The sequence below is a fragment of the Streptomyces sp. NPDC002787 genome (assembly GCF_053592095.1).
The window spans coordinates 57672-113508 of sequence record NZ_JBSFVC010000026.1 but is presented as its reverse complement, the minus strand read 5'-3'; the positions used below and the strand labels follow the sequence as shown (position 1 = coordinate 113508).

At 71.3% G+C, this 55837-nt stretch carries 51 protein-coding genes, 2 tRNA genes and 6 pseudogenes (2 of these 59 only partly in view); 27 read left to right on the top strand and 32 right to left on the bottom strand.

From position 1 onward, the window contains the following. The 8 genes from ACWD26_RS32070 to ACWD26_RS32035 all read left to right on the top strand — a co-directional run. Positions 1–179, top strand: partial view of a GTP-binding protein gene (locus ACWD26_RS32070; RefSeq protein ID WP_451275454.1) — the end only. 421 nt of this gene lie to the left of the window's left edge; only the last 179 of its 600 coding nucleotides appear in the window; its start codon lies beyond the left edge, outside the window; the stop codon is at positions 177–179. Continuing rightward, a complete protein-coding gene (locus tag ACWD26_RS32065) occupies positions 176–733 on the top strand; it encodes a GAF domain-containing protein (protein WP_451275453.1) in 558 nt (185 codons plus the stop codon). The genes ACWD26_RS32070 and ACWD26_RS32065 overlap by 4 nt, the downstream gene beginning before the upstream one ends. A 202-nt stretch (positions 734–935) precedes the next feature. Continuing rightward, the gene (gene tdh / locus ACWD26_RS32060; RefSeq protein ID WP_451275452.1) at positions 936–1964 is read left to right on the top strand and encodes an L-threonine 3-dehydrogenase; all 1029 of its coding nucleotides are present in this window, start codon (positions 936–938) and stop codon (positions 1962–1964) included. Between the two features lie 153 nt (positions 1965–2117). Further along, positions 2118–3317 carry a glycine C-acetyltransferase gene (locus ACWD26_RS32055; protein ID WP_451275451.1) on the top strand — a complete coding sequence of 400 codons (1200 nt, stop codon included), beginning with the start codon at positions 2118–2120 and terminating at the stop codon, positions 3315–3317. 46 nt (positions 3318–3363) lie between these two features. Beyond that, complete coding sequence (locus ACWD26_RS32050) at positions 3364–4266, top strand: LysR family transcriptional regulator (protein WP_451275450.1); 903 nt, start codon at positions 3364–3366, stop codon at positions 4264–4266. A gap of 52 nt (positions 4267–4318) precedes the next feature. Next, entirely contained in the window at positions 4319–4900 is a 582-nt protein-coding gene (locus ACWD26_RS32045) for a helix-turn-helix domain-containing protein (RefSeq protein WP_451275449.1), read from the top strand. 71 nt (positions 4901–4971) lie between these two features. Continuing rightward, positions 4972–5502, top strand: a complete 531-nt coding sequence (locus tag ACWD26_RS32040; protein WP_451275497.1) for an N-acetyltransferase family protein — start codon at positions 4972–4974, stop codon at positions 5500–5502. 30 nt (positions 5503–5532) lie between these two features. Continuing rightward, positions 5533–5892, top strand: a complete 360-nt coding sequence (locus ACWD26_RS32035; protein WP_451275448.1) for an MmcQ/YjbR family DNA-binding protein — start codon at positions 5533–5535, stop codon at positions 5890–5892. A 19-nt stretch (positions 5893–5911) separates the two neighbouring features. Here the strand turns inward: ACWD26_RS32035 and ACWD26_RS32030 are convergent, their stop codons facing one another. Together ACWD26_RS32030 and ACWD26_RS32025 are read right to left on the bottom strand one after the other, a co-directional pair. Next, on the bottom strand, positions 5912–6829 hold the full coding sequence (locus tag ACWD26_RS32030; protein WP_451275447.1) for a transketolase family protein: 918 nt from the start codon (positions 6827–6829) through the stop codon (positions 5912–5914). Between the two features lie 31 nt (positions 6830–6860). Then, a complete protein-coding gene (locus ACWD26_RS32025; protein ID WP_451275446.1) occupies positions 6861–7559 on the bottom strand; it encodes a transketolase in 699 nt (232 codons plus the stop codon). 152 nt (positions 7560–7711) lie between these two features. Between ACWD26_RS32025 and ACWD26_RS32020 the strand changes: the two genes are divergently transcribed. From ACWD26_RS32020 to ACWD26_RS31995, 6 genes are all read left to right on the top strand, one after another. Beyond that, a tRNA-Pro gene (locus ACWD26_RS32020) sits at positions 7712–7785 on the top strand. Between the two features lie 381 nt (positions 7786–8166). Then, a complete protein-coding gene (locus ACWD26_RS32015) occupies positions 8167–9405 on the top strand; it encodes an ABC transporter substrate-binding protein (protein ID WP_451275445.1) in 1239 nt (412 codons plus the stop codon). A 70-nt stretch (positions 9406–9475) separates the two neighbouring features. Beyond that, a complete protein-coding gene (locus ACWD26_RS32010; protein ID WP_451275444.1) occupies positions 9476–10435 on the top strand; it encodes a carbohydrate ABC transporter permease in 960 nt (319 codons plus the stop codon). Then, positions 10435–11268 carry a carbohydrate ABC transporter permease gene (locus ACWD26_RS32005; RefSeq protein WP_451275443.1) on the top strand — a complete coding sequence of 278 codons (834 nt, stop codon included), beginning with the start codon at positions 10435–10437 and terminating at the stop codon, positions 11266–11268. The genes ACWD26_RS32010 and ACWD26_RS32005 overlap by 1 nt, the downstream gene beginning before the upstream one ends. An 87-nt stretch (positions 11269–11355) precedes the next feature. Then, complete coding sequence (locus ACWD26_RS32000; protein WP_451275442.1) at positions 11356–12549, top strand: ABC transporter ATP-binding protein; 1194 nt, start codon at positions 11356–11358, stop codon at positions 12547–12549. A gap of 174 nt (positions 12550–12723) precedes the next feature. Beyond that, positions 12724–13914: an alginate lyase family protein gene (locus ACWD26_RS31995; protein WP_451275441.1), complete on the top strand. Its 1191-nt coding sequence runs from the start codon at positions 12724–12726 to the stop codon at positions 13912–13914. 167 nt (positions 13915–14081) lie between these two features. On the opposite strand, the gene ACWD26_RS31990 is transcribed toward ACWD26_RS31995, so the two are convergent. The 3 genes from ACWD26_RS31990 to ACWD26_RS31980 form a co-directional block, all read right to left on the bottom strand. Next, the gene (locus tag ACWD26_RS31990; protein ID WP_451275440.1) at positions 14082–14579 is read right to left on the bottom strand and encodes an antibiotic biosynthesis monooxygenase; all 498 of its coding nucleotides are present in this window, start codon (positions 14577–14579) and stop codon (positions 14082–14084) included. 148 nt (positions 14580–14727) lie between these two features. Further along, positions 14728–15411: a response regulator gene (locus ACWD26_RS31985; RefSeq protein WP_451275439.1), complete on the bottom strand. Its 684-nt coding sequence runs from the start codon at positions 15409–15411 to the stop codon at positions 14728–14730. Next, complete coding sequence (locus ACWD26_RS31980; protein WP_451275438.1) at positions 15390–16700, bottom strand: sensor histidine kinase; 1311 nt, start codon at positions 16698–16700, stop codon at positions 15390–15392. Before ACWD26_RS31980 ends, ACWD26_RS31985 begins: the two co-directional genes overlap by 22 nt. Before the next feature lie 181 nt (positions 16701–16881). On the opposite strand from ACWD26_RS31980, the gene ACWD26_RS31975 reads away from it, so the two are divergent. Next, entirely contained in the window at positions 16882–17454 is a 573-nt protein-coding gene (locus ACWD26_RS31975; RefSeq protein WP_451275437.1) for an SgcJ/EcaC family oxidoreductase, read from the top strand. 149 nt (positions 17455–17603) lie between these two features. Here ACWD26_RS31975 and ACWD26_RS31970 read toward each other — a convergent pair whose 3' ends face one another. From ACWD26_RS31970 to ACWD26_RS31960, 3 genes and pseudogenes are all read right to left on the bottom strand, one after another. Next, positions 17604–18524: a UTP--glucose-1-phosphate uridylyltransferase gene (locus ACWD26_RS31970; protein WP_451275496.1), complete on the bottom strand. Its 921-nt coding sequence runs from the start codon at positions 18522–18524 to the stop codon at positions 17604–17606. A 431-nt stretch (positions 18525–18955) separates the two neighbouring features. Then, positions 18956–19567, bottom strand: a pseudogene (locus ACWD26_RS31965) (FAD-binding protein); the annotation flags it as partial. A 359-nt stretch (positions 19568–19926) separates the two neighbouring features. Next, a pseudogene (locus tag ACWD26_RS31960) lies at positions 19927–20355 on the bottom strand (pyruvate dehydrogenase (acetyl-transferring), homodimeric type); the annotation flags it as partial. A gap of 120 nt (positions 20356–20475) precedes the next feature. Between ACWD26_RS31960 and ACWD26_RS31955 the strand changes: the two are divergent. Together ACWD26_RS31955 and ACWD26_RS31950 are read left to right on the top strand one after the other, a co-directional pair. After that, a complete protein-coding gene (locus ACWD26_RS31955; protein ID WP_451275502.1) occupies positions 20476–20634 on the top strand; it encodes a hypothetical protein in 159 nt (52 codons plus the stop codon). A gap of 163 nt (positions 20635–20797) precedes the next feature. Beyond that, positions 20798–22258, top strand: coding sequence for a tetratricopeptide repeat protein (locus ACWD26_RS31950; protein WP_451275436.1), 1461 nt, complete (start codon positions 20798–20800; stop codon positions 22256–22258). 30 nt (positions 22259–22288) lie between these two features. Here ACWD26_RS31950 and ACWD26_RS31945 read toward each other — a convergent pair whose 3' ends face one another. The 7 genes from ACWD26_RS31945 to ACWD26_RS31915 all read right to left on the bottom strand — a co-directional run bounded on the left by ACWD26_RS31945 (position 22289) and on the right by ACWD26_RS31915 (position 29025). Then, positions 22289–22816, bottom strand: coding sequence for an NUDIX hydrolase family protein (locus ACWD26_RS31945; protein ID WP_451275495.1), 528 nt, complete (start codon positions 22814–22816; stop codon positions 22289–22291). 133 nt (positions 22817–22949) lie between these two features. Further along, positions 22950–23621 (bottom strand): GntR family transcriptional regulator, encoded by a 672-nt coding sequence (locus ACWD26_RS31940; RefSeq protein ID WP_451275435.1) that lies wholly within the window; start codon positions 23619–23621, stop codon positions 22950–22952. Positions 23622–23653: 32 nt separating this feature from the next. After that, on the bottom strand, positions 23654–24655 hold the full coding sequence (locus ACWD26_RS31935) for a proline racemase family protein (RefSeq protein WP_451275434.1): 1002 nt from the start codon (positions 24653–24655) through the stop codon (positions 23654–23656). A 24-nt stretch (positions 24656–24679) separates the two neighbouring features. After that, complete coding sequence (locus ACWD26_RS31930; protein ID WP_451275433.1) at positions 24680–25594, bottom strand: dihydrodipicolinate synthase family protein; 915 nt, start codon at positions 25592–25594, stop codon at positions 24680–24682. Positions 25595–25668: 74 nt separating this feature from the next. After that, positions 25669–27072, bottom strand: a complete 1404-nt coding sequence (locus ACWD26_RS31925) for an FAD/NAD(P)-dependent oxidoreductase (RefSeq protein ID WP_451275494.1) — start codon at positions 27070–27072, stop codon at positions 25669–25671. Between the two features lie 457 nt (positions 27073–27529). After that, entirely contained in the window at positions 27530–27850 is a 321-nt protein-coding gene (locus ACWD26_RS31920; protein ID WP_451275432.1) for a (2Fe-2S)-binding protein, read from the bottom strand. Next, positions 27847–29025 (bottom strand): NAD(P)/FAD-dependent oxidoreductase, encoded by a 1179-nt coding sequence (locus ACWD26_RS31915; protein ID WP_451275431.1) that lies wholly within the window; start codon positions 29023–29025, stop codon positions 27847–27849. The genes ACWD26_RS31920 and ACWD26_RS31915 overlap by 4 nt, the downstream gene beginning before the upstream one ends. A 131-nt stretch (positions 29026–29156) precedes the next feature. Between ACWD26_RS31915 and ACWD26_RS31910 the strand changes: the two genes are divergently transcribed. After that, positions 29157–30146 carry a formylglycine-generating enzyme family protein gene (locus ACWD26_RS31910; RefSeq protein ID WP_451275430.1) on the top strand — a complete coding sequence of 330 codons (990 nt, stop codon included), beginning with the start codon at positions 29157–29159 and terminating at the stop codon, positions 30144–30146. Positions 30147–30422: 276 nt separating this feature from the next. Then, positions 30423–30614, top strand: a complete 192-nt coding sequence (locus ACWD26_RS31905) for a hypothetical protein (protein WP_451275501.1) — start codon at positions 30423–30425, stop codon at positions 30612–30614. Here ACWD26_RS31905 and ACWD26_RS31900 read toward each other — a convergent pair. Beyond that, positions 30530–30739: pseudogene (locus tag ACWD26_RS31900) on the bottom strand (SDR family NAD(P)-dependent oxidoreductase); the annotation flags it as partial. The gene ACWD26_RS31905 and the pseudogene ACWD26_RS31900 overlap by 85 nt on opposite strands. Positions 30740–30782: 43 nt before the next feature. Beyond that, complete coding sequence (locus tag ACWD26_RS31895) at positions 30783–31049, bottom strand: hypothetical protein (protein ID WP_451275429.1); 267 nt, start codon at positions 31047–31049, stop codon at positions 30783–30785. 396 nt (positions 31050–31445) lie between these two features. Between ACWD26_RS31895 and ACWD26_RS31890 the strand changes: the two genes are divergently transcribed. From ACWD26_RS31890 to ACWD26_RS31875, 4 genes are all read left to right on the top strand, one after another. Further along, positions 31446–33278 carry a glycoside hydrolase family 15 protein gene (locus ACWD26_RS31890; protein WP_451275428.1) on the top strand — a complete coding sequence of 611 codons (1833 nt, stop codon included), beginning with the start codon at positions 31446–31448 and terminating at the stop codon, positions 33276–33278. 371 nt (positions 33279–33649) lie between these two features. After that, positions 33650–34564 carry a glutathione S-transferase C-terminal domain-containing protein gene (locus ACWD26_RS31885; protein WP_451275427.1) on the top strand — a complete coding sequence of 305 codons (915 nt, stop codon included), beginning with the start codon at positions 33650–33652 and terminating at the stop codon, positions 34562–34564. Positions 34565–34716: 152 nt separating this feature from the next. Continuing rightward, a complete protein-coding gene (locus tag ACWD26_RS31880) occupies positions 34717–34953 on the top strand; it encodes a hypothetical protein (RefSeq protein WP_451275426.1) in 237 nt (78 codons plus the stop codon). Positions 34954–34991: 38 nt separating this feature from the next. Beyond that, positions 34992–36353, top strand: a complete 1362-nt coding sequence (locus ACWD26_RS31875) for an amidohydrolase family protein (protein ID WP_451275425.1) — start codon at positions 34992–34994, stop codon at positions 36351–36353. Between the two features lie 14 nt (positions 36354–36367). Here ACWD26_RS31875 and ACWD26_RS31870 read toward each other — a convergent pair whose 3' ends face one another. From ACWD26_RS31870 to ACWD26_RS31855, 4 genes are all read right to left on the bottom strand, one after another. Next, positions 36368–36703: a DUF3140 domain-containing protein gene (locus ACWD26_RS31870; RefSeq protein ID WP_451275424.1), complete on the bottom strand. Its 336-nt coding sequence runs from the start codon at positions 36701–36703 to the stop codon at positions 36368–36370. A gap of 51 nt (positions 36704–36754) precedes the next feature. Then, on the bottom strand, positions 36755–37237 hold the full coding sequence (locus ACWD26_RS31865) for a Dps family protein (RefSeq protein ID WP_451275423.1): 483 nt from the start codon (positions 37235–37237) through the stop codon (positions 36755–36757). Positions 37238–37250: 13 nt separating this feature from the next. After that, the gene (locus tag ACWD26_RS31860; protein ID WP_451275422.1) at positions 37251–37526 is read right to left on the bottom strand and encodes a WhiB family transcriptional regulator; all 276 of its coding nucleotides are present in this window, start codon (positions 37524–37526) and stop codon (positions 37251–37253) included. A 202-nt stretch (positions 37527–37728) separates the two neighbouring features. Beyond that, positions 37729–38538: an alpha/beta hydrolase gene (locus tag ACWD26_RS31855; protein ID WP_451275421.1), complete on the bottom strand. Its 810-nt coding sequence runs from the start codon at positions 38536–38538 to the stop codon at positions 37729–37731. Positions 38539–38714: 176 nt separating this feature from the next. Between ACWD26_RS31855 and ACWD26_RS31850 the strand changes: the two genes are divergently transcribed. Then, a complete protein-coding gene (locus ACWD26_RS31850; RefSeq protein WP_451275420.1) occupies positions 38715–39488 on the top strand; it encodes a sulfite exporter TauE/SafE family protein in 774 nt (257 codons plus the stop codon). Here ACWD26_RS31850 and ACWD26_RS31845 read toward each other — a convergent pair. Then, a pseudogene (locus tag ACWD26_RS31845) lies at positions 39474–41565 on the bottom strand (MDR family MFS transporter). The gene ACWD26_RS31850 and the pseudogene ACWD26_RS31845 overlap by 15 nt on opposite strands. Before the next feature lie 298 nt (positions 41566–41863). Continuing rightward, the gene (locus tag ACWD26_RS31840; RefSeq protein ID WP_451275419.1) at positions 41864–42382 is read right to left on the bottom strand and encodes a DUF309 domain-containing protein; all 519 of its coding nucleotides are present in this window, start codon (positions 42380–42382) and stop codon (positions 41864–41866) included. Positions 42383–42481: 99 nt separating this feature from the next. On the opposite strand from ACWD26_RS31840, the gene ACWD26_RS31835 reads away from it, so the two are divergent. After that, positions 42482–42555 (top strand) — tRNA-Pro (locus tag ACWD26_RS31835). A gap of 498 nt (positions 42556–43053) precedes the next feature. On the opposite strand, the pseudogene ACWD26_RS31830 reads toward ACWD26_RS31835, so the two are convergent. After that, a pseudogene (locus ACWD26_RS31830) lies at positions 43054–43440 on the bottom strand (alpha-L-fucosidase); the annotation flags it as partial. Positions 43441–43536: 96 nt separating this feature from the next. Further along, the gene (locus ACWD26_RS31825) at positions 43537–44118 is read right to left on the bottom strand and encodes a DUF488 domain-containing protein (protein ID WP_451275418.1); all 582 of its coding nucleotides are present in this window, start codon (positions 44116–44118) and stop codon (positions 43537–43539) included. Positions 44119–44512: 394 nt separating this feature from the next. Between ACWD26_RS31825 and ACWD26_RS31820 the strand changes: the two genes are divergently transcribed. Continuing rightward, complete coding sequence (locus tag ACWD26_RS31820) at positions 44513–46435, top strand: ABC transporter ATP-binding protein (protein WP_451275417.1); 1923 nt, start codon at positions 44513–44515, stop codon at positions 46433–46435. A gap of 268 nt (positions 46436–46703) precedes the next feature. Here ACWD26_RS31820 and ACWD26_RS31815 read toward each other — a convergent pair whose 3' ends face one another. The 7 genes and pseudogenes from ACWD26_RS31815 to ACWD26_RS31785 form a co-directional block, all read right to left on the bottom strand. Further along, a complete protein-coding gene (locus tag ACWD26_RS31815) occupies positions 46704–47372 on the bottom strand; it encodes a response regulator (protein WP_451275416.1) in 669 nt (222 codons plus the stop codon). Further along, on the bottom strand, positions 47369–48733 hold the full coding sequence (locus tag ACWD26_RS31810; RefSeq protein WP_451275415.1) for a sensor histidine kinase: 1365 nt from the start codon (positions 48731–48733) through the stop codon (positions 47369–47371). Before ACWD26_RS31810 ends, ACWD26_RS31815 begins: the two co-directional genes overlap by 4 nt. A gap of 24 nt (positions 48734–48757) precedes the next feature. Then, positions 48758–49645: an ABC transporter permease gene (locus ACWD26_RS31805; protein ID WP_451275414.1), complete on the bottom strand. Its 888-nt coding sequence runs from the start codon at positions 49643–49645 to the stop codon at positions 48758–48760. Next, positions 49645–50574: an ABC transporter ATP-binding protein gene (locus tag ACWD26_RS31800; RefSeq protein WP_451275413.1), complete on the bottom strand. Its 930-nt coding sequence runs from the start codon at positions 50572–50574 to the stop codon at positions 49645–49647. Before ACWD26_RS31800 ends, ACWD26_RS31805 begins: the two co-directional genes overlap by 1 nt. Positions 50575–50952: 378 nt before the next feature. Further along, a pseudogene (locus tag ACWD26_RS31795) lies at positions 50953–51126 on the bottom strand (MFS transporter); the annotation flags it as partial. 95 nt (positions 51127–51221) lie between these two features. After that, the gene (locus ACWD26_RS31790) at positions 51222–52055 is read right to left on the bottom strand and encodes a class II glutamine amidotransferase (protein ID WP_451275412.1); all 834 of its coding nucleotides are present in this window, start codon (positions 52053–52055) and stop codon (positions 51222–51224) included. A 187-nt stretch (positions 52056–52242) separates the two neighbouring features. Beyond that, entirely contained in the window at positions 52243–54108 is a 1866-nt protein-coding gene (locus ACWD26_RS31785) for a helix-turn-helix domain-containing protein (RefSeq protein ID WP_451275411.1), read from the bottom strand. A 220-nt stretch (positions 54109–54328) separates the two neighbouring features. On the opposite strand from ACWD26_RS31785, the gene ACWD26_RS31780 reads away from it, so the two are divergent. Further along, on the top strand, positions 54329–55837 hold the 5' portion of the coding sequence (locus ACWD26_RS31780; RefSeq protein ID WP_451275410.1) for an FAD-dependent oxidoreductase. Its footprint extends 249 nt past the window's final position; only the first 1509 of its 1758 coding nucleotides appear in the window; its start codon is at positions 54329–54331; its stop codon lies off the right edge, out of view.

Below are 55837 nucleotides of genomic sequence, written 5' to 3'. Positions count from 1 at the left end.
GCTCCTTCCGCTACGACGCCGACGAGGTGCGCGCGGCCCTCGACCTCGACCCGGCGATCCCCGTCGTCTGCTGCGACGCCCGTATCTCCAGCTCGGGCGTCCAGACCCTGCTCACCCTCGTCCGGCACCTCCTCGACCACACCCCGGCGCAGCTGCCGAGCCACGGAGCCCACACGTGACGTACGACCCGCCGCGTCCGGTCGGCCGGCTGCTCCTGACGCCCGAGGACCGGGACGCCCCCGAGCGGGTGGGACGGCTGCGGCTGCTGGGGCTCGGCGAGTACGCCGAACCGGCCTTCGACGCCTTCGCGGACCGGCTCGCCGAGGTCGCCTCGGTGCCGTACGCGATGGTCAACTTCATCGACGAGAACCGGCAGTTCTTCGCCGGTCTGCATGTGTCGGCGGAGCCGACCGCGGACACGTCGGTGCTCGGAACGGACCGTCGCCTCGCCCGTGACCGCGGCTTCTGCCCCTATGTGGTGGTCCGCCGCAAGGCGCTCGTCCTCGACGACGTGCGCGAATACCCGAAGTTCGCCGGGAACCCCGTCGTCGACGACCACGGCATCCGCTCCTACCTCGGCGCCCCGCTCATCGACCGCACGGGTATCGCCCTGGGCACGGTCTGCGTCCTCGACGTGCGGCCCCGCCCGTGGGGCAGAGGCGGCCTGGAGACCATCAAGTCGATGGCCGCCGAGCTCGCCGCCCGGATCGAGGGTCGGGAGGCGTTCCCGTAACGGCCGAAGGGGAGGCACATCATGGCGGATCCCGTGGCTCGGCCGGAGGTGCGGGTGTGAAGGAAAGCTGCGGCGGAGGTTAAGAAAACCTCGATGGACCCGGGGTACCGGCGTACGGCAGATTGATCGGCGATCCCACCCCTCTCCCCGGTACGGGCCTGTTCGCCATGCCCGCGCCGGGGCGCACCCACAGGAGCCGAGCTTGAAGGCGCTGGTCAAGGAGAAGGCGGAGCCGGGTCTGTGGCTCGTCGACGTCCCGGAGCCCGAGATCGGCCCCGGTGACGTACTGATCAAGGTCCTGCGGACCGGGATCTGCGGCACCGACCTGCACATCCGGTCCTGGGACGGCTGGGCGCGGCAGGCCATCCGCACACCGCTCGTGGCCGGCCACGAGTTCGTCGGCGAGGTCGTCGGGACCGGCCGTGACGTCACCGACATCCAGGCCGGCGACCGGGTCAGCGGCGAGGGCCACCTGGTGTGCGGCAAGTGCCGCAACTGCCTGGCGGGCCGCCGCCATCTGTGCCGTGCCACCGTCGGCCTCGGCGTCGGGCGCGACGGCGCCTTCGCGGAGTACGTGGCGCTGCCCGCGTCCAACGTCTGGGTGCACCGGGTTCCCGTCGACCTCGACGTGGCCGCGATCTTCGACCCGTTCGGCAACGCCGTGCACACCGCGCTGTCGTTCCCGCTGGTCGGGGAGGACGTGCTGATCACCGGGGCGGGCCCCATCGGCCTGATGGCCGCCGCCGTCGCCCGGCACGCCGGCGCCCGGCACGTCGTGGTCACGGACGTCAGCGAGGACCGGCTGGAGCTCGCCCGCAAGATCGGGGTCAGCCTCGCGCTCGACGTGCGGGAGTCGACCATCGCCGACGGGCAGCGGGCCCTCGGTCTGCGGGAGGGCTTCGACATCGGCCTGGAGATGTCCGGCAACCCCGTCGCGATGCGCGACATGATCGCCAACATGACGCACGGCGGCCGGATCGCCATGCTCGGCCTGCCGTCCGAGGAGTTCGCCGTCGACTGGGCCCGCGTCGTCACCTCCATGATCACCATCAAGGGGATCTACGGCCGCGAGATGTTCGAGACCTGGTACGCGATGTCGGTCCTCCTGGAGGGCGGCCTCGACCTCGCCCCCGTGATCACCGGCCGGTACGGCTACCGCGACCACGAGGCGGCCTTCGCCGACGCGGCGAGCGGCCGCGGCGGCAAGGTCATCCTCGACTGGACTGTTTGAATTTTGGCTCGGTTCGCCTCCGGGGCGCCAAAGTCTGTGTCGAGAGGCCGATCGTCCTCGACCCGCCTTCGTCGGGCCTGCGCGCGTTCGTCCTCTCGGCACAGGCGCACCCCTCGGCTCACTCGCTCTTCATCGCACCCTAGGAGCTTCCCGATGTTCGACTCCGTGCGCGACGACCTCCGCGCCACCCTCGACGAGATCCGCGCCGCCGGCCTGCACAAGCCCGAGCGGGTCATCGGCACCCCGCAGTCCGCGACCGTGGAGGTCACCGGCGGCGGCCGTCCCGGCGAGGTCCTCAACTTCTGCGCGAACAACTACCTCGGCCTCGCCGACCACCCCGAGGTGATCGCCGCCGCCCACGAGGCCCTGGACCGCTGGGGCTACGGCATGGCCTCCGTCCGCTTCATCTGCGGTACGCAGGAGGTGCACAAGGAGCTGGAGGCGCGGCTGTCGGCGTTCCTCGGCCAGGAGGACACGATCTTGTACTCCTCCTGCTTCGACGCCAACGGCGGGGTCTTCGAGACCCTGCTCGGCCCCGAGGACGCGGTCATCTCCGACGCCCTCAACCACGCCTCCATCATCGACGGCATCCGCCTGTCGAAAGCCCGCCGCTTCCGCTACGCCAACCGCGATCTCGCCGATCTGGAACGGCAGTTGAAGGAGGCCGCCGAGGGCGGCGCCCGCCGGAAGCTGATCGTGACCGACGGTGTCTTCTCCATGGACGGCTATGTGGCCCCGCTCGGCGAGATCTGCGACCTCGCCGACCGCCACGGCGCCATGGTCATGGTCGACGACTCCCACGCCGTCGGCTTCACCGGCCCCGGCGGCCGTGGCACCCCCGAGCTGCACGGCGTCATGGACCGTGTCGACATCATCACCGGCACCCTCGGCAAGGCGCTCGGCGGCGCCTCCGGCGGTTACGTCGCCGCCCGCGCCGAGATCGTCGCCCTGCTGCGCCAGCGCTCCCGCCCGTACCTCTTTTCCAACACCCTCGCTCCGGTGATCGCGGCGGCCTCCCTGAAGGTGCTCGACCTCCTGGAGTCGGCCGACGACCTGCGCGTCCGTCTCGCCGAGAACACGGCGCTGTTCCGCGGCCGCATGACCGAGGAGGGCTTCGACATCCTCCCCGGTGACCACCCCATCGCCCCCGTCATGATCGGCGACGCGGCGAAGGCGGGCCGCCTGGCCGAGCTGCTCCTGGAGCGGGGCGTGTACGTGATCGGGTTCTCCTACCCGGTCGTCCCGCAGGGCCAGGCGCGTATCCGCGTCCAGCTGTCCGCCGCGCACTCGACGGCGGACGTGAACCGGGTGGTGGACGCGTTCGTGGCGGCGCGGGCCGAGCTGGAGGCCTGAGCGGAGCCCGATCAGGGAAAAGCGGGCGTTTGAGAGAATCGATCCCGTGATCGAAGCGCGGCGGCTCCACATCCTTCGCGCGGTGGCCGACCACCGCACGGTGACGGCGGCTGCCGCCGCGTTGTACCTCACCCCTTCCGCGGTGTCGCAGCAGCTGACCGCCCTGGAACAGGAGACGGGCCACCGCCTGGTCGAGCGCGGTGCGAAAGGCGTACGGCTCACCCCGGCCGGCGAGATCCTGCTCGGCCACACCAACGCGGTCCTCGCCCAGCTGGAACGAGCGGCGGCGGAACTGGCCGCGTACAGCTCGGGCGCGGCCGGCACGGTCACGGTGGCGTCCTTCGCCACCGGGATCGCCCAGGTCGTGGCGCCCGCACTCGCCCGTCTCGCGGACTCCGCGCCCGGCATCCGCATCCGCGTCCAGGACGCCGAGGGTGACGCGAGCCTCCCGATGGTCCTGGACCGGCAGGTCGACATCGCCGTGGCCGTCGAGTACCGGGGCGCCCCGGCCGCCGACGACCCCCGCCTCACCCACGTGTCCTTGTACGCCGAGCCCTTCGACGCGGTCGTGCCCGTCAGCCACCGCCTCGCCGACACCGTCGAGGTCCCCCTCGCCGAACTGGCCAAGGACCCCTGGATCGGTCCCTACCCGGGCAACCCCTGCCATGACGTGGTCGTCCTGGCCTGCGAGAACGCCGGCTTCCAGCCCCGCCTCGAACACTCCTCGGACGACTTCCGCGCCGTCGTCGCCCTCGCCGCCGCCGACGCGGGCGTCGCCCTCGTACCCCGCTCGGCGCTGCGCGGCATGGACCTCAGGGGCGTCGTCGTGCGTCCCGTCGACGGTGTTGCCCCCACGCGCCGCGTCTTCGCCGCCGTACGCCGTGGCGCGGAGGATCATCCGCTGATCCGGCCGGTGCTGCAGGCGCTGGAAGAGGCGGCGGCGGAGTGAGACGGGCACACAAACGCCGGTCGCTTCTCACATCTGGGCTAGTATCCCGAATATGGGAAACACTGAAGGGGTGGTACCGGACCCCGTCGACCTCCGTCTGGCCGCCCGGCTGTCCGAGCTGCGGTCCGAACACGGGTGGTCCCTGGGTGAGTTGGCGGAGCGCAGCGGAGTGAGCCGTTCGACCCTCTCCCGGGCCGAGCGTGCGGAGACCAGCCCCACGGCCGCGCTCCTGAACCGCCTCTGCCATGTCTACGGCCGGACCATGTCCCAGCTGCTCAGCGAGGTCGAGTCCGAGCCGGTCTCCGTCGTCCGCGCGGGGGAGCAGGCCGTCTGGGAGGACAGGTCCGCCGGATTCGTACGGCGGTCGGTGTCACCGCCGGCGGCCGGAATGCGCGGCGAACTGGTCGAGGGACGGCTGGCGGCGGGCGCGGACATCGCGTACGACGGGCCCTCCGTGCCCGGCCTCGAACAGCACATCTGGGCCCTGGACGGCACCCTCCACGTCACCGACCGGGACGTGGAGCACCGGTTGGCCGCCGGGGACTGTCTGCGGATGCGGCTGTGGGGGCCGACGCGGTTCCGGTGCCCGGGGCCGGAGGACGTCCGGTACGCGCTGGTGGTGGTGAAGCCGTGAGGGAGCCACTGACTGCTGACGGCGGGCGTGAATCCGGGCCCGTCCCCGAGTTGCCGCTCGCGTCCGGGACGGTGATCTCCCGCCTCGACGGGCCCCACATCCTCTCCCTGGCCGGGGAGTTGGCGAACCTGCTGACCGACACCGTGGACGGCGGCGCCTCGATCGGCTTCCTCGCGCCACTCGGCCGGGCGGCGGCCGTCGCCTGGTGGAGGGAACGCGCCGACGCGGTGTCGGCGGGCGGGCTCGCCGTATGGGTGGCGCGCGAAGGCGACCGCGTGGTCGGCACGGTCAGCCTCGTCTTCCCCGACAAGCCCAACAGCCGCCACCGGGCCGAACTCGTCAAGCTGATGGTCCACCGGGACGGCCGTGGACAGGGGCTCGGCCGGGCACTCCTCGCGACCGCCGAGCGGGCGGCCGTCGACGCGGGCATCACCCTGCTCCACCTGGACACCGAGACCGACAGCCCGGCCGAACGCCTCTACGGCAAGGCCGGTTGGACCCGGATCGGGACGATCCCCGACTACGCGGCGGACCCGCACGGGACGCTGCGGCCCACATCGGTCTACTACAAGCAGGTGGGGGCCGAGGCACCCGCCTGCTGATTGTCAGTGGTGACCGCTACGGTGCGTCTCATGCCGGATGCCGAAGACGTACGACGTGTCGCCCTCTCCCTGCCCGACACCACGGAGAAGGTCGCCTGGAACATGCCCACGTTCCGGGTGGCGGAAAAGATGTTCGCGACCCTGCCGGAGGACGAGACGTCCATGGCCGTGCGCTGCCCGAAGGAGGAGCGCGACGAACTGGTCCTCGCCGAACCCGAGAAGTTCTGGATCGCCGACCACGAGGCGGGCTTCGCATGGGTAAGGGTGCGGCTCTCCGCCCTGGAGGACGAGCCCGAGCTGCGCGACATCCTCGCCGACTCCTGGCGCCAGGCGGCGACGCCCCGACTCCTCGACTCCTACCCGGAGTTGGGGCGACCGGCCACCGACTGACCGGCCGCCTGCCGACCTGCTACCACAGGAACTCACCGATCCGCTCCCGCAACGAGGCCGCGTCCAACCCGTGCGCGGCCACGTGTTCCTCGACCTGCCCGTACCGCCGCAGCTCCCGCCGTCCCACTCCCACCCCGAGCACCCGGTGCGGTACGTCGGCCAGGGCGTCGTTGGCGGCGGCCGTCGAGGTGCCCTCCAGATACGGCTCGACGAGGACGACATCCGTGCCCGCCGTCTCCGTGGCCCGGCGCAGCGCGGCCGAGTCGAAGGGGCGGACGGTGGTCGCGTAGAGCACGGTCACCTCCAGCCCCTCCGTGGCGGCGAGGACGGGGTCGAGCATCGGCCCCACGGCGAGGACGACCCCGCGACGCCCCTCGCGCACGGTGCGAAACCGCTGCCCGTCCACCGGGAGCGCCCGCTCGTTGGACTGCACGGACAGCCGTACGTAGACCTTGTCGTCCTTGCCCCTGCCCTTGTCGTCGCCCGTGCCCACCGCGTGCCGGAGCAGGGTCTCGGCCTCGTCGGGATGGCCCGGCACGTGCACGGTCCAGCCGTCGAGTGTGTCGAGCAGGGCCACGTCGCCGGGTGCCATGTGGGTGTAGCCGCCGGCGGGCCAGTCGAAGGAGGCGGCGGCGCTGACCAGCACCGCACCCACGTCCTGGTGCCCGAGGTCCAGCTTGACCTGCTCGAAGGGCCGCTCCACCAGGAAGCTCGCGAAGGTGTGCACCACGGGCCGCATCCCGGCCAGCGCCAGCCCCGCACCGGCGCCGACCAGCAACTGCTCCCGGATGCCGACATTGATCACCCGCTCCGGATGCCTGCGCGTCGCCTCCGCGAAGCCGTCCCTGCCGATCTCGGCGAGGACCACCGCGACCCGGGGATCCTCGTCGAGCAGCCGGGAGACGACAGGGGCGAAACGGTCACGCATGGTGTCCATGGGTCGGTGTCCTTTCGGGATGGTCGGTGATTCAGGCGTTCTTCGGCTCGACACGGGCCACCACCACACGCGGTCGGCCCGGATGCGGCGCGGTGAACGCGGCGTACAGCGCCTCGTGGTCCCGCCCGTCGACGGTCTCGGCGGACCAGCCCGCCGCCTCGAACCGCGTGGCGATCCCGCCCGGCAGGGCATGGCTGGCGGAGGAGTTGTCGATCACGACGGTGTGCAGCCGGTCGAGGCCGGCCGGTCCGGCGTACGCGATCGCCTCGTGGTTGCTGCCCTCGTCGAGCTCCGCGTCCCCGATCAGCACCCACACCGCCGGATCGACCCGCCCCTGGGCCCGCAGCCCCAGCGCCGTACCGACCGCGATCGGCAGGCCGTGCCCGAGCGATCCGCTGCCGATCTCGACGCCCGGCACCAGTACGCGGTCCGGGTGGTGGCCGAGCGGCGAGTCGTAGGAGCCGAAGCCCGGCAGCCAGCCGACCGGCACGAAGCCCTTCGCCGCGAGCACCGCGTAGTACGCCATCGGCCCGTGCCCCTTGGACAACAGGAACCGATCCCGCGCCGGATCCTCCATCCGCCCCGGCCCCACGCGCAACACCCTGTCGTAGAGCACCCACAGCACGTCCAACGTGGACGTCGCGGCCGGCCCGTGCTTCTCGTCCCCGGTCATCAGCCCCATCAGCCGGGGCAGATCCGTGAACCCGTACGTACGCTCCGCAGTCGTCATACAGAAGACCGTGCAACCTCAACCAGACTTCAGGTCAAGCGGCTGTCGTAGCGGTCCCTCGCCCCCGATAAACCGGTGCGCGACCACCGGCCCGAGTGCGGTATTGTTTCCGTGCACGTCCAACCAGGGGAAACCCCAGGTCAGACGGGCAACGGGACGTGGCGCAGCTTGGTAGCGCACTTGACTGGGGGTCAAGGGGTCGCAGGTTCAAATCCTGTCGTCCCGACTTGCGAAGGAGCAGGTCGGAGGTCATTTCCAATTGATTGGAAGTGGCCTCTTCGTCGTTCTTGGGGACCAGGGCGATCGTCAAACGCTCTGACCTGTGTATGCGTTTCCCGCAAGGGAAGTGGCCGAAGTCGATCGTCCCCTTCCGGGCCCGCAGGTCCGCGGAGTCGGTCCCACTGATGGGCCGGACTGGGTGATTTGAAGCCATATGTGCTTGATCTTACTTTATGTGCTCCTTAGTGTTCGCCGGGAGGGAAACACTGCGAGGTCCCAGTCCCGTGCCACCGTCCGGAAGCGAGGTGTGGAGCGCGTGCACGCGAGGTGCGGCTGCCGGGCCGTTTCCGGTCAGAAGGGGTGGCGCAGAGGGACGCGATCGCTGCGGGTGTTCGCCGTACTGCCGTTGCTGGCGTCGGTGCTCGCCGCTTGTGGCAGTGACGAGGGCTCCGGCAGGACCACCCTCAACTGGTACAACTTCCCGGACGACTCCGGTGCGCTCCAGAAGGCGGCCGACCGGTGCAGCCAGGCGTCGGGCGGCCGCTACAGGATCAGCTACAACAAGCTTCCGCGCGCCGCGGACGGTCAGCGCCAGCAGCTTGTCCGCAGACTCGCCGCCGAGGACGACTCGCTCGACATCCTGGGCCTGGACGTCACCTGGGCGGCGGAGTTCGCCGAGGCACGCTGGATCAGGGAATGGAAGGGGACGGCGAGGCGGCAGGCCGTAGAGGGCACCCTGCGCGTACCGCTGCAGACCTCGACCTGGAAAGGCAAGCTGTACGCCGTCCCGTACAACACCAACACCCAGCTCCTGTGGTACCGCAAGGACCTGGTGCCCACCCCACCCAGGACGTGGGCCGAGATGCTGGACATGGCCGGCGCCCTCGCCCGGCAGGGCAAACCGCACTTCGTGGAGATCCAGGGCGCCCAGTACGAGGGCCTGACCGTCTGGTTCAACACGCTGATCAACAGTGCGGGCGGCTCCATCCTCAACGCGAGCGCAACCGAGCCCTCCCTCGGTCCGCCTGCTGTGCGGGCCGCCGGGATCATGCGTGATCTGGCGAAGTCCCCGGCCGCGGACCCTTCCCTGCCCAATCAGATGGAGGACCAGAACCGGCTCGCCATGGAGTCGGGGACAGCGGCGTTCGAACTCAACTACCCGTTCGTCTATCCGTCGATGAAGGCGAACAACCCCGAGCTGTTCAAGAACTTCCGCTGGGCGCCGTACCCCCAGGTCGACACGAACCGCCCGGCGCGGCCCACCATCGGCGGCATCGACCTGGCCGTGAGCGCCTACTCGCGCCACCCCGACCTGGCCTTCGAGGCGGCGCTGTGCCTGCGCAACCGGGAGAACCAGCTCACCGCCGCGCTCGAGGGCGGTCTGCCGCCCACCCTGCGCGCCCTGTACGACGAGCCCGCGTTCATGAAGGAGTACCCCTTCTCCAAGGACGTGCTGGCCGCCCTGGAGTCGGCGAGCGTGCGCCCGATCACTCCGGCCTACCAGAACGTGTCGATCGCGGTCTCCCACACGCTGTCGCCGCCGTCCGGGATCAAACCGGAGAGCTCCGTCGACACCATCGGGGAGCAGATCGGCGATGCCCTGCGATCCGAGGGTGTGATCCCGTGAACCACTTCCCACCGCACCACTCCGCCGGCCTGCGCCGCAGCGCACGGGCGTCGTCCTCGGGCGGCCGGAGATGACCACGCGGGCGCAACCGGCCGGAGCACCGCCGCCCCCCGAGCCGGAGACGGGGCGGGCGGAGCCGGACCGGGCGGCGCTCTCGGCGGGTGCCAGACAGGAGCGGCGGCTCGGCTGGCTGCTCTGCGCGCCCGCGGTCGCCGTCATGATCGCGGTGACCGCCTATCCCATCGGGTACGCCGTGTATCTGTCCCTCCAGCGGTACGACCTGCGCTTTCCCGGACGGGCGGAGTTCGTGGGCCTGAGCAACTACGGGGCGGTGCTGTCCTCCCCGTTCTGGTGGGACGCCTTCTGGGTCACGCTCTTCATCACTGCCGTGTCAGTGGCGATCGAACTGGTCCTCGGAATGGGGCTCGCCCTGGTGATGCACCGCACGATCTTCTGGCGCGGCGCCGTCCGCACGGCGGTCCTCGTTCCGTACGGGATCGTCACCGTGGTCGCCGCCTTTTCCTGGCAGTACGCCTGGACCCCGGAGCTCGGATACCTCGCCGAGCTGTTGCCCAGCGGAGAGGCTCCGCTGACCGAACAGTGGCCCGCCCTCTGGCTGATCATCCTCGCCGAGGTGTGGAAGACGACGCCGTTCATGGCCCTGCTGCTGCTCGCGGGCCTCGCGCTGGTCCCCGAGGAGACCTTGAAGGCGGCCATGGTGGACGGTGCCACCGCCTGGCAGCGGTTCGCCAAGGTCATGCTGCCGCTGATGAAACCGGCCATCCTGGTGGCGCTGCTCTTCCGCACACTGGACGCGTTCCGGATCTTCGACAACATCTACATCCTGACCGCGGGCGCCCAGGGGACCGGTTCCCTGTCGATCCTCGGGTACGACAACCTGTTCACCGCGCTCAACCTGGGTATCGGGTCGGCGATCTCGGTCCTGATCTTCATCTGCGTCGGGATCATCGCCTTCGCCTTCGTCAAGATGTTCGGCACCGCGGCGCCGGGCGCGGAGGTGCGGCGCTGATGGCCGCGGCGGGAAAGACGCATGCCGCCCGATGGGGTGTCATCAACGTGGTGGTGGTGCTGTACGCCCTGTTCCCGGTGTGGTGGATCGCCGCGCTGTCGTTCAAGGACCCCGGCACCCTCACGGACGGTGACTACATCCCGAGGGACTGGACCCTGGAGAACTACCGGGGCATCTTCGACACCTCCGAGTTCACCCGCGCACTGATCAACTCGATCGGAATCGCCCTGATCGCCACGGTGATCGCGGTGGCGCTGGGCACCATGGCCGCCTACGCGGTGGCCCGGCTGCGCTTCCCCGGCAAGCGGGTGCTCATCGGCATGTCCCTGCTGATCGCGATGTTCCCGCCGATCTCCCTGGTGTCACCGCTGTTCAACATCGAGCGGATCATCGGGATCTTCGATACCTGGGTCGGGCTGATCATCCCGTACATGACCTTCTCCCTGCCGCTGGCGATCTACACCCTGTCGGCGTTCTTCCGGGAGATCCCCTGGGATCTGGAGAAGGCCGCCAAGGTCGACGGGGCGACGCCCGCGCAGGCATTCCGGATGGTCATCGTGCCGCTGGCCGCGCCGGGCGTGTTCACCACGGCCATTCTCGTGTTCATCTTCTGCTGGAACGACTTCCTGTTCGCGATCTCCCTGACGTCCACCGAGTCCGCGCGCACCGTGCCGGCCGCGATCGCGTTCTTCACCGGAAGCTCCCAGTTCCAGCAGCCCACAGGATCGATCGCCGCCGCCGCTGTGGTCATCACCATCCCGATCATCGTTTTCGTCCTGTTCTTCCAGCGGCGGATCGTCGCCGGACTGACCTCCGGGGCAGTCAAGGGGTGAACGGGCAGACCGCGGCAGACGGGCCACCGGTCCGAGACCGTCAGCGGTACTCGGACCCGGAAGCATGAAGGCAAGGAGGCACCACCCATGGCCGAGATCATCCTCGAGGGAGTCACCAAGCGTTTTCCCGACGGGGCCCTCGCCGTGAAGGACGTGGACCTCGAGATCGCCGACGGCGAGTTCGTGATCCTGGTCGGTCCGTCGGGATGCGGCAAGTCCACCACCCTGAACATGATCGCCGGACTGGAGGACATCACCGAGGGCACCCTGCGCATCGGAGACCGAGTCGTCAACGACCTGGCTCCCAAGGAACGCGACGTCGCCATGGTGTTCCAGAGCTATGCCCTGTACCCGCACATGAACGTCCGGGAGAACATGGGCTTCCCGCTGCGCCTGGCCAAGGTGGACAAGGGCACCATCGACGCCAAGGTGACGGAGGCAGCCCGGATCCTTGACCTCACCGAGCACCTGGACCGCAAGCCCGCCAACCTCTCGGGCGGTCAGCGCCAGCGGGTGGCCATGGGGCGGGCGATCGTCCGTGATCCCAAGGCATTCCTGATGGACGAGCCGCTGTCCAACCTGGACGCCAAACTCCGGGTACAGATGCGCACTCAGATCTCCCGGCTGCAGCGGCGCCTCGGCACGACTACCGTGTACGTCACCCACGACCAGACCGAGGCGATGACGCTCGGCGACCGCGTCGTGGTCATGCGACAGGGCCTGGTCCAGCAGATCGGCACGCCCGCCGACCTGTACGACCTGCCGCGCAACATCTTCGTCGCGGGCTTCATCGGCTCCCCGGCGATGAACTTCCTGAACGCCACCCTGGAGGGCGGTGCCCTGCGCACGTCCCTGGGCGACCTGACCCTCGACGACCGTACGAGGCAGGCGCTGGAACGTCAGGACGCGCCCCGCGAGGTCATCGTCGGGCTGCGGCCGGAGGCGTTCGAGGACGTGGCCCTGTCGCACGACCGGGACCGGACGGGCCCGGTCTTCACCGCCACTGTGGAGGTACTGGAGTCGCTGGGCTCCGATGCGTACGTCTACTTCACCGCGGAGGGCGGGCCCGCGACGACCACCGAACTGGAGGAGCTCGCCAAGGACTCGGGCCTGCGCGACACCGGCGCCGACACCCATAACATCGTGGCCCGACTGGACGCCGCCACGCGTGCCCGCGAGGGTGAACCGGTAGAGCTGCAGGTCGCCATGGCCAAGGCTCACGTGTTCGACCCGGTGACCGGAGCGAACCTTACGCATCCGATGAGGGCGAGGGCGGACTGACGGCGCGGTACACAGAAGATGCAGCACACAGCGGCTTGTGAGCGCACCCTCTTCTGTCGTCGGACTCATCGGGCCACCGCGTGTATTGACATGTTCACGAAGCGTTCTTATGGTCCGGACGAAACTTCGGCATTCGGAACTGTGTTCTCATTCGTGAACGGAAGAGGTCATCCGATGGCACGAACCAGAACCGCCCTGCTCAGTGTTCTCGCCCTGCTGGCCGGCCTGCTGAGCGTCCAGTTCACGGGCCCCGCCCCACGGGCGACGGCCGCACCGGCCACCTTCACCCACCCGGGCGTGCTGGTGAGCCGCGGCCAACTCGACTACGCCCGGCAGAAGGTGCAGGCCGGCCAACAGCCGTGGAAGGCGGCCTACGACGCCATGATGGGCAGCTCCTACGCTTCGTTGTCCCGCACCGCCAAGCCGCAGGCCGTCGTGGAATGCGGCTCGTCGTCCAACCCCAACCACGGCTGCACCGACGAGCGCCAGGACGCCGTCGCCGCCTACACACAGGCGCTCGCCTGGTACTTCACCCGGGACAGCAGGTACGCCAAGAAGTCGATCGAGATCATGGACGCCTGGTCGGCGACCATCACCGACCACACCAACAGCAACGCCCCGCTGCAGTCCGGCTGGTCCGGCTCCACCTGGCCACGCGCCGCCGAGATCATCAAGTACACGTACGACGGCGGCTGGCCGGGTGCCGGCCGGTTCGCGACCATGCTGCGCGACGTGTACCTGCCCGAGGTGATCAACGGCGCGGCGACCAAGAACGGCAACTGGGAACTGGTCATGACCGAGGCCGCCATCGGCATCTCCGTCTTCATCGAGGACCGTGCCGCCTACGACAGGGCCGTCAGCACCTACCTCGCCCGCGTCCCGGCGTACGTCTACCTGACCGGTGACGGTGACCTGCCCGAGCCGCCCGCGGGCAGCAGCATCGACACCAGCGCCGAGATCATCAAGTACTGGCAGGGACAGGGCACCTTCACCGACGGTCTCGCGCAGGAGACCTGCCGCGACTTCGGGCACACCGGCTGGGGCATCGCCTCCGTGGCGAACATCGCGGAGACCAGCCGGATCCAGGGCCAGGACCTCTACCCGAGGATCCAGGACCGGCTGCGCCACGCACTGGGCTTCCACACCTCCTACGAGAACGGCGCGGCCGTACCGTCCTGGCTGTGCGGCGGCTCGGTCAAGAAGGGCCTCGGCCGGGTCACCGAGGTCGCCTTCAACGCCCTCCACAACCGCCTCGGCATCGCGATGTCCCACACCCAGAAGTACACCGAGGCACACCGGCCGTCCGGCACGGACAACTACTTCAACGCCTGGACGACCCTCACGCACGCGGCCAACCCCAGCTGACCACGGCCCTCTGGCGGGGCACGGATACCGGCCGCGACCGGGGGCTGACCTCACCCGCCGCTGCGGCACCCGGCAGCCCCAACCGCTCGCCGAGCCCGGTCAACGCTCGGGCGGCGGGTACAGCCACAGCCGCAGCAGCCGGCTGAGCAACGGCATGACGCCATAGGTCAGCACCGGCAGCAGAACCACCGGGAAACCGCCGCACGCAACGGCAGCGGCCAGGTGCCCGTGCTGGGTGCCACCAGCCCCTGGATGAGCAGGGTGAACGGATAGGCGCCCAGAAACGTGGTGAGCACCATTTTCCAGCGGGGCGGGGCCTGGACGGTCGTACCGGGCAGGCTGAACCAGGTCTCCATCCCGGTCGTCGACTGGCGCTCGCTGCCGACCTCCGTGGCGACGCCGTGGATCCGCGCGTGCCATCGCGCGCGCTCCTCGGAGTCCAGCCAGGCGGTGAGGCGGCGCGCGTCGGACCAGCGCAGGACCGCGTGATAGCGGTGCCCGTCCTCAGGGTGCAACCAGGAAACGCCCTGATTGCCGGGGAACTGTCTGGCACAGCGGGTGATCTCGCGTGTCCATTCCTCGAACTCCTGCTCCCGGCCGGGCCGCACCTGCCACGTCAGGACCGTGGTGACCGGCTCGCCCTGCCTCGTCTGCGTGGCGCTCATCCCTCCCCAGTGCCACGCGTGGCCCGGTTCATGCTGCCGCCCGGCACGTCGGCGGCGCGCGGGGCGCCGGAGTCCGTGATGTCGCAGGGGCAGCCCGCCGGCCCGCCTGTCCGACCGGGGCGCGCGGCCGGCCGGGCGGGAAGCTGAACTACCCAGGGTGTCGGCTGGAGTTGCGCCACACCCAGGCCGCGATGCCGACGCGATTGCGTACGTCGAGTTTGCGCTGGATGTTGGCCACATGGGTTTTCGCGGTACCGGCGGTGATGAACAGCGCGGTGCCGATCTCCGCGTTGGTCCGGCCCTGGGCCACGAGTCCGGCGACCTCGGCCTCCCTGTCGGTCAGTGGTTCCGTCGGGCCCATGTGGTGGTCGTCGGCGCGCGGGGTGAGATGACGCAGCAGCCGTACGGTGACGGAGGGGCTGATGAGGACGTCGCCCACCATGGCGGCGCGGACCGCTTCGGTCAGCAGGGTTGGTCCGGAGCGCTTGAGCAGGAAGCCGCAGGCGCCGTTGGCGAGGGCCGTGTACACGTACTCGTCGAGGTCGAAGGTGGTGACGACGATGACCTTGGTCGGTTCCGCCACGTCGGGGCCGGCCAGCATGCGGGTGACCTCCAGGCCGTCCGGTCCGGGCATGCGGATGTCGGCGAGGACCACGTCGGGGCGGAGCCGACGGGCGGAGTCGATGGCGGTGGCGCCGTCGGCGGCCTCGCCCACGGTGTGCATGTCGGGCTGCGCGTCCAGGATCATCCGGAAGCCGATCCGGATGTCGGGCTGGTCGTCGGCCACCAGGACCCGGATCGGTGCCGAGGTCACCGTGTCCGCAGTGGCCATGGATCCTCCGGAGTCGTCGCCGATGTCGCTCGTGCGGGCATCCGCACCGAGGAGGACATCGGCAGGATGGCCGTGACCTGCCAGGTGCCCGGGGCGGTGGGCCCCGCTGTCAGAGTGCCGCCGAGTGCCTCCACGCGTTCGGCCAGGCCGATGAGGCCGAGGCCCCGGCGGCGGTGCGCACCGCCGCCGGGGTACGAGGGCACCGCCTCCGAACGGCCCGCCGGGGCACGGTCGTTGGCGACGACGACCACGAGGCGTGAGCCGGTGCCACCGTCCCCAGCCGGGTCGCCCGGGTCGTCGTCGCAACCGATGCTGATGTCGACATGGGCGGCCGTGGGGGCGTGCCGTCGGATGTTGGTCAGCGCCTCGGTCACCACCCGGTAGGCGGTGATGGCCGTCTCCCGGTCCGACGCCCCCGCAGCCCGGTGGTCGACGCTCAGGCGGGGGTTCGAGGGGCCGATGGCCGCGAAGTGACCGACCAGGGCGGGAAGGTCGGCCAGCGTGGGCGTTCGGGGCGGGACGGGGCCGGAGGCCGGTTCGTCGTCCGTGCCCCGCAGCATGTGCACCGTGCGGTCCATCGAGGCGAGGGCTCTCTGTCCCGCCTCCTCGATGCGTTTCAGCGCCGCACCCACCTCGGGCTGCCCGGCCAGCACCTGGGCGGCGGCCTGTGCCTGGACCACCATGCCGGTGACGTCATGGGCGACGAAGTCGTGCAGGTCCCGGGCGAGTTCGAGCCGCTGGGTGCGGCGGGCCGCCGCGACGGAGCGCACCCACGCCTCGTCCACCGAGCGCAGAAGCAGGCCCACGACGACGGAGACGCCGGCCCCCAGCGACCAGTACGCCGTCGTCAGAAGCATGTTGGGCAGCGACTCGGGCCACACGACCCGCACCATCAGCCCGGCCTCGGCCAGACAGATCACCGCGATGGCGACCGCGGCCCGGCCGAGCGCCGTCGCCCGCCTGGCCACCAGCACGGTCAGCACCAGCAACGCCCCGGCCTCGCCCACGCCCCATGCGGCGATGGGGATCGTGACGCCGCCGCCGGCGAGCAGCACCGGGGTCACCACGGCCGAGACCAGGGCGGCGAGTACGGCCAGAGGGGCTGTCCAGGACCGTGTGCGCTCGGGGAGCACGACGAGGACGACGACCACGGACACCGCGAGGACGGCGGGAAACGGCGCCAGCGGACCGGCGGTGACCACTCCCACGACGGCCAGCACGCCCACCCCGGCGGCCGCCGCCGCCCCGGACAACCACGGCCGCGGCCGCTCCCGCCCTCCACCGGACATGCCCCTCAACGTACCCCGGGCGGCACACGCGCCGCGATCTGCCGAACGGCAGAGGACGCCGGCGACCGGTTTCCGCCGTACGGCAGATGGCCCGCCCGGCCGACGCGCCACGACGCTGGTAGCCAGATCCGGACCGGCCCGCAGTCGGCCGCCAACCACCCCTCACCGATGGAGGACTGACATGACGTCACACCCGTTCGCGCCAGATCGACACCGCACCTCTCGGCGGACCGGTCGCCGCCGGCCCCTCGCCCTGGCTGTCGCGGTGGTGTTCGCCCTCGCCCCGACCGCGCACGCCGCCACCTCCACCGGACCCGTGGAACGCACCGGCCCCGCCACATCCGCCCTTCCGCAGCTCAAGCGACTCATCCAGCAGCAGGCCGACGCCTGGAACCGGGGAGACGGTACGGCCTTCGCCAACACCTACGCCGAGGACGCCGAGTTCATCACGTTCGACGGCACCCACCTGCGCGGCCGGCCGGAGATGGCCCGCAACTTCCAGATCTACTTCGACAACTACACGAAGGGGACCCGCCTGATCTTCACCAAGGTTCCCGTGACGCTGCGCTACCCGACGCCCCGCACCGCCGTCATGATCACCACCGGCTGTATCGCCAACCCCGGCGAGCCGGAGTGCCGTCCGGACAGCCACTCCATCCAGACGTACGTGGCCGCCCACCGGGAGCGCGGCTGGGAACTCGTCTCCTTCCAGAACACCCGGGTCCAGGGCCTCCTCCCGCCGCCACGGGCCTGACCAGTACCCGCGTCGGCCCACAGACCCCGTGATCGCTCTCATCCGCGCCCACCACGGCACGCCGACGGCGACGGACGAGCCCCCTGCTATGAGGGTTTCGCCCGCCGCCCGTAGGGAGGTGCTCCGGCAGGTCCAGCCGGGGGCGCGGCTCAGTCGTCGGTCTCCGCCTGGAGGGCGGTGGCGTCGAGTCCGGTGACCAGGCCGCGCAGGAGGGGACCGTACTCCGGGTGGGCGAGGGCGAACGCCATCTGGGCGACCAGGTAGTCGGCCGGGTTGCCGGTGTCGTACCAGCGGCCCTTGATGACCTGCCCGTACACCGCCCGGGTGGCGGCGTAGGCGTTGATGGCGTCGGTCAGATAGACCTCGCCGGTCCGGTGCTCGTACCAGCGGCGGGTCTGCTCGCGCAGCTCGTCGATGATGCCGGGGGTGATGACATAGCCGCCGATGGCCGCGTACGACGACGGGGCGGCGGCGGGCTCGGGCTTCTCGACCAGGCCGGTGATGCGCAGCTGGCCGTCGCCGAGGTCCTCCTTGACTATGGGCACGCCGTAGCGCTGGGACTCGGTGGGGTCCATCGGCAGGAGGGCCAGCACCGGGCAGCCGGTCTGCTCGTATGCGCGGATCAGCTGCTGGGCGCGGGGGACCTCGGCCACGAAGACGTCGTCGGGCCACAGCACCAGCACCGGCTCGTCGCCGAAGGCGCGGGCGGCGTTCAGCACCGGGGTGCCGTTGCCGTAGGGGCCGTACTGGTCCAGGTAGGTGATGTGCCCCCGGCGGGCCAGCTCGGCGACCTCCTCCACCGCGTCCGCGTAGGCCGTCTTGCCGTCCGCGCGGAGCTGTTCGACGAGGGCCGGGTTGGGGCGGAAGTGGTCCTGGATGAGGCTCTTGCCGCCCGAGACGACGATGGTGATGTCGGTGATGCCGGAGTCCACCAGCTCGCGCACGGTGTGCTCGATGACCGGCTTGTCGCCGACCGGGAGCATCTCCTTCGGTGTCGCCTTCGTCAGGGGCAGCAGACGGGAGCCGAGCCCGGCTGCGGGGATCACAGCCCTGCGGATCGTCGGTGACATCATGTCTCTCTTGGTCGGACGGCCAGGTCAGTGGAGCTCAGTCGATCCTGCCACGTAGGTCGCCCGTTCGGCCGCCCGGGCCGGTCGGGCGGGGAGCCGGCGCAGGGCGTCGGAGACGGCTTCGATCCGCTCGTCGAGGTCGCGATGTCCCGGCGCAGCTCCTCGACACGGTTCTCCAGCTCCGTGGCTTCGGCGGTCAGCGACGCGACCGTGGCCTTTTCGCTGTCCGCCCCACCGGATTCGGCAGTGGCGGTTCCTTGATTTGGCGCAGAATTCGGAAGGGTTATTTCCGTGTGCTGAGACATGGGAGAGCCGTTCCTTCGTGAGGGGAACTCGTATGGCGATGAAAGGAGATGAAAGGCGATGGAGGCGGTGAAGAAAGTGGTCCCCTGCCCGTCGGCAGGGGACCACCGGCATTTCCATCGTCGAGTTCGGCGCGCGCCTGCGCGACGGCCGTGGCCGACCGTGGCTGCGCCGTCAGGGACTCCGAGTATCACGGCGTCGGCGTGGCTCAGGTAGCGCGTGCCGTGCGTGAGGTCGAAGCCGTAGGCCCCGAAGACGGCGCCGTCGTGCACCAGCAACCGGGTGATGTAGACGCCGTCGAGCACGGGGATCTTCAGCTGCTCCGCGCGCCTGATGAGGGTGCGCTGGATCTCCGGGCCGGTGTAGTCGCCCGCGAAGGCGGTGCGCCGGAACGTGTGCGCGCCGAAGAACCGCTGGGAGATACGGCCGTCCTCCTCCCTGGCGAAGGCCATGCCGTAGCGTTCCAGGTCGTCGATGCCCCGGGCGGCACCCTGGGTGACGATCTCGGCCGTGCGAGGGCTGGCCAGCAGATAGCTCTCCTTGAGCGTGTCGGCCGCGTGCTGCTGCCGGCTGTCCTCCGGGTCCATCGTGGCCAGGGCGGCGTTGATTCGTTCGGCGGCCAGCGCCGTGTGCGCGTCCTCCTTGGGCCGCTTGCCCACCGCGAGGACGTCCGTGCCGGCCTCGGCCAGTTCGATCGCGGCCCGCAGCCCGGCACCTCCGGTGCCGATCACCAGCACCATGGTGGAAAGACGTCGTTCGTCGATAGGCACCGTTCACTCCGGCTACGGAGCCAGCGTGATAGTCGTCGGCGTTCCCTGCAGGCCATCTTCGCGTAGGGACACAGCGAATCGGCCTTCTCCAGGAGTGGCGCGGCGACCTCGGGATCGATGCCCGGCCACCGCACCACAAGGTCGATGCGCAACAAGTAGCCCCCGTCCTCCGGGTCCCGCCCGAAGGCCACCGTCGCCTCCACGGAGATGACGGAGGGATCGAGGGGGACCTGCCGGGCCACCAGGTGCCAAACGCCATGTCGTACGCACCTTCTTGCAGGGGGAAGCCCCGGGCTTCGGACAGCTGGTTGACCGACAAGGCCCCTCGGTTGGGACTGGTAGCCGGTGGTCAGCGGGCCGAGCCCCATCGAGACGGTCGGGAACTCCCACAGCCAGGGCAGACGCCGGGGGTGCGGGTAGGACGGCAGACAGACCGTGACCGTCGGCCTCGCGTCGGAAACCGTCCAGTTGCTCCTTGCGCAGCCGGCCCTCCAGGAACGCCCGCGCGTAGATGCCGGGCGAGGCGTGCCCCTGCAGATACAGCTGGTCCCCGGAGCCTCCCCCACTCCCGGCTCCGCTCGAGCGGAGGTGCCCCCACCGTCCTTGCCCTGGAAGAAGTGGTGGAACCCGACCTCGTAGAGCCAGGCCGCGGAAGCGTGGGTCGAGATGTGACCGCCCAGGCCCAGGCGCGCGTCCCGGGTCATGTCGGTGCAGAAACCCCAGCCGTTGATCTGGCTCGCGCGAATCTTCACCAGCTGCTGGACCGCGGCCGGAAGTGTCGAATCCGAAACCACCTTGCCGGCGGAGTTGATGTGCTTCAGCACCTTTCCCGCGAGCGGGTGACGAAGTAGTTGAGACGCGATTCCACGGTGTTCTCCTTGCCGGCCAGGAGTGGATCGAGCGCGGAGGCGGATGCCTGTGCGCCGAACCCCGCCGCGCATGCCGAGCCCGCCGCCTACGCGGAACCCGCCGCGCATGTCGAACAGGCCGGATATCTCGCGCACGTCGCGCACCCCGTCAGCGAGCCTTCCGTGTAGTCGATCTCGCGGCGCACGGTGGTGATCCGGGGTGTGTCGGGGGTGCTCGCTGGACCGGGTGGAGTGCCGGTCGCTTTGATGGGGAGGACGCGGTGGATCCGCGCCACCCATGACCGACGACCACGGGTCGACGGCACTCGACACGCGCCGGAGATGAGCTGCCATGGTGACCGACCGGTACGGCAACCGCCTGCACGAGTGCACCGCCGAAGGCGCGGCGCATCTGGACCGCGCCGTGGAGGGGCTGTTGTTCTTCCGGCCCGAGTTCCCCACCTCGGTCGCCGACGCCGTGGCCGCCTCCCCGGCCTCGCCGCTGGCCCAGGCGTTCGCGGCCTACCTCGGCGTGCTCGGCACCGAATCACGGGACGCCGACGAGGCGCGCCACCGGTTCACGCAGTTCAGCGCCGGGCTGCACCACTCGGCGCTGCCCCGGCGGGAGCGCATGCACATGGCGGCGGCCGAGGCCTGGCTCGCGGGCGATCTGGGACGGGCCGGACAGGTGCTGGAAGAGCTGGTCGTGGAGTGCCCCCGCGATCCGCTGGCCCTGGCCGTGGGCCATCAGCTCGACTTCTTCACCGGCGACGCGACCCGGCTGCGGGACCGGATCGGCGGAGCCCTGCCCGCGTGGCCGGCGGACGACCCCCATCGCGGGCCACTGATGGGCATGTACGCGTTCGGCCTGGAGGAGTCGGGGCACTACGGCCGGGCCCAGGAGGTGGCCCAGGCCGCCGTCGAACGGAACGCCCGTGACATCTGGGCCATCCACGCCGTCGTCCACGTGCACGAGATGCGGGGACGGTTCGCCGAGGGGATCGACTTCCTCGACGCGCGGCTCGACGACTGGGCGAGCGGCAGCCTGCTGACGGTGCACAGCTGGTGGCACTACGCCCTGTACGCGCTGGAGGCGGGCGACACCGGTACGGCCCTGCGGATCTACGACGCCGTGCTGCACCACAAGGACTCGACCGGGTTCGTCATGGAACTCCTCGACGCCGCCTCGCTGTTGTGGCGGTTCCTCCTGGCCGACCTGGACCAGGACGCCCGCTGGCAGACCCTCGCCGACGCGTGGGCCGCACGCGAGGACCCGCCGTTCTACGCCTTCAACGACGTGCACGCCGTCATGGCCTTCGCCGGAGCGGGGCGGCTGGAGACGGCGGACGAGTTCGTCGCCGACCGGCGGCGCTGGCTGCGGGAGGCCCGGGAGGGCGGGCGGCCGAACACCAACCGGGTGATGACCGGCGAGATCGGCCTGCCCGTGTGCGAGGCGCTGGTGGCGTACGCCCGCGGGGACCACCCGGCGGTGGTGGAGTTGCTGTGGCCGATCCGTCGCCGACTGCACACCTTCGGCGGCAGCCACGCCCAGCGGGACGCGATCCAGCGGACGCTCCTGGAGTCGGCCATCCGCGCCCGCCGCGACGACCTGGCCAGGCACCTGCTCGGCGAACGCACCGGCCTGAGCCCCCACAGCCCCTACAACTGGCTCGGCCAGGCCCGTCTCGCCGAGAGCCTGGGCGAAGCGGGCCGCGCCGCCGTCGCCCGCGCCACGGCCACCGAACTGGCGGCACCCGCGGCGGAGAGGCTGCGCCGCGACCCGCACCACACGCATCTCGGACGGCGGCCCTGAGCCCCGGACGGAACAACCCGCTTACGTCGCCTAGGACAGACAGCCGACGTGGGCCAGGGCCTGCTTCAGCAGGACTCCCTGGCCGCCCGGCATCTCGCTCTGGACGGAGGCCGACGCAGCCTCCTGCGGGCTGAACCACACCAGGTCGAGCGCGTCCTGCCGGGGCCGGCAGTCCCCGGACACCGGGACGATGTACGCGAGGGACACCGCGTGCTGACGCGGGTCGTGGAAGGGGGTGATGCCCTGCGTCGGGAAGTACTCGGCGACCGTGAAGGGCTGCAGGGAAGCCGGGACGCGGGGCAGCGCGACCGGGCCGAGGTCCTTCTCCAGGTGGCGCAGGAGCGCGTCGCGCACCCGCTCGTGGTGCATCACGCGGCCGGAGACCAGATTGCGGCTGACCGTTCCGTCCGGGCCGATGCGCAGCAGCAGGCCGATGCTCGTGACTTCGCCGCTGTCGTCGACGCGCACGGGCACGGCCTCGACGTACAGGATCGGCATCCGGGCGCGCGCCGATTCGAGTTCGTCGGACGGGAGCCAGCCAGGCGTGGTATCGGTCATGTCAGACATTGGCCGATCATACTTTCCACGTCACTCGGTGTGCGCGTCGCTCTGATCACACCTGCCCCGCCGACGCGGATCACATGCGTCCGTCCGTGATCGGCCGACGCGGATCACATGCCGACGTCCGTGATCATTCGTGGGCGGCCCACATACCGCGGACATGACCGAGGTGGCGGGTCATCACCGCGCGTACGGCGGCCTCGTCGCGGTCGAGGAGGGCGTCCAGGAGTTCCAGGTGCTCCTGGGCCGAGGACAGCAGCCGACCGGACTCGGCGAGCGCGGTCAGCCCGTAGAGCCGGGCTCGTTTACGCAGGTCGCCGACCACCTCGACGAGGTGCGCGTTGCCCGCGAGGGCGAGCAGACCGAGATGGAAGCGGGTGTCGGCCTCGACGTACGCGATGAGGTCACCGGCGGCCGCGGCGGCGACGATCTCCCGGGCGGCCGGTCGCAGCGCCTCCAGGGAGACCGGGTCGGCGGTCCGGGCCAGCCCGACGGTGGTCGGGATCTCGATGAGCGAGCGGACGTGGGTGTACTCGTCGAGCTGCTTCTCGGTGACCGCGGTGACCCTGAACCCCTTGTTGGGCACGGTGTCGACCAGGCCCTCCTTGGCCAGGTCCAGCATGGCCTCGCGCACCGGCGTCGCGGAGACACCGAAGCGGGCGGCGAGCGCGGGCGCGGAGTACACCTCGCCCGGCCGCAGCTCCCCGGCGATCAGCGCGGCCCGCAGAGCGTCGGCGACCCGCTCGCGGTAGCTGCTCTTCTTGCCGCCCAGCGTGGGCAGGGCGGGGGCGGACGAGGCCATGGGACTCTCCAGACAACGAACTGAAGGATGAACTAGAGGACGAATCCGGACGGGAACGGGTCGGACGGATCGAGCAGATACTGGGCCGTGCCGGTGATCCAGGCGCGGCCGGTGAAGCTGGGCAGCACGGCCGGGACACCGGCCACCTCGGTCTCGCCGAGCAGCCTCCCGGTGAAGTGCGTGCCGATGAAGGACTCGTTCACGAACTCGGTGTGCAGCGGGAGTTCGCCCCGCGCGTGCAGTTGGGCCATGCGCGCGCTGGTGCCCGTACCGCAGGGCGAGCGGTCGAACCAGCCGGGGTGGATGGCCATCGCGTGCCGCGAGTGCCGGGCGGTGGCGCCGGGGGCGTAGAGGTGGACGTGGTGGACGCCGTGGATCGACGGGTCCTCCGGGTGGACGGGCTCCCCTTCGGCGTTGATGGCGTCCATCAGGGCGAGGCCCGCCTTGAGGATGTCGTCCTTGCGGTCGCGGTCGAAGGGCAGCCCGAACTGCTCCAGCGGCAGGATGGCGTAGAAGTTGCCGCCGTACGCGAGGTCATATGTCACCGTCCGCCCGTCGGCGAGTGCGATTTCGCGGTCGAGGCCGACCGAGAACGACGGCACGTTCCGCAGGGTGACCGCCTTCGCCGCGCCGTCCTCCACCGCCACCTCGGCCACGACGAGACCTGCCGGGGTGTCGAGGCGGACCGTGGTGACCGGCTCGACGACCTCGACCATGCCGGTCTCCACGAGCACGGTCGCGACGCCGATGGTGCCGTGGCCGCACATGGGCAGATAGCCGGACACCTCGATGTAGACGACCCCGTAGTCGCAGTCGGGGCGGGTCGGCGGCTGGAGGATCGCGCCACTCATCGCCGCGTGGCCGCGCGGCTCGTTCATCAGCAACTGCTTGACGTCGTCGCGGTGTTCACGGAACCACAGCCGGCGCTCGTTCATGGTCGCGCCGGGAATCGTGCCGATCCCGCCGGTGATCACCCGGGTGGGCATGCCCTCGGTGTGCGAGTCGACGGCGTGCAGGACGAGTTTGCTGCGCATGACCGGTCTCCCTTCCCGCGCGGCCTACGCGAGCCCGGCCGCGACGGCCTTCTCGGTGGCCGCACGGATCACGGCCTCCTGCTCCGGCAACAGCTCCACCCGAGGCGGACGGCAGCGCCCGCCGTGCCGACCCACGATGTCCATCGACAACTTGATGGCCTGCACGAACTCGACCTTGGAGTCCCAGCGCAGCAGGGGATGCAGCTGCTCGTACAGTTCCTTGGCCGTCGCGAGGTCGCCGTCCACCGCCGCGTGGTACAGCTCCACCGTGGCGGCGGGCAGCGCGTTCGGATAGCCCGCCACCCAGCCCTTCGCGCCCGCCAGCGCCAGCTCCAGCAGCACGTCGTCGGCGCCGATCAACAGGTCCAGTTCCGGGGCGAGTTCGGCCAGCTGGTACGCCCGGCGGACGTCCCCCGAGAACTCCTTCACGGCCCGGATGTACCCCTCGCCGTGCAGCCTGGCGAGCAGTTCGGGGACGAGGTCGACCTTGGTGTCGATCGGGTTGTTGTACGCCACGACCGGGACGCCGGCCTTCGCGACCTCGGCGTAGTGCGCGAGCACGGACCGCTCGTCGGCGCGGTACGCGTTCGGCGGCAGCAGCATCACCGAGGCGCAGCCCGCGTCCCGTGCCTGCTCGGCCCAGCGGCGGGACTCGGCGGACCCGTACGCCGCGACCCCCGGCATCACCCGCGCGCCACCGATAGCGGCCACGGCCGTCTCGACGACCTTGACGCGCTCCTCGGGCGTCAGCACCTGGTACTCGCCGAGCGAGCCGTTCGGTACGACGCCGTCACAGCCGTTCTCGACGAGCCAGGCGCAGTGCTCGGCGTACTTGTCGTAGTCGACGGAGAGATCGTCGCGGAGGGGGAGCGCGGTGGCGACGAGGACGCCGCGCCAGGGGTGGTTCTCGGTGGTGGTCGTGGTGGCCGGGGTGGTCATGGCGGGTTCCCTCTCAATGGGGTGTGACATATTACTGCGATCGGTGGGGCGGCAGGCCGGCTTCCGGTCGGGGGTCACCCCGGCGCTGACCCTTCGGCGTCCTCGGTCTCTCCCGCTCGGGCCAGCACGCCGAGCGGCACGGGCCGGGCGAACGGTCGCCGGGTCGCCGTCTCCGCGCACCCGGCGAGTCCAGCGACCGCCGGTCCGCACATCCGGCCCTGGCACCAGCCCATCCCGGCGCGGGTGAGCAGTTTCACCGTCCGGACCTCCCCGGCGCCCAGTTCGCCGACGGCCTCGCGGACCGCCCCGGCGGTGACCTCCTCGCACCGGCAGACGACCGTGCCGTCCGTGACCTGCTCGGTCCAGTGCGCCGGCGGTACGAACACGGCGTCGAGCGCATCGAAGAACTCCCGCAGATGTCCACGGGACTTGGCGGCCCCCGCCCACTCGTCCGGGTCCGGTTCGCGGCCGAGCAGCCGGGCGGCGGCCGACCGGCCCGCGATGTGCCCCTCGGCGAGGGAGAGGGCCGCGCCGCCGATGCCGGTGGTCTCGCCCGCCGCCCACACGCCCGGCACGTCGGTGCGCTGCTCGTCGTCGACCCACACGCGCATGCCGTCGGGGCCGACACGGCAGCCGAGCGCCTCGGCGAGGTCGGTGTGCGGGAGCATGCCGTGCCCGACGGCGAGCGTGTCGCAGGGGATGCGCCGCCCGGTAGCGGGCCGTACCCGCCCCTCGGCGTCGAGCGCGGCGACGGTCACGGCCTCCAGCCGGTCGCCGCCGTGCGCCTCGACGACGGTGTGGCGTACGAGGGTCCGCACGTGGCGGCGCAGCAACTCCACGGCGTACCCGGCCCCTTCGGCGAGTTTGTCCGCCCGGCCCAGCAACGGCCCGGCCCGCCGTGCCAAGGCCTTCGGGTCGGCGGACTCCACCAACGCGGCCACCGTGACCCCCGCCGCCGCGAGGCCGGTCGCCACCGGGAGCAGCAGGGGGCCGGTCCCGGCGACGACCGCCGTACGGCCGGACACCACGAGCCCGCCCTTCAGCATGGCCTGTGCGCCCCCGGCGGTGACCACGCCCGGCAGGGTCCAGCCGGGGAAGGGCAGCACCTTCTCGTAGCCGCCGGTCGCCAGCAGGACGGCGTCCGCACGTACCTCGACGGGCTTCTCCTGCTCGGGGCCGAGCAGCGCGTGCACGGTGAAGCGACGGGGGCCCGTCGGCCGCCGCTCGACGGACCACACGTGGTGGTCCGGGAGATGGGTGACGCGCCCGGCGGTGATCTGCCGTGCGAGGCCGTCGCGCAGCCGCCGCCAGGTCCGCCACTGGTGGTGCAGGGCCTCGGGGCGCCGCGCGCCGAGCCCGGCCGCGGGCTGCCGGTAGAACTGCCCGCCGGCCGCCTCCCCGGAGTCGACCACCGTCACCCGCACGCCCTGGCCGGCCGCCGCCAGCGCCGCGGCGAGACCGGCGGGACCGGCTCCGATGACCGCGAGGTGGGGGAGGACGGGGCGGGCCGGCCCGCGTTGAGGAACGTCGACGCCGACGCCGACACCGACGCCGACGCTTTCCGCGCGGCTGGGGTTCGGCGGGCCACCGGCGTTTGTCGTGTTGCCGGGGTGCGGTGTGCCTGAGCTGGCCGGGGCGCTGGGGTTCGCCGTGCCCCCTGCGTCGGCCGTACCGCTCGGGTTCGCCGGGTCGCCAACGGCCGCTGTTTCGCCTGTGTCCGCCGCGCCACCCGGGGGCGCCACGTCGCTCGGGGTGGCCACGCTGCCTGCGCTCACCGCGCCGCTGTCGCTCGCCGCGTCGCCGGGAGGTGCCACGCCGCCGGGGTTCACGGTGCCGCCTGTGCCCGTCGCGCTGCCTGTGTCCGCCGTGCCACCGGGGCCCGCCGTACCGCTGTGGCCCGCCTCATCGCTCGTGCCTGCCGTCCATGCCCGGGGGTCAGTGTTCATGGCCCGTCCCCTCCTGGGTGCGGCCCGTCCCCTCCTGGGTGCGGATCGTGTCTCCCGGTCGGACCGGCAGCAGGCAAGCCCGTTGGTTGGGGCGGTCGTTGACGGTGATCAGGCAGTCGAAGCAGACTCCGATGCCGCAGAAGATCCCACGTGGCCGGCCCTCGCCCCGGGTGGTGCGCCAGGACGTGACCCCGGCGGCCCAGAGCGCGCCCGCGACCGTCTGACCGGGCAGCGCGTCGATCTCACGGCCGTCGAACGTGACGGTGAAGGCGGGCCCCGGTGCCGCCTCCGCCAGTTCCAGCGGGTTCATGTCGCGTCCCCCTCGTGCTCGTCTTCGTCCTCGTCGAACCGGTCCGGGCGGAACGGCGTGAGGTCCAGATCAGGTGTCCTGCCCCTGAGTACCTGGGCGATCAGCTGCCCGGTGCCGGTGGCGAGCCCGATCCCGGCGCCCTCGTGGCCGCAGGCGTGGAACAGCCCCGGCACCCGGGGGTCCGGCCCGATCGCCGGCAGATGGTCGGGCATGTACGGCCGGAAACCGACGTACGTCCGCATCGCGCGCACCCGCCCCAGGAACGGGAACAACCGCGTCGCGCCCGCCGCGAGCGCCCGTACGACGGGCAGTGAGAACGACCGGTCGAAGCCCACGCGCTCCCGGCTCGCACCGATCAGCACCGGCCCGGCGGCCGTGCCCTCGACGACCGGGGAGGTCTGGAGCGCCGCCGAGTCGCTGGCCACGTCGGCCACGTAGTCGGCGGCGTACACCTTGTGCCGCACCATGGGCGGCAGCGGTTCGGTGACGAGGACGAAACCGCGCCGGGGGAGGACGGGGAGGGCGACCCCGGCGAGCGCGGCCAGTTCGCCGCCCCAGGTCCCGGCGGCGTTCACGACCGCCGGTGCGTGGACGTCGCCCCGGTCGGTCCGCACTCCGCGTACGGCACCGCCCGGCGTGCGCAGCACCTCGGTCACGGTCCGGCCGGTGAACAACCGGGCGCCGGAGGCCCGTACGAGATGGGCGGCGGCGAGGGTGGGCATGACCTGGGCGTCCTGCGGGTAGCACACGCCGCCCGCGAGCCCGGGCGCCAAGTGCGGTTCCAGGTCCGGTAGTTGCCGCGCGGACACCGGCACCGCCTCGACGCCGGCGGCGCGCTGCCCGGCGGCGAACACCTCCAGCGCGGCGAGTCCTTCCGGCGCGGAGGCGACGACGACCCCGCCCTTCGGTTCGTACTCGAACGCCTTGCCCAGGCCCGGTTCGGCGGCCAGCTCCGACCACAAGCGGTTGGAGAGCAGGGCGAGTTCGAGCTCGGGCCCTGGCTCCTTGTCGGAGACCAGGAGGTTGCCCTCGCCGGCGCCGGTGGTGCCGCCGGCCACCGGCCCGCGGTCGACCACGGCGACGCTCAGACCCGCCCGGGCCGCGTACAGGGCGCAGGCCGCACCCACCATTCCCGCTCCGACAACCACGACGTCGCAGGTCAGTCGCTCGGTCACGCCAGTACTATGTCACATGGCCCTAGGTCGTGGAACAGCCCCGCAGGGAGTCCGGGGGAGTCCGGGGGAGCAGCGGGCTACTCTGCAGACTCCACCACCTCCCCACCACCCTCCTTCCCGAGGACGGCGCGATGTCACACGACAGGCCCTGCTGCACTCCCGGCCGGGAGCCGCTGGCCGGGCCGCTCGCTGTGCCGTTGGGCGAGTCCCCGGCCGAGTCCTCGGCCGAAGTCGAGTCCCCGGCCGAAGTCGAGCCCCCGGCGGCGCGGGGCGCCGACCGGTTGCGCGCGCTGCCCGGCGGGGTGTTCCTGATGGGCACCGAGGACGAGGCCGGTTACCCGAGCGACGGCGAAGGGCCCGTCCGCGAGGTCGAGCTGAGTCCGTTCCGTATCGCCGCGACGACCGTCACCAACGAACAGTTCGCGACCTTCGTGGACGCGACCGGCTATGTGACCGAGTCCGAACACTTCGACTTCTCCTTCGTCTTCGAGGGGTTCCTCCCGGTCGACCTGCGCGCCGTCTCCCCGCGCGTGCCCGGCACCCCGTGGTGGCGCGGGGTGCGAGGCGCCACCTGGCGGCAGCCGGAGGGGCCCGGGTCCTCCGCCGACGCGATCCTCGACCACCCGGTGGTGCACGTCTCCTGGAACGACGCGCAGGCCTACTGCGCCTGGTCGGGCACCCGGCTCCCCACCGAGGCCGAGTGGGAGTACGCGGCCCGTGGTGGCCTGGAGCGGAAGCGCTACCCCTGGGGCGACGAACTCGCCCCCGACGGCCGCCCCACCTGCAACATCTGGCGCGGCACCTTCCCCACCGACAACACCGCCGCCGACGGCTACCACTCGACGGCCCCGGCCGACGCCTTCGAGCCCAACGGCTTCGGCCTGTACAACACGGTCGGCAACGTGTGGGAGTGGTGCGCCGACCGGTTCAGTCCCGACTTCCACGTCACCGGGCCCCGCACCGACCCGACGGGACCGCCGGACGGCCCGGCCCGGGTGATGCGCGGCGGCTCCCACCTGTGCCACGCCTCCTACTGCAACCGCTACCGCGTGGCCGCCCGCTCCTCCAACACACCTGACAGCGCCGCCGGGAACATCGGCTTCCGGGTCGCGGCGGCGTGAACCGCGGGCTGCTCGGCCACCGCGGGCCGCGCCGCCGGGGAGGGTGCGGGCCTTGGGGCCGTGGTGCTCGGGCGCCCGGGGCACATCGGTGGACCCTCGCGGTCAGACGGCCGACTTCGACCGCCGGACCGCCCTGACCCGGCGGTCGAACTCGCGGTTGAGCAGAGGCATGAGCACACCGCCGAAGCGGGCCGGCGCCCGGGTGCCCATGTCCGGGCAGATCGTGAAACGCCGCTGGTCGAAGCCCCTGACGATCGCCGACGCGACCTTCTCCGCGTGAGCGGCTTGATCGTGCCGCCGACGACGCGGGTCTCCTCCGGCTTCCACCGGTTCTCCTCCACGAGCTGCGGAGTGTCCACGTCCGGCGGGAACACGACTCCGACGTGCACCCCGCGCGGGGTGAGCTCGGCCCGCACCGACTCCATCAGCCCGCCTACGGCGAACTTGGCCGGCCCGTACGCGCTGTAACCGAAGATGCCGAGCAGCCCGGCGGCGGACGACACCGCCACGACACTGCCGCGTCCGCGCTCCACCATGCCGGGGGCGACGGCCCGCACGGCGTACAGCGTGCCGAAGTAGTCGACCTCGATCATCTGGCGGAAGACGTCGTCGGGCAGGTCGAGGACTCCCCGGACGTCAGAGCCCGAGCCCCTGCACCATCTCGTCGACGACGACCCGGCACCGGGGCAACGGGCGCCGTCCCGCTCGTGCGGGTGCCGGGTCGCCGGCCGCTCGGGCCGCCCGGTCGGCCGGCGCGGCCACCGGGATCTCCCGCAGCCACTGCTGGACGACCCGCACCGGGAGGCCGTTGCGGCGAGCGGCGTCGCCTGCCGTGAGCCTGCCGGAGAGGATGTCCGCGAGGAGGCGGATCCGCTCGGTCGGGGAAATCTCCGAGGCTTTCAAGAGCCGGTCCTTTCCGTGAGGCGTTCACCGATGTCGCAGTTGAGCCGTCGGAACAAGGTCGTCGTCTCGGTCCCGGATGACCGTGCGCCGTGAGCAGCTTCGAACCGTGCGAGAGAGCGGTCCTTACCGTTTCGTTGACCGCGGCCATCAGGGAGATGAAGAACCGCGACCGCCACCCCTCCTGACCTCCGCCCGCCGGTTCGCCTGGTCACCCTCTCGGCCGAGTACCGGGGTTGCCCCTGAGCAGTCCTCCATGCGACCCGCATATGACGCGCAATACGACCCGCATACGACCCGCATACGACCCGCATACGTCGAACCGCCGAAGCCCCACGTCGGCAACTCGAACGCCCCACCCCGCATGCCTCCACCCCCCGACCCCCCGAAACTGGCCCCATGCCAGGACAGCCCGGCCGCATCGAGGACTACGCCCTCATCGGCGACCTCCTCACCGCCGCCCTCGTCGGCAAGGACGGCAGCGTCGACTGGCTCTGCCTCCCCCGCTTCGACTCACCCGCCTGCTTCGCCGCCCTCCTCGGCGACGAGGACAACGGCCGCTGGCGCATCGCCCCGGCCGAGGAGGACGGTCCGTACGCCCGCCGCCGCTACCGGGACGACACGCTGGTCCTGGAGACGGAGTGGGAGACGGCCCAAGGGCAGGTCCTGGTCACCGACTTCATGCCCTGCCGCAAGGGCTCCCCCTGCGTCGTACGCATCGTCGAAGGCCTCTCCGGCACCGTCGACATGCGCATGGACCTGCGGCTGCGCTTCGACTACGGCCGGGTGCTGCCCTGGATGCGGCGCCGGGACGGGCAGCTGACGGGCATCGCGGGACCCGAGTCGGTGTGGCTGCGCACCCCCGTGCGGCCGGTCGCCCACGGCACCGCCCACACCGCCGTCTTCCCGGTCACGGCGGGCGAACGCATCCCCTTCGTGCTGACCTGGCACCCCTCCCACCTGCCCGCACCGGAACAGGTGGACGCGTTCGAGGCGCTGCGCACCACGGAGGCGTACTGGCGGCGCTGGCTGCGCAGGCTGACGTACGACGGGCCGTACCGCGACGCCGTCGCCCGCTCCCTGATCACCCTCAAGGCGCTGACGTACCAGCCGACCGGCGGCATCGTCGCCGCCCCGACGACCTCGCTCCCCGAGGAGATCGGCGGAGTGCGGAACTGGGACTACCGCTTCTGCTGGCTGCGGGACGCGGGCATGACCCTGGAGGCACTGCTGCGCAGCGGGTTCACCGCCGAGGCCGACGCCTGGCGAAGCTGGCTGGAGCGGGCGGTGGCGGGGCGGCCCGAGGACGTACAGATCATGTATGGCATCGCGGGGGAGCGGCGGCTCACCGAGTGGGAGGCCGACTGGCTGCCGGGCTACGAGGGTTCGCGTCCGGTGCGGATCGGCAACGCCGCCGCCGGCCAGCGGCAGCTCGACGTGCCCGGCGAGGTGATGGACGCCGTCCATCTGGCCATCGGCTGCGGACTGCGCCCGCGCCGGCACCTGGTCTCGCTGCAGGCGGTCTTCCTCGAACACCTGGAGCGGGTGTGGGTCGAGCCCGACCAGGGGCTGTGGGAGATGCGCGGCGCCCCACGCCACTACACGCACTCCAAGGTGATGTGCTGGGTCGCCTTCGACCGGGCGGTCCGGCTGGCCGAGGCGCACGCCCGTCCCGGGCCGGTGGAGAGGTGGCGCGCGGTCCGCGACCGTATCCACCGCGAGGTCTGCGAGAAGGCCTTCGATCCACGACGGGGCACCTTCACCCAGTCGTACGGCTCCCGTGAACTCGACGCCGCGCTGTTGCAGATCCCGCAGACAGGGTTCCTGCCGCCGGACGACCCGCGGGTGATCGGCACCATCGAGGCCGTGCGGCGCGAACTGCTCACCGACGGGCTCGTGGCCCGTTACTCGGCGGGTACCGCCGACTCCCCGGACGGCCTCCCCGGCGGCGAGGGAGCCTTCCTCGCCTGCTCCTTCTGGCTCGCGGACGCCCTGCGTGCGATCGGCCGCGAGGACGAGGCCCGCGCCCTGTACGAGCGGCTGCTGGAACTGCGCAACGACGTCGGACTGCTCGCCGAGGAGTACGACCCCCGCACCCGCCGCCAACTGGGCAACTTCCCGCAGGCGTTCACGCACGTCCCCCTCGTCCGGGTCGCCTACGAGCTCGACCGCCACGCCTTCGACGCCCGCCGCGGCGACCCGGGGGCGCTGCCCGGGACACTCCGCGAGTGACCGCGGCTCCCCGGTGTCCTCACTCCGTGGACACCCCCTTGACGCGGACCGGACCTCGATCGACACTCACGAGAGATATTTCCTAGTGAACAGGTAGGGAACGATGGGGCGCCTGGAGCCGGTGGTCACGCGTGTGCCGCGCACACGCCGGCGTGCCGCCGGGCGACGCCTGGGACGGGCGGGGCAGCGCCTCCTGCTCACCTCCCGCCGTCACATCGACCTGCTGCGCGTCTGCAGCGCCGGAAGTCCCCTGAGCTGAGCCGTCGGCGTGGCGCGCCGCCGCGTGCCCGCACCTCTGCGCCCTCACGTCACCACGCGGCCGCGTCAGCGCGCAGCCGCGTCACCGCGCACCAGTACCCCCGGGGAGACACATGTCCGCCATGCCCGTCCACGCCCTCCGCGCCGTCCCGTCGCCGCGGCCCCTCCCCGCCTTCCGGGGCCGGATCGGCTGCGACGCGCGCAGCGGCCACTACGCCGTGCCGCGCCGCTACCGGCTCCATCTGTCGCTGTCCTGTCCGGGCGCCCTGCGCATCGCCGTCGTCCACAGCCTCCTCGGCCTGGCGGACATCTGCCCCGTGACGCTCCTGCCCGCCGTGCCCGACGGCCCCGGCGGTGAGCACTCCGCGCTCCGCCCGCTGTACGAGGCGAGCGCGCACCGCTACTCCGGAGCGGCCGTGGCACCGGTCCTCAGCGACGACTGGTCCGGACGCATCGTCAGCACCCACGCCCCCGACATCACGCGCGACCTCGCCCGGCGCTTCGGCGGTGGCCGCCCCGAGCTGTATCCGGAGGGCAAGGAGGCCGAGATCGAGGGCGTCGCACGCCTCTGTGAACAGGGCATCGACGGCACCGCGCAACGCGCCGGACGCGCCGACGCCGACGACTCCGAGCGCCGTGACGCACTCGGCTCGCTGCTGCGCACCCTGCGCTCACTGGACACCCGGCTCGCCGGGCAGGAGTACGTCCTCGGCGACGAACTCACCGCCGGCGACGTCGAGTTGTGGGTCGCCCTGGTACGGCTCGACACCGTGCACCGCTGGCACCTGGACGCCTCCGCCGTGCACCATCTCGCCGACCACCCGCACCTGTGGGCGTACGCCCGCCGCCTGGCCGCCCACCCCGCCTTCGGCCCTCACCTCGACCTCGACGGCATCGCCCGCCGCCATCACGCCCACTGCCAGGGCCTGGAGGCGGCGGGCGCGGCCGTGCAGATCCTGGACTGGGCCGCCCACGTCCCCGACAGGGCCGTATCGGCGGACGAGCAGACGGCCCAGGCGCGGGACTGACCAGGAGCCCGGCATCCTCCCTCGGAACGCCCTCTCCGGCGCAGACGGCACCCGTCCCCTCCGCCCGGCCCGCTCGTCGGCGCGTGAGCGCTCGTAGCCGGACTCCGGGGCACCACTTGACAGCCCCTCCGCGCGGTCGTTCACTCCGGAGGATGGGGGTGGTCGTCGTGGCGATCCGCGCATTGGGGCCCAACGCCGTCGACTGGGCAGAGCGCGGGGATCCGCACCGGTCGCGCGGGGAGCGCCCGGCCCGCCCGCGCACCACACCGCACGGCTCCTCCCTCGCAGCCGTCCTCACCTTCGACTTCGCCGACACCCTGGAGAAGCAGGCCGTCCCATCCTCGGCCGAGTCACGAGGACGGTCCGGGACCTCGGCGCATACTGACTGACCGTCAGCTTCACGCAGACCCCCCCGGGAGGAACGGCGATGACCAAACGGATGCTCCTGCGCTCGGGCCATGTCGTCTCGATGGATCCGGCCATCGGCGACCTGCCCGAGGGCGACGTCCTCATCGAGGACGGCACGATCACGGCGGTCGAGCGCACGATCGACGCGGACGTGGACGCCGAGGTGCTCGACATGGCCGGCCGCATCGTCATGCCCGGCTTCGTCGACACCCACCGCCACACCTGGGAGGCGTCCCTCCGCGGCTGCGCCCCCGACGCCACCCTCGACGACTACTTCGTCGACGTCCTCGACACCTACGCGCCCGTCTACACCCCCGAGGACGTGTACGCGGCCAACCTCGCCGGCACGCTGGAGTGCCTCAACGCGGGCATCACCACCCTGGTCGACTGGTCCCACATCAACAACACCCCCGAGCACCCGGATGCCGCGATCCAGGCGCTGGCGGAGACAGGCATCCGCGCCCAGTACGCCTACGGCAGCGCCAACACCTCCCTCGCCGACTACTGGTTCGACAGCAAGATCGCGGTACCTGGCGACGACGTACGCCGGATCCGCGACCGGCACTTCGCCTCCGACGACGGCCTGCTGACCATGGCCCTGGCCACGCGCGGACCCGGCTTCTGTACGAACGAGGTGGTCACCCGGGAGTGGGGACTCGCCCGGGAGCTAGGCATCCCCCTCACCGTGCATGTCGCCATGGGCCGCCTGGCCGGTCGCTTCGGCATGGTCAGGCAGCTGCACGAGCTGGGCCTGCTCGGCCCCGACACGACGTACGTCCACTGCTGCTACCTCAGCGAGGACGAGTGGCGGATGGTGGCCGACAGCGGCGGCACGGTGTCCATCGCCGCCCAGGTGGAGACCCAGATGGGGCACGGCTGGCCGCCCGTGATGCAGGCCATCGAGCACGGGCTGCGGCCGTCCCTGAGCGTCGACGTCGTCACCACCGTGCCCGGCGACATGTTCACCCAGATCCGGGCGGCCTTCGGCGCCGAACGGGCCAGGGTCAACGCCGACTGCTGGCAGGCCAACCTGCCCGTTCCGTCAAGCATGTTGACGGCGCGTCAGATGCTGGGGATCGCCACGCTCAACGGAGCCCATGTGGCCGGCGTCGAGGACCGTACCGGCTCGCTCACCCCAGGGAAGCGGGCCGACATCGTCGCCCTCGACGCTACGGCCCTCAACATGGCGCCCGTGCACGACGTGGCCGCCGCCGTGACCCTGAGCGCGGACGTCTCCAACGTCGACACCGTCATCGTCGACGGCGAGATCCGCAAGCGCGACGGCCGGCTCCTCGCCGACACCGGCCGGGCCCGTCGTCTGGTGGAGGAGTCCAGGGACCGGCTCGTCGCGGCTGTCGAGGCGAGGAGCCGGGACACATGACGTGAGGACCCCGCCTACGACGCCCTCAACGGATCGTGGCCCAGCGTCATCAGCTGATGCCGGCGGTGCGTACCGTCCGCATCAGCGTGCTCCGGGTCCTGCCGCTCGGTGACCGTGTCGACGACCTTGTACATGATCCGCACGTCGTCGTCCGTGAGGTCCGTGCGCCGTTTCTGCAGGATCGCCAGGACGTGCTGCCCGGTGGGCGAGCCCTGGTGCTCCGGCAGCGGCTCCGTCTCCTCACCGGCGTACCTGGTCTTCAGCCAGGCCGCCAGCTCCTGCGAGGTCATGTTCACCACGCGGTGGAACTCGTCCCAGAGCGCGTCGAGTTCGAGGGCGTCGGTCGTCATCGGGTGCCTCTTCCCATACGGGGTCTTCGTGCGGGCCGCGCGGACGTGCCGTCAGTCCTCGCGCGGCCAGTTCTCGGCCTCGAACATCCAACGCTGCTTCTCCAGCTCGTAGGTGAGCGAGATCAGCAGGTCCTGCGTGACCTTGTCGGCCTCCTCCGTGGCGTCGATACGCTCACGCAGCCGCCCGATCGCCGTCTCCAGCGCCTCCACCAGCAGCCGTACGACGTCGTCGTCCCGCAGCCAGCCGTCCTTCGGCCCCTGCAGGGCGAACCGCGTCGCCACCGTCTCGGGCCGTCCGTCCGGGGCGACCCCGAGCGCCGCCGCGCGTTCCGCGACCTGATCGGCGTACGACCGTGCCGTGGACACCACCTCGTCGAGCTGGAGGTGGATCGAACGGAACCTCGGGCCCACGATGTTCCAGTGGGCCTGCTTCCCGATCAGCGAGAGCCCGAGCAGGTCCACCAGGCTCTCCTGCAGTGCGTCGCCCGCGACCCGGCGGGCGGGCTCGGGCAGTGTGCTCCTCACCATCGTCATATTGTGTTACTCCTCATCGTTTCGTACCGGCGAACACCGCGTGCCGGGCGGCGTCGGCGCTCCCCGCCCTGCGGAGCAGGTCGGTGCGTTCCTCCTCGCCCATGCCGCCCCACACGCCGGCCGTCTGCCCGTTGCCGAGCGCCCAGTTCAGGCACTCGCGGCGCACCGGGCAGCGGGCGCAGACGCGCTTGGCGGCGACGACGTCGTCGAGCGCCGGTCCTGTGGTGCCCACGGGGAAGAACAGTTCGGGGTCCTCTCCCACGCAGGCCGCTCTCCGCAACCACTCCATGCGGGGCCGGGTGCCCAGGACGGATGGGGGAAAACGCGGCATCCGGGCGTGCGTGGAACCGACCCTTCCGGAGCCGCGACGCGCGGGCGGCCAACACGGGTAGGAAGGACGCCGCGTGCGGCCAACAGGGGGTACGACGGACGCCGCGTGCGGGCCAACAGGGGTACGACGGCCGCGTGCGGCGGGTTGGGGCCCGGCGGCCTCAGCGTCCCAGCACGTCGTCCACGAACTCCTTGACATCCGCGAGCACTTCGCCCTTGTTCGTCTCGTTGAACACCTCGTGCCGGGCGCCCGGATAGATGCGCTCGGCCCAGTCGGTGCCGCGCAACTCCTCGACCCCCGTACGGCTGCCGGGCAACGGCACGATCCCGTCGTCGTCGCCGTGCAGCCACAGCAGCGGAAGCGGGCCGACGGACCCGCTCTTCGAGACCGTCTCCAGGGTGCGGTGGAACGCCTCCAGAGTCGGCCGCTTGAACGGGCCGTGCCACACCAGCGGATCGCTCGCGTACGTGGCACCGACCGCCATGTCCCGCGAGAGCAGCTTCGGGTCGAGCGGGACGTCGGGCACCTCCGGCGGTGCGAGCAGCACCCGCAGCGGCTCCCAGATACCGATCACCGGGCCCGACAGCACGACCGCGGTGAGCCCGGCGCCGTACCGCTGGGCGTACCGCGCGGCGATCAGACCACCCATGGAGTGGCCGATCAGCACCACCGGCAGACCCGGACAGGCGGCCCGGGCCGCCGTCTCCACGGTGCGCACATCGGTGACGACGTCCTCGAAGTCCTCGATCAGCACCCGTTCGCCCGCCGACCTGCCGTGCCCCATGTGATCGGGACCGAACACCGCCGCGCCGTGCTCGACCAGGGCGTCCGCCACGTGTTCGTACCGGCCGATGTGTTCCCCGTAGCCGTGCACCAGGAGCACCACGTACCGCGCCCCCTCGCACGGCCACTCCCGTGCGGTGACACCACCCCGCGTACCGGCGAAGCTGTGCTCGCGGGAGTCGGCCATGTCTCCTCCAACTACGTCGGCGAAGGTACCCGGGCGATCTTGCCAGCCCGCCGTACGTTGGTCCATGGGCCGACCGGAGTCCAAGCCGAACCGGACAGCGGTGAGGCCGCGGCGGGGTCGACTGGCGAGACGGTTCTGTCGCGGCCCGATAACGTGCGCATAGCATCGGACCCCGCATGAACACGATGACTCTCTGGCACCTGTCCACGGCCGAGTTCGCGGCCCTCGCCTTCGCCGCCCTGCTCGTCGGCTTCTCGAAGACCGCCGTGAGCGGCGCCAACACGGTCAGCCTCGCGATCTTCGCGGCGGTCCTGCCCGCCCGCGCCTCGACCGGCGTCCTCCTGCCGATCCTCATCGTCGGGGACGTCCTCGCGGTGCTCACCTACCGCCGGCACGCCCACTGGCCCACCCTGTGGAAGCTCTTCCCGGCGGTCGGCGCCGGCGTCGTCCTCGGCACGCTGTTCCTGATCCGGGCCGACGACCAGATCGTCCGCACGTCCATCGGCGCGATCCTGCTGCTGATGACGGCCGTCACGATCTGGCGCCGCCGCACGGTCGACAAGGACGACGAACCCGACGCGATCACGACCCGTTCCGGCCGCGTCAAGGCCCGCTCGTACGGCGTCCTCGGCGGCTTCACCACCATGGTCGCCAACGCCGGCGGCCCCGTGATGTCCATGTACCTGCTCTCGGCGGGCTTCCGGAAGTTCGGCTTCCTCGGCACGTCGGCCTTCTTCTTCCTCATCGTCAACGTCTCCAAGGTCCCCTTCAGCGTGGGCCTCGGCCTCATCGACGCCCACTCCCTGCTGCTGGACGCCGCACTCGCCCTGTTCGTCGTCCCGGGCGCCTTCCTCGGCAAGTGGGCGGTGAACCGCATCAACCAGAAGCTCTTCGAACAGCTGGTGATCGCGGCGACGATCGTGGGCGGTCTGCAACTACTGCTCCGCTGAGCCACTCGCCCCGGACGGCACCAACTCCGCTGTCCGTGTGGACAGTCCGCGGGACAGGTCCTCCCTCAGCAGACGCTTGGCGATGGTGTCGACGGCGGCCCGCAGATCCGCGTCGGCGGGCCGGCCGTAGTCCTTCTCCAGGCGCTGCCGGAGCCAGTCGCCCCAGGCCCCGCTGATGACCCGGGCCTCGCGGGCACCGGCCTCGGTGTGGGAGAAGAGCGTGCCGTCCCGCGTCAGATAACCCTCCTCGACCATGCGGTCGAAGACCGGCACCAGGACCTCCGGCGGCATGTGACGGCGGGCGGCGATCAGCGTCAGGTTGGCGTGCCCGACCATCCGGGTGAACAGCTCCACCTGCATGACCGCCCAGGCACCCGCGATGTCGAGGCGGGTGTCGGACCCGGTGACGATCCGGCGGGCGGTCTCCAGCTCCGTACCGCCGATGATCTTCCCCACGGCCGCCTCCAGCAGCCGCTGCGAGTCACCGGCGAGCGGCCGCGCGAACTGCTCGCCCATGTCCGACGAACCCGCCCGCGCGCTGTCACGCAGCCGCACCTGCTTGAGGAAGAGCGCCACCAGGAACCCGACGACCGCGACCGGCACGGTCCACAGGAACACGGTCCGGAGCGTCTCGGAGTACGCCTCGACGATCGGTTCCGCGGCCCGCGCGGGCAGACGGTGCAACCCCTCCGGGCTCTCCGCGGCCTTCGCGATCGTCGCCAGGTCCGCCGCACCCGTACGCGCCGCCTCCTCGACGGCGACGGACAGCTTCGGAGTGAGCGTGTTGGCGTAGATCGTGCCGAACACCGCCGTGCCGAACGAGCTGCCCAGCGTACGGAAGAAGGTGACGCCCGAGGTCGCGGTGCCCAGGTCGGTGTACTCGACCGTGTTCTGCACGGCGATCGTCAGCACCTGCATGCACAGGCCGATCCCCGTGCCGAGCACGAACATGTACAGCGACTCCAGAACACGCGTTCGTGCCCGGTTCCATGCGGGACAGCAGATACAGGCCCACGCCCATCACGAGCGCGCCGACCAGCGGGAAGAGACGGTAGTGGCCGGTCTTGCCGACCACGTTGCCGCTCGCCACGGAGGCGATGAGCAGCCCGATGACCATGGGCAGCGTACGGACGCCGGAGACGGTGGCCGAGCCGCCGTCGACGTACTGCAGATAGCTCGGCAGATAGGTCAACGCGCCGAGCATCGCGAAGCCGACGATGAAGCTGAGGATCGAGCAGACCGAGAAGACCGGGTTGCGGAACAGCCGCATCGGCAGCATCGGCTCGGCCGCGCGGGTCTCCACCCAGCAGAACAGCCCGAGCGCGACCGCTCCTCCCACGAACAGCCCGATGATGACCCCGGAGCCCCACGCGTACTCGTTCCCGCCCCAGCTCGTCGCCAGGATCAGCGCGCTCGCGCCCGCCGCGACGAACCCGATGCCCAGGTAGTCGATGACGGGACGGGAGGCCGACTTCACCACCGGGATGGTGCGGGCGGCGGCCACGACCACGAGGATCGCGATGGGAACGTTGACGTAGAAGCACCAGCGCCAGGTCAGATGGTCGGTGAACAGACCGCCGAGCAGCGGTCCGATCACGGTCGCCACGCCGAACACCGCCCCGATCGCGCCCTGGTACTTCCCGCGCTCCCGCAGCGGGATCACATCCGCGATCAGCGCCATCGCGGTGACCATCAGCCCGCCCGCGCCGACGCCCTGCAGACCCCGCCACACGATCAGCAGTGTCATGTTCGAGGCGAGACCGCACAGGAACGACCCCGTGATGAAGACGACCGCCGACACCTGGAAGACGACCTTCCGGCCGAACAGGTCGCCGAACTTCCCCACCAGAGCCGTCGACACCGTCTCCGCCAGCAGATACGCCGTCACCACCCACGACATGTGCTCCGCACCGCCCAGGTCCGACACGATCGTCGGCAGAGCCGTCCCCACGATGGTCTGCTCGAGGGCCGCCAGCAGCATCCCCAGCATGATCGTCACGAAGACGACGTTGCGCTGCCGCCTGCTCAGCACGGGCGCCTGCGCGGTCGGCGCGACGGCGTCTTGGGTGGTCGTCACACGGTCACGATCACATCCGGCCCGGGCCCCTGCATGCGGAGCCGAGCCGGGAGGGTGTGGCTGTCCGACCCGTGGACCTCGGGTGCGCCTTCCGGGGTGGGGGCCGGGGTTGCGCCGGCGGGTGCGGGAGGGTCGTCGTCGCTCGCGCAGTTCCCCGCGCCCTGAAGCAGGGGCCGCGCCCCTTGCTTTTCGGCCCGCAGGGCCCGGTCCTTGTCTCCGGGGGCGCGGGGAACCGCGCGTCAGCCCCCACCGCCGAACAACCCGCACAGGCCGACGCACCGCACCTCCCACCCCTCTCCTAGTCGCCGCGCAACCGGGGCGCCCACGCCCCCGCGTCGACCGCGTGCCCTTCCTTCTCCACCACGTCGGCCAGCTCCCGGGCCCAGGCCCCCACCCCGGCCAGATCGACCCCGTAGGGGCGCCCCCGCCCATGAGCGGCCCCCCACTCCTCGACGGCCCTGGCCCCGCGCCGCAGCAACAGCGCCCCGCCCTTGACGTTCCCCCGCGCCGAGTGCGTGAGCCCCACCGCGAGCTGGGCCAGCCCCCGCCACAGGGCACGCTCCTCCTCCGGCCCGGACTTCCACGCGTCCTCGAAGACCTCGTGCGCGTGGAACGGCTTCCCCGCGTCCAACAGCGCCTGCGCCTCGACGACCGTCTCCTCGGGGGCCCGTACCACCCCCTCCGGCTGCCGCTCCACACCCGGAGCCCCGTACGGCAGCGGCCGCCCCAGCCCGTCCCGGGGCCGCGCACTGCGCGCCCGCCCCTCCTCGTCCCGGTCCCGCCCTCGCGCTGACCCGCTCTCCGATGTCCCGTTCATGCCCCGATTGTCCCGCGCCCCTCACCGGCTGCGGGGCAGTGGCCGACGTACGGTAAAGTTCTCACTGCGCGATCACGCGGTTCACCGCTGACAGCGCACCGGGACGTGGCGCAGCTTGGTAGCGCACTTGACTGGGGGTCAAGGGGTCGCAGGTTCAAATCCTGTCGTCCCGACTTGAAAGAGTCGCAGGTCAGGGGCCGCTTCGGATTACTCCGAAGCGGCCCCTTGCTCATGCTGGGCATCCCCCACGGACATGGACCGACTACGACGTCACGTGCGGAGAAGCCCGAAACCGCGACGGGTGGCTTCCTGACCCGGTCGATCGAACGCGTTCGCGATGACGAGCCCGCTGTCGCGGTTGCGGCCTCCCCGCACGCGGCCAGGAACGAACCGATCTGCCGGACCAGGGACTGCTGGGCGCTGGGGACCGCGCCGGTGCGGTCGGGGCCGCTCGGGACGGAGGGGCCTTCCTCGCCGGCGAAGTCGCCGATCCAGCCGGAGCGCAGAGTGGTGACGGCGTCGGGCTGGTGCTTGCGCACCAGGCTGGTCAGGTCCAGGGGCTTGCCGGTGGCGGGGTCGGTGTCGCTGTAGGCGGCGTCCACCGGCCACTCGTTGGACGGGTCGCGGAACTTGCCCGGCTCCCAGAAGAACGCGGCGTCCGCATCGGAGCCCTGCTGGCCCAGCCAGCCGCCGTCCCACCAGATGTCGTCGATCTTTTTGTACTGGGTGACCAGCTCCTTGACCCGCTGGTACACCTCGTTCTTCATTATCCCCGTGTTCTCCTTGTGCGCGGGATCGGTGGTGTAACCCCAGGCGTTCTCCGGGCAGTTGGTGCCGTGGACGTCGTAGTATCCCGGGTAGCGCCAGCTCAGGGGCGAGAAGTACAGGCCTACCTTCAACCCGGCGTCGCGTACGGCGGTGACGTACGGGCCGATGAAGCCCTTCTGCAGCGGGGCCTGCCCGGCGTGCCAGCCGTTCGGGTGGGTGGAGGGCCACAGCGCGAAGCCGTCGTGGTGGCGGGGCGGTGAGCACGGTGTACAGCAGTTCCAGCGCCGCACCGTCTGGCGACGCGCCGAGGTCCGGCGGGTGGCGTCCCCTGCAGCCGCCGGACCACACCCTCGGCAAACGTCGACGCGGGCCGGCTTCCCCTCCCGTCACGGTGGTTCGGCACGGGCGTCATACACAAGAAGGCCGTCGCCACGAAGGCGCACGCCTGGTGTCGGAGTGTGCGGCGTGAGGCGTCCGTCGTGCATCAGGTGGCGGACGCTCATGCCGCGGGCCAGGACGGCGAAGTCGGCGATGAGGCGCCGGTGGCATCGCCACCACACCGCCTCGCTGCACATCACCGCGGTGCGCTGGTCCACCGTTTGACGTACGACCTCGTCCATCGCCGTGACGAAATCCGGGCTGCGGGTGTGAGCGGCGTAGCCACGGAAGGACGCGTTGCGCCATACGGTGTCGGGTGAGTCCGGCGGCGCTTTCCTGAAGCCGCCGAGGCGCTTCTCCCAGCGGTAGGCGATGCCCTCTTCGGGCAGCCACCGGGCCAGGCGCTGCCGTGAGAGATCCGGGTCGCGGCGGCTGCCGGGCGCGGTCCTGACGTCCACGACGGCCGCAATGCCGGCTTCCCGGAGGAGCCTGGCCAGCGTTCCCCGCTCCGCGGTGCTGTGACCCAAGGTGACCAGCTCCGGACCGGGCGCGGGGAACCTGTCTGGAGCTTCGGTCGGTTCGGGGTCCATACATCGAGTGCAGCAGCTTCCGGCCCCGACGGCACGCGGACGTGTGGTCAGCGGGTCCCGGCGGCGAGCAGGGCGCGGATGGCGCGGCGGCCGGGTCCCCCGGTCACCCGACGGTCGACGGCATCCGAGGGACCCCGCCGTCGATCCCGCCGCCTTCCGGCGACCAAGAAGGACGCTCGCACTGGACGGCCGGTGTCTCCCACCCCGACCCCGCCATGCGCTGGGCCCTGAACCATGACGACGGCCACGCCAACTACCGCAAGCTCACCACTGGATACGTCCGCTGCGTCCCCCGTACGCAGCGGTGTCCGGTTCTCGCCTGTCCGCGGTAAATGCCTGGACTGAGAAGCTCCCCTGACGGGACAATTCCGGCTTCCGAACCTCCGGGAGTGTGATGGGGACAAAAGATACACGTGGGCCGACGCCGGGCAGGAGCGCGGTCGTTCTGGCGCTGCGCCGCTACGGCAGGGAACTGCTGCGACTACGACTGCTGGCCCTGCCCGCGCTGCTGCTTCCGGCCGTGGGCAACATCGGCATCCGCTACGTCGCCCCCCTCCTGATCGCCAAACTGGCGGGACAGGCCGCCGACGACAGCGGTCTCTCCCTCGCTTCGGCGCTGCCGTACGTGCTGGGCTTCGGCGTGACGCTGCTGCTCGCCGAGGTCGTCTGGCGAATCGGGCAGCACTGCCTGAACCGTGTGGACGCCCTCGGCATGGAGCACCTGTACGTGAGCGGCATGGACGAACTCCTCGCCAAGGACGCGGCGTTCTTCCACGACAACTTCGCCGGCTCCCTGACCAAACGGGTGCTCAGCTTCGGCAAGCGCTTCGAGGACTTCGTCGACACGGTGACGTACCGGATCGTGGGCAGTCTCGTCCCCCTCGTGTTCGGTGCCGTGGTGCTGTGGAGCTACGAACCGATGCTCGTCGCCGGCCTTCTGGTGATGATCACGCTGACCGTGGTGGCCGCGACCCCGCTGATCCGTCGTCGGCAGAGGCTCGTCAACGACCGTGAGGCGGCGATCGCCCGGGTCTCCGGCCACGTCGCCGACAGCCTCGTGAACATGGAGACCATCCGGGCGTTCGCGGCCGAGCGGCGGGAGGCCGACGAACACCGCAGCCGTGTCGCGGACTCCCGGCGCCTGACGCTGAGGTCGTGGGACTACGGCAATCTGCGCGTCGACACCCTGATCGCCCCCATGTCCGTGCTGACCAACGTGCTGGGGCTGTTGGTCGCCATCGCCTTCGGTGGCTCGGGCCAGGGAGTCGAGGAGGTCGTCGTCGCTTTCACCTACTACTCCAACGCGACCCAGATCATGTTCGAGTTCAACCAGATCTACCGGCGTCTGGAAAGCTCGATGACCGAGGCCGCGCAGTTCACCGAGCTGCTGCTGGACCCGCCCACCGTGCTCGACCCGACGGAACCCGAACCGCTCGCACCGAAGGACACCGGCATCCGCTTCGATGCGGTGACCTTCGCCCACGCGGGCGCGAAGCCGATTTTCCGGGGCCTCGACCTGGACGTGCCCGCAGGCGCACGGATCGGTCTGGTCGGCAGATCCGGCGGCGGCAAGACCACACTCACCCGGCTCCTGCTGCGGATGTCGGACATCGACGCCGGACGCATCCTCATCGGCGGGCAGGACATCAGCCGGCTGCGCCAGACCGACCTGCGCTCCCTGATCGCCTACGTCCCACAGGAACCCGCCATGTTCCACCGGAGCCTGCGGGACAACATCGCCTTCGCCCGGCCCGGCGCCACCGACGAGGAGATCCACGCGGCGGCCGCGGCCGCCCACGTCACGGAGTTCGCCGGCCAACTCCCCGACGGCTTCGGCACTCTGGTGGGGGAGCGGGGAGTGAAACTCTCGGGCGGGCAGCGCCAGCGCGTCGCCCTCGCCAGGGCCATTCTGCGCGACGCCCCGATCCTGCTGCTCGACGAGGCGACCAGCGCGCTGGACTCGGAGAGCGAACTCCTCGTACAGGACGCCCTGTGGCGGCTGATGGACGGACGTACGGCCCTCGTGGTCGCCCACCGTCTGAGCACGGTCGCCGGCATGGACCGTCTCGTCGTCCTCGACCACGGAAGCGTCGTCGAGCAGGGCAGCCACGAGGAGCTGCTCGCGGCGGACGGTGCCTACGCCAAGCTGTGGCAGCACCAGTCGGGAGGCTTCCTCGGCGAGAGCACCGAGTCGGCCCTCGGATGCCCGGTCCCCCAAGCAGGTCCCAGCGGGCTGCCCGGACCGGCAGACCCGGCGCCGGACGGGGACCGCAGGACGACCTCGTCGCACGCTCGTACGAGCACCGGGTCCACGTGACCGAGTCGGTTCTTGGACATCCTCGACCGTCGGCGGCGTCACGCTGATACGGATACGTCCGTCGCGTGCGGACACCGCGAAGCGCCGGGGGAAAACCACCGCTGCTCCCGGACCGGCTGAGGCGGTCCGGGAGCTCGCGTTCACCGGCTCCACTCGGCCGGCCACGCCCTCGGCACCGCCGCGGCACGCCACTGGAAGCGGGCCCACTTGGGGCGGGCTTACTGGGAGCGGGCTTACCCGGAGCGGGCCCGCTGGAGCCGGGCGTAACTCACGGCTTGGCCCTGACCAGCCCGGCGTCGTACGCCGTGATCACGGCCTGGATTCGGTCGCGGGCCCCGATCTTGGCGAGGACCCGTCCGACGTGCTTCTTCACCGTGGACTCGGTGAGGACGAGCCGTTCGGCGATCTCCGTGTTGGTCCAGCCCTGGCCGATCGCCACGAGCACCTCGCGTTCGCGGTCGCTGAGGGTTTGGAGCCGGGGGTCCTGCGGGGCCGGTGCGTCGGCGGGTGCGAGGACCTGGTGGGCGTAGGCGTCGAGCAGTCGGCGGGTCAGCCGGGGGGCCACGACGGCGTCGCCGGTGGCGACCGCGCGGATGCCCGCGACGAGTTCCTCGGGGCGGGCGTCCTTGAGCAGGAAGCCGCTGGCGCCGGCGCGCAGGCCGTCGTAGGCGTACTCGTCGAGGTCGAAGGTGGTGACGATGAGGACGCGGGTGCGGCCGCCGGTGGCGACGATGAGGCGGGTGGCCTCGATGCCGTCCATGCCGGGCATGCGGATGTCCATGAGGACGACGTCCGGGCGGAGTTCGGCGGCCATGCGGACGGCCTCGGCGCCGTGCTCGGCCTCACCGACCGGTTCCAGGCCGGGGGTGCCCTCCAGGAGCATGCGCACACCCATGCGCTGGAGGGGCTGGTCGTCGGCGATCAGTACGGTGGTCATGGCAGGTGGTCTCCTGGCGCCGGCGGGGCGGGTGCGGAGGGTACGTCCAGCACGACGTCCACCAGCCAGCCGTGTCCGGTCCCCCGCGGTCCGATGGTGACGGAGCCGCCGTACATGGCGGCGCGTTGGCGGATGCCGACCAGGCCGTGCCCGGCGTCGACTGAGTCGGTAGGCGGTTCCGGCCGCGTTCGTACGGACGCCTCCGGCGGTGTTCCGGTATCGGTGACCCGAATCCGCACCCTGCCGGCATCGGCCGACACGGTGACTTCGGCCGTGGAGCCGGTACCCGCGTGCCTGAGCGTGTTGGTCAGGGCCTCCTGCACGATGCGATAGACGGTGAGCTGCAGGCCGCTGCCCAGTGAGTCGAGGTCGCCGACGGTCCGATAGGTCACCGACAGACCCGCCGCACGTACCCGCGCCAGCAAGGAATCCAGATCACCGATCCCCGGCTGCGGGCCGAGCATGCGCACGTCGTCCCGCTCCTCGCGCAGGACGCCCAGCACCCGGCGCAGTTCACTCATGGCCTGGCGGCCGGTGTCGCCGAGGATGCGCAGGGCCTCGGCGGACCGCTCGTTCCTGTTGGCGGCGAGGGTCGCGGCGCCGTCGGCCACACTGACCATGACCGAGAGATTGTGGCCGACGATGTCGTGCATCTCGCGCGCGACCCTGGAGCGCTCGGCGGCGGCGGTGAGTTGGACGCGCTGGTCGCGCTCGATCTCCAGGCGCCTGGCACGGTCCTCCAGCGCCGCCAGATACATCCGGCGGATACGCAGCGTCAGACCGACGGCCATGGCCGCCGTCGCCGTCCCCAGCAGGAAGAAGAGGCCGCGCAGCGGATTGCCGAGATCCATCAGGACGCAGACCGCCACGGTCATTTGGGCGACGGTGACCGCGGCGGCCCAGCCCAGCACCCGCAACGAACCGTGCAGGGCCAGGGAGTACAGGGCGATCAGCGTGCTGACGCCGGCCTGCTGCCACACGTCGAACGACCACTGGACGAGGGACACGAGAGCGATCACGAAGAACGTGACGGCCGGGGCCCGGCGCCGCCACCACAGCGGCACGATGAGTGCCGCGGCGAAGAGGTACATGACGCCGGAGGGCGTCTCGGCATGCTGGACCGCTTCCCCGAAGGGGCCGTCGCTGCTGCCGGTGAGCAGGTCGGGCAGGCTGATGAGGACGACCATCAGCACCACCGCCGTGTCGAGCAGCCACGGATGCCGGCGGTCCAGCCGCTGCCGGTCCTGCTGGCCGCGCCACATGCGCCCCAGGACGGGGTGCGCCCAGTCGGCGTCGAACCCAGGGGGCGGCGGCGCGCCCTGGGCGGTGTCCGCGGCGGCTGCCGCGCGTTCCGCGCTCATGGACACCATTGTCCTCATGCCCTGCTAGGCGTCGGTCTTCACGAGTCGGAAGGCGGCCCCGGCGAGTGCCAGCGCCACCCAGCCGGCGAAGACCGCGAGACCCACCCCGGGCGAGAGAGCGTCCGAGGACTCGTGCAGGGCGTGGACGGCCGATCCCGCGTTGCTCGGGAAGTAGGGGCTGAGCGTGTCGTACCACGAGTCCGGCAGCAGCGAGGCCAGGCCGGGAAGGATGAGCAGGACGCCGACCAGGGCCGCGATCGCCCCGGCGGACGAACGGATCAGCGCGCCCAGGGCCACGCCGAACACGGCCACCAGTCCGAGGTACAGGCCGGCTCCGGCCAGGCTGCGCAGCACCCCGTCGTCCGACAGGGCCAGCGAGATCCTCTCGCCGTCGAGCCCCGGTGTGCCCAACTGGAAGGCGGCCAGCGCGCCGATGGCGGTGAGGACCAGGGCGATGGGGCCGATCACGGCGGCCTTGGACCACAGAACAGGCAGCCGTCGTGGTACGGCGGTGAGGGTGGAGCGGATCATGCCGGTGGTGTACTCGCCCGCGGAAGCCAGCACCCCGAGGACGCCGATGGCCAGTGACGCGAAGGTCACGCCGGTCAGGGCCAGACTGACCGCGTCGCCGGCGCCTCCGGAGCCGGGCGGCCCGTCGGCCGCGGGGGCGTCGGGACTGAAGGTGTAGGCCGCCACCGCCCCGAAGAGGACCAGCAGGAAGACGGCGACGCCCAGGGTGATCCAACTGGAGCGCAGCGACCAGAACTTGGCCCACTCCGAACGCAGCACCCGGAGGCCGGTCACTTTGTAGATCGCGCCGGGGGCGGCGGATGTCCCGGGGTCGGGCGCCGCGGAGAGCCTCTGGCGCTTCCCCGGACGCAGGCTGCGGCTGTGTGCGGTGGTGGCAGGCATCAGGCGGCCTTTCGCTCGGTGTCGGCGGGAGCGCTCTGGTACTCGACGACATCGCGGGTGAGTTCCATGAAGGCCGTCTCCAAGGAGGCGGACTGCGGGGTGAGTTCGTACAGGGGCACCCCGTGCTGGGCGGCGATCGCCCCGATCTCCCGGGCGTCGCGTCCGGAGACGAGGAGTTCCTCGGCGGAGGTGGAGCTGATGGTGACCTCCGGGCCGGCCAACAGCGAACGCAGCCTCATGGCCTCGGTGGTGGCGACCTTCACGCCCCCGCCGCCGGCCTCCCGGGTGAAGTCGTCGACCGTGGTGTCCGCCAGCAGCCTGCCGCGTCCGATGATCACCAGGTGGTCGGCGATCAGCGCGGTCTCGCTCATCAGGTGCGAGGAGAGCATCACGGCCCGGCCTTCGTCGGCCAGCGAGCGCAGGAGGTTGCGCACCCACAGCACGCCCTCCGGGTCGAGGCCGTTGACCGGTTCGTCGAGCATGACGATCGCCGGGTCGCCGAGCAGGGCAGAGGCGATGCCGAGCCGCTGGCCCATGCCGAGGGAGAAGGCGCCGACCCGCTTGCCGGCCACGCTGGTCAGCCCGGCCAGCTCGATGACCTCGTTCACCCGGCGCCGCGGGATGCCATGGGTGTACGCGAGCGCCATCAGGTGGTTGAACGCGCTGCGGCCGGGGTGGACGGACTTGGCCTCCAGCAGGGTGCCGATCTCGTGCAACGGCGCGGCATGCTCGGCGTAGGACCGGTCGCTCACGGTGACCGAGCCCTTCGTGGGGGAGTCCAGGCCGACGATCATGCGCATCGTCGTTGATTTTCCGGCGCCGTTGGGGCCGAGGAAGCCGGTCACCTCGCCGGGCTTGACGGTGAAGCTCAGGTTGTCGACGACCGTCTTGTCGCCGTACCGCTTCGTCAGCTCACGCGCTTCGATCATGGGAGTGGGCCCTTCCTGCCTCGAACCTCGAACCCGTCCGCGGGGTGCGGCGTGGTGTCCGCTTTCGAAGCTACGAGCGCCGCAGGTCAGGACTTTGGGACTGCGGGGGAATCTTCGACGGCCCACTGGTACCGCGGTACCACTCGGTGGGTCTCGACAGGCATGGCGGAGATCATGAACGGTCGCGTTGATCCCGAAGAGCGTGGACCTGTTGAGGCAAGCCGAAACGGCCCGCCGGATGTCCGGCGGGCCCGTGGTGGATCAGTGGGGTCGACGCGGCTCAGGCCGCGATGTCACATGTGGACCGTGGGTGCGGCATCGGAGTCCTGCTGCGGTGCGCCGCGCCGGTAGAGGAAGACACCGCAACATGCCGGCGCCGCTGGAGCGGTTCTGCCACCAGGTGAACGCGGCGAGCAGAACGGCCCCGGCGAGCAGGAAGCCCCAGGTCTCGGGGGAGCTCCAGTCGTGGGTTTCCGCGTTGGCGAAGCCGTAGACCAGGCTGAACAGGCCGCCGGCGACGAGGACGGCGCCGGGTACGTCGAGCTTGCTGTCGCCGGGCGCATGGCCGCACCAGGGTCACGGCATTCCCGTCGTTCCCGGTCCTTGCTGGTTCGGCTCGGGGCACCCTAGTTGACTGCCCAGGTCGCTTACACGGGTTGCGGGGCGAACGGAAGCAGTACGTCGGCTCCGGGCCGTACGACGCCGTAGCTGCTCTCGGGGACCTCGTTCCAGGCGCCTGGCATGTCACCCAGGGGCTCGGACACGATGAGGCGGGTCTCGTCGGAGACCTCCCGTAGGAACGCCAGGTCGGGGTGGAGCGCTCGCAGCGTCTCCACGCGGGTGCTGTAGAAGAGCGAGCGTGACGTCTTCTGGCTGGAGTAGCGGAAGACCCACAGCGCCTCTCCGTCCGTCACGGCGATCGTCATCTGCAGCGGGAAGTCCACCCCGTGCCGGTGCCCGGTCTGTTCCACCAGGCCGGCCATCCGCGCGACGGCGCCCGGGGGGTCCTGCTCCAGACCGAGGGTGAGCGCCAGGTAGAACATCAACTCGGAGTCCGTCGAACCCTCGACCGCGGAGAACAGCTCCGGGTCGACGGCCAAGGCCAGATCTCGCCGGACCAGGTGGAACTCGGCGATCGCCCCGTTGTGCATCCACATCCAGCGGCCGTGGCGGAACGGGTGGCTGTTCGTCTGCTGCACCGCCGTACCGGTGGAGGCCCGGATGTGGGCGAAGAACAGCGGAGAGCGGACGTGGTCGGCGAGCTCCCGCAGGTTGCGGTTGCTCCACGCCGGGCCTATGTCACGGAAGATCGCCGGAGTGTCGAGGTCCGGTGAGTACCAGCCGACGCCGAACCCGTCGCCGTTCGTGGTCTCCACGCCCAGTCGTGAGTGCAGGCTCTGGTCGATCAGTGAGTGCGCCGGTCTGTAGAGAATGGTGTCGAGCAGCACGGGCGTTCCCGAATAGGCGAGCCACCGGCACATCGGCTACCACCTTCCTGACAACGGGCCGTACGAGTCAACCGGCATTCCCATGGTCATGTCTCCGACGGTTGATCGCCACATGGACGGGTGGTCGCCATTTGACGGTCTGACGAGGTGCCGCACATGTCTGCCAAATTGCGGATTGCGGATTGCTGGGAGCGCCGGATGACGTCGAAGCGGAACGCGGTCAGCCCTGGTAGCCCCGCAGCTTGCGGTACAGCGTGGCGCGGGCGATGCCCAGGGACGCCGCCGTGCGGGCCTTGTTGCCTCCGTTGCGGCGAAGGGCCTCCAGGATGGCGGTCCGTTCGGCGTGCTCCATGGGGCTGAGGAGCCGGGTCGCGGGGCCCTCGCGGACGGGGTCCGGCAGTTCGGCACGGCGCACCGGGCCCGACGCGCGGCGATGCTCGGCCAACGACCGTACGAGATGGACGAGTTCCGTGACGTTGCCGGGCCACGGATGCCGTTCCAGAGCGCGCAGGGCGTCCAGTGTCCACGTCAGCGGGGGCTGCCCCGGCGCCGGCTTCGGGGCCAGGGCCGTCAGCAACTCTCTTATGTCCTCCGGCCGTTCGCGTAGCGCGGGGAGGGTGACCGAGCGTGCGGCCAAGGTGTCGAGGAGCCGTTGGAGGCAGGGGCCCGGGGGAGTGCCGGGGGTGTAGGTGACCAGAAGAGGTGCGCCCGGATGTGTGTCGAGGAGTGAGTTGAGGGTCGCGGTGTCGGGTTGCGCGAGGCGCTCCCCATGGCGGATGAGGAGGGCGTGTCCCTCGTTCAACTCATCGACCGCAGGGCCGAGTCCGCCCGCCGCCGCGTCGACGACCAGTAGCCCGGCGGCCAGTTGGTGGGCGAGCGCGGTCTTTCCGGTGCCGCGTTCGCCGATGAGCAGCAGCGGCTCGGGCGACCGGGCCAACTCCGTCGCACGGCCGACCGCGTGCCGCCACGGCACCGATCGTCCGGCCAGCGTCGTGACGCCCCGCCCGGCCGGGGTCACGGCGCCCCGCCCGTCCGGCGTCACGCGGCCGCGTGCGTCCGGCGTCGCGGTCGCACGTCCCAGCGGATCCAGCACGGCCACCGCGCCGATGACGGCACCCCGGTGCGGTACGGGGGTGACCGTCGCGGAGCACCCCACACCGTCCGGGAGTCGGACGAGGCACGAGTCCGAGGCCGCCCCGGCGGGGACCACGGCCGCCGACTCGGCTGCGGGACCCGAAGCCCCGCCCGGGACGCCCTCACCTCCCGGCCGGCCTCCGCCGTCCGCGTCCCGCAGCAGCGCGACCACGCTCCGCTCCAGCGCTTCCAGCCCCTCCGGCGACAACAGCCGCCCGGCGGCCTCGCTCACCAGACGGTTGCGGCCGTCGAGGGCGACGACCGCCCGCCCCTGGTCCCGCGCGGCCCGTAGGTACGCGTCCAGCAGCACCCGTTCGGCAGGCTGTGACCGAGCCAGGAGTTCCGCCTCCACCGCGTCGGCCGCGGCCTCGGCGAGCGAGGCCCACGGGTGCGGGGCGCATCCGGAGCTGAGTCCGGAGGTGACCGTCACCGTGCCCAGCATCCGCCCGGTGTCCGGCGCGAGCACGGGCACACTGACCGCGGACACGTCCTGCCACACGTCGAGGAAGTGCTCCGGGCCGTGCACCTCGGCACGGCGACGGACCCGCAGTGCGAGGGCCGCGCTGTTGTGGCCGACCACCTGCTCCGAGAGGTCGTCGCAACAGGGATCACCGGGCCCGCATCCGGTCGCCCACAGCACCCGCAGTCGCTCGTCGGTGAGCAGCAGAGCCGTCTGCCCGGTGCCGACGGCGGGGGCGAGACGTTCGAGCACCGGCCGGGCCGCCGTGAGCAGCGCCGACTCGTCGGGTCGTACGGAGGACCGCGGCGCGCCCGAGGCCGGGGCGGGGGCCGGCACGTCGTGTCGTACGCCGAAGAACCGGGCACGCTTCCAGGCGGAGACGACCTCCTCGGGCACACCGTCCGGCAGGCGACGTCCCGCGAGGAACAGCTCACGGGCCCTGCGCAGCGACGTCGGCGCAGGGTGGGCGGGGAGATGTTCCGCAGTGGTCACGACAGCCCTCACCGTACCGAACGATGTTGAACGGGCAACAACCACCCCGTATCCCGGCCGTGCGCCCGGCGCTCGCGCGGCTTGAACGGGCGCGGCCCGGGCCCCGTAACTCCTACGACAAGTCGCCCGCACTGTCTCTTATTGAGACACCCGCGCTCCCGCGCCGCCCTCCATGATCTTGAACGGTCGGTGCCTGTCCTCAGTCCCTGGAGCGTTTGCCGTGCACACCGTCGAGCCCGATGTCGTGACCGACGTACTGATCGTGGGCAGTGGCCCCGCGGGCGCCTCCGCCGCGCTCGCCCTGAGTACGTACGGCGTCCCGAACATCGTGGTCACCCGCTACGCGAGCCTCGCCGACACGCCCAGGGCGCACATCACCAACCAGCGCACCATGGAGGTGCTGCGCGACCTCGGGGTCGAGGACGAGGTCGTCGCCAAGGCCACGCCGCAGCGGCTGATGGGCGACACGACCTTCTGCACCAGCCTCGCGGGGGAGGAGCTGGGCCGGGTCCGGTCGTGGGGCAACGACCCGCTGGTCCAGGCCGCGCACGAACTGGCCAGCCCCACCCGGATGTGCGACATGCCGCAGCACCTCATGGAGCCCGTCCTCGTCGACGCGGCCGTGGCACGCGGCACCCACCTGCGCTTCAGCACGGTCTACAAGTCCTTCGTCCAGGACGACGAGGGCGTCACGGTCACCGTCGAGGACCGGCTGCGCGGCGACGAGTACACCATCCGCGCCAAGTACCTCATCGGCGCCGACGGCGGCCGTTCGCAGGTCGCCGAGGATGCCGGGCTGCCGATGGGCGGCCAGATGGGCGTGGCCGGCAGCATCAACATCGTCTTCGACGTGGACCTGACGAAGTACACCGCCCACCGGCCGTCCACCCTCTACTGGGTCCTCGCCCCCGGCGCCACCGTCGGCGGCATCGGCGCGGGCCTGGTCCGGTGCGTACGGCCCTGGAACGAGTGGCTGATCGTCTGGGGCTACGACGTCACCGCGGGCGCCCCCGACCTCACCACCGAGTACGCCGAGTCGATCGTCCGCAGGCTGGTCGGCGACGACGAGATCCCCGTGACCATCAAGTCGTCCTCGGCCTGGACCGTCAACGAGATGTACGCCGAGACCTACGCGAACGGGCGCGTCTTCTGCGCCGGCGACGCCACGCACCGCCACCCGCCGTCCAACGGCCTCGGCTCCAACACCTCCATCCAGGACACCTACAACCTGGCCTGGAAACTCAAGCTCGTCCTCGACGGCACAGCGTCGCCGAAGCTGCTGGACTCCTACACCGCCGAACGCGCCCCGATCGGCCGGCAGATCGTGACCCGCGCCAACAAGTCCATCGGCGAGACCGCGCCCGTCTTCGAGGCACTCGACGGGCTCTCCCCGCAGACCCCCGAGCAGTTGTGGGCCAACATCGCCGCCCGCAAGGACGACACCGAGGCGGCTCGGAAGCAGCGGGCGCGACTGCGCGAGGCGATCGCGTTCAAGGTGTACGAGTTCAACGCGCACGGTGTCGACCTCAACCAGCGGTACACGTCGGACGCGATCGTCCCCGACGGCACGCCCGACCCCGGTTTCGACCGCGACCCCGAGCTGTACCACCAGCCCACCTCCCGCCCCGGGGCCAAGCTCCCGCACGCCTGGATCACCTCCGGTACCCGCACCCTGTCCACGCTCGACACGGTCGGCCAGGGCCGCTTCACCCTGCTCACCGGCATCGGC

Excerpts from the sequence above, each read along its gene's own strand:
- ACWD26_RS32055 (WP_451275451.1), top strand. The coding sequence starts at position 2,118 with ATGTTCGACTCCGTGCGCGACGACCTCCGCGCCACCCTCGACGAGATC.
- ACWD26_RS32045 (WP_451275449.1), top strand. The coding sequence starts at position 4,319 with ATGGGAAACACTGAAGGGGTGGTACCGGACCCCGTCGACCTCCGTCTG.
- ACWD26_RS32035 (WP_451275448.1), top strand. The coding sequence starts at position 5,533 with ATGCCGGATGCCGAAGACGTACGACGTGTCGCCCTCTCCCTGCCCGAC.
- ACWD26_RS32030 (WP_451275447.1), bottom strand. The coding sequence starts at position 6,829 with ATGGACACCATGCGTGACCGTTTCGCCCCTGTCGTCTCCCGGCTGCTC.
- ACWD26_RS32025 (WP_451275446.1), bottom strand. The coding sequence starts at position 7,559 with ATGACGACTGCGGAGCGTACGTACGGGTTCACGGATCTGCCCCGGCTG.
- ACWD26_RS32010 (WP_451275444.1), top strand. The coding sequence starts at position 9,476 with ATGACCACGCGGGCGCAACCGGCCGGAGCACCGCCGCCCCCCGAGCCG.
- ACWD26_RS32005 (WP_451275443.1), top strand. The coding sequence starts at position 10,435 with ATGGCCGCGGCGGGAAAGACGCATGCCGCCCGATGGGGTGTCATCAAC.
- ACWD26_RS32000 (WP_451275442.1), top strand. The coding sequence starts at position 11,356 with ATGGCCGAGATCATCCTCGAGGGAGTCACCAAGCGTTTTCCCGACGGG.
- ACWD26_RS31995 (WP_451275441.1), top strand. The coding sequence starts at position 12,724 with ATGGCACGAACCAGAACCGCCCTGCTCAGTGTTCTCGCCCTGCTGGCC.
- ACWD26_RS31990 (WP_451275440.1), bottom strand. The coding sequence starts at position 14,579 with ATGAGCGCCACGCAGACGAGGCAGGGCGAGCCGGTCACCACGGTCCTG.
- ACWD26_RS31985 (WP_451275439.1), bottom strand. The coding sequence starts at position 15,411 with ATGGCCACTGCGGACACGGTGACCTCGGCACCGATCCGGGTCCTGGTG.
- ACWD26_RS31980 (WP_451275438.1), bottom strand. The coding sequence starts at position 16,700 with ATGTCCGGTGGAGGGCGGGAGCGGCCGCGGCCGTGGTTGTCCGGGGCG.
- ACWD26_RS31975 (WP_451275437.1), top strand. The coding sequence starts at position 16,882 with ATGACGTCACACCCGTTCGCGCCAGATCGACACCGCACCTCTCGGCGG.
- ACWD26_RS31970 (WP_451275496.1), bottom strand. The coding sequence starts at position 18,524 with ATGTCACCGACGATCCGCAGGGCTGTGATCCCCGCAGCCGGGCTCGGC.
- ACWD26_RS31950 (WP_451275436.1), top strand. The coding sequence starts at position 20,798 with ATGGTGACCGACCGGTACGGCAACCGCCTGCACGAGTGCACCGCCGAA.
- ACWD26_RS31945 (WP_451275495.1), bottom strand. The coding sequence starts at position 22,816 with ATGACCGATACCACGCCTGGCTGGCTCCCGTCCGACGAACTCGAATCG.
- ACWD26_RS31940 (WP_451275435.1), bottom strand. The coding sequence starts at position 23,621 with ATGGCCTCGTCCGCCCCCGCCCTGCCCACGCTGGGCGGCAAGAAGAGC.
- ACWD26_RS31935 (WP_451275434.1), bottom strand. The coding sequence starts at position 24,655 with ATGCGCAGCAAACTCGTCCTGCACGCCGTCGACTCGCACACCGAGGGC.
- ACWD26_RS31930 (WP_451275433.1), bottom strand. The coding sequence starts at position 25,594 with ATGACCACCCCGGCCACCACGACCACCACCGAGAACCACCCCTGGCGC.
- ACWD26_RS31920 (WP_451275432.1), bottom strand. The coding sequence starts at position 27,850 with ATGAACCCGCTGGAACTGGCGGAGGCGGCACCGGGGCCCGCCTTCACC.
- ACWD26_RS31910 (WP_451275430.1), top strand. The coding sequence starts at position 29,157 with ATGTCACACGACAGGCCCTGCTGCACTCCCGGCCGGGAGCCGCTGGCC.
- ACWD26_RS31890 (WP_451275428.1), top strand. The coding sequence starts at position 31,446 with ATGCCAGGACAGCCCGGCCGCATCGAGGACTACGCCCTCATCGGCGAC.
- ACWD26_RS31885 (WP_451275427.1), top strand. The coding sequence starts at position 33,650 with ATGTCCGCCATGCCCGTCCACGCCCTCCGCGCCGTCCCGTCGCCGCGG.
- ACWD26_RS31880 (WP_451275426.1), top strand. The coding sequence starts at position 34,717 with ATGGGGGTGGTCGTCGTGGCGATCCGCGCATTGGGGCCCAACGCCGTC.
- ACWD26_RS31875 (WP_451275425.1), top strand. The coding sequence starts at position 34,992 with ATGACCAAACGGATGCTCCTGCGCTCGGGCCATGTCGTCTCGATGGAT.
- ACWD26_RS31870 (WP_451275424.1), bottom strand. The coding sequence starts at position 36,703 with ATGACGACCGACGCCCTCGAACTCGACGCGCTCTGGGACGAGTTCCAC.
- ACWD26_RS31865 (WP_451275423.1), bottom strand. The coding sequence starts at position 37,237 with ATGACGATGGTGAGGAGCACACTGCCCGAGCCCGCCCGCCGGGTCGCG.
- ACWD26_RS31860 (WP_451275422.1), bottom strand. The coding sequence starts at position 37,526 with ATGGAGTGGTTGCGGAGAGCGGCCTGCGTGGGAGAGGACCCCGAACTG.
- ACWD26_RS31855 (WP_451275421.1), bottom strand. The coding sequence starts at position 38,538 with ATGGCCGACTCCCGCGAGCACAGCTTCGCCGGTACGCGGGGTGGTGTC.
- ACWD26_RS31850 (WP_451275420.1), top strand. The coding sequence starts at position 38,715 with ATGAACACGATGACTCTCTGGCACCTGTCCACGGCCGAGTTCGCGGCC.
- ACWD26_RS31840 (WP_451275419.1), bottom strand. The coding sequence starts at position 42,382 with ATGAACGGGACATCGGAGAGCGGGTCAGCGCGAGGGCGGGACCGGGAC.
- ACWD26_RS31825 (WP_451275418.1), bottom strand. The coding sequence starts at position 44,118 with ATGGACCCCGAACCGACCGAAGCTCCAGACAGGTTCCCCGCGCCCGGT.
- ACWD26_RS31820 (WP_451275417.1), top strand. The coding sequence starts at position 44,513 with ATGGGGACAAAAGATACACGTGGGCCGACGCCGGGCAGGAGCGCGGTC.
- ACWD26_RS31815 (WP_451275416.1), bottom strand. The coding sequence starts at position 47,372 with ATGACCACCGTACTGATCGCCGACGACCAGCCCCTCCAGCGCATGGGT.
- ACWD26_RS31810 (WP_451275415.1), bottom strand. The coding sequence starts at position 48,733 with ATGAGCGCGGAACGCGCGGCAGCCGCCGCGGACACCGCCCAGGGCGCG.
- ACWD26_RS31805 (WP_451275414.1), bottom strand. The coding sequence starts at position 49,645 with ATGCCTGCCACCACCGCACACAGCCGCAGCCTGCGTCCGGGGAAGCGC.
- ACWD26_RS31800 (WP_451275413.1), bottom strand. The coding sequence starts at position 50,574 with ATGATCGAAGCGCGTGAGCTGACGAAGCGGTACGGCGACAAGACGGTC.
- ACWD26_RS31790 (WP_451275412.1), bottom strand. The coding sequence starts at position 52,055 with ATGTGCCGGTGGCTCGCCTATTCGGGAACGCCCGTGCTGCTCGACACC.